The organism is Acidithiobacillus albertensis, assembly GCF_001931655.1.
Taxonomy (GTDB): domain Bacteria; phylum Pseudomonadota; class Gammaproteobacteria; order Acidithiobacillales; family Acidithiobacillaceae; genus Acidithiobacillus; species Acidithiobacillus thiooxidans.
This window is the reverse complement of sequence record NZ_MOAD01000001.1, coordinates 160,005-215,239: the sequence shown is the minus strand read 5'-3', so window position 1 is coordinate 215,239 and position 55,235 is coordinate 160,005. Positions and strand designations below refer to the sequence as shown.

Below are 55,235 nucleotides of genomic sequence, written 5' to 3'. Positions count from 1 at the left end.
GGTATTTTTCCCTATGTGGCGGGCGGCCTTTCCACCAGTAACGATCACGCCCTGTGGACTCTAACCTACTTCATCGTGCACTGGTCCCTGGGCATCACTCTCATGCCCTGGACCACCCAACGCTTTGGCATGCGGCGCGTATTCCAGATGGCGGTTATGGTCGCTGGTATTGGTACCATCATTAGCGCCACCACCAGTAATCTCTGGATCATGCTGCTTTCCCGCGCCCTTGAAGGGATTGCCGCCGGGCTGCTGGTCCCTCTGAGCCAGAGCCTGTTTCTGCGCCATAGTCCCGAACGACAGCATGGCCTCGTCACCATTTTCTGGAGTAATGCCATGCTGGTTCCCTTTTTTTTCGGGCCGGCCCTGGGCGGTTTTTTGGCTACAGACCTCGGTTATCGCAGTATTTTTCTGCTTTCCCTGCCTTTCTGGATACTGGCATTACTGCTCGGTAGCAGTGGTATCCCCAAAGATCAGGGTCGAAAAAACATGCCACCCTTTGACGGCTGGGGATTCGGCCTGCTCTACGCCGGGCTGATGAGTCTGCAAATCGTACTCGATCAGGGCGAAGAATATGGCTGGTGGCACTCTGCGTTTATTCTGAAAATGACCCTGATTGCTCTGGCTTGTTTTTTGCTGTTTGCCTGGCGCGAAAGCGAAACAGCCCATCCCCTGCTGGAAATCCATTTTCTGAAGCGGCGCAATTACTGGTTGGGGCTTTTGTTACTCTGCCTGGGATGGGCCATGTTCATGGGCTGGGCTTCCATTTTACCGCTTTGGGCGGAAGAAGATCTGGGCTTCAACGGCTTCTGGGCCAGCCTCGTTCTTTTCCCCATTGGGCTGGGGGCGATCCCCCTGTCCACCCAGATGGATCGCCTCCGGGGTCTGCTGGGCTTGCGTCGTCTGGCTGCCTTGTGTTTCAGCATTTTTGCCTTTGCCTATGGCAATGCCTATCTCAGCCCCATCAGCAGTCTGTCTGACCTTTTTATACCCATCCTCCTGATCGGCATCGGCGTCGGCATGCTCTTCGTGCCCCTGACCCTCATCATTCTTTCGGGTCTGGATAGCGAAGAAATCCCTTCAGCGGCAACGACCAGCAACTTCATCCGGGTATTCAGTGCAAATATCGGCGTCAGCCTGCTGAGTGTCTATTGGACCCGTTACAGCGCCATGGCTGCCGATCATTTTCGCGGGCAGATCAGCCGCTTCCAGAGCCACCAGGATTTATCAGCGGCCATGTTGCACAGCATGATCATGGTCAAAGCCGACACCCTCAGTATCGACAACCTGTTGCGACTGTCCATGTGGATTTGCCTGGCCGCCGCCCTGATAGCCTATTTTTTCATCATCCCCCCGAGCCGTATGAAAACAGCCAGCGGCCCGCAAAACTATGTGGAAGAGGAAGAAGAGGAAACCGGTTTTGCGGCTTCGGCAAAAGCCGAAGCCGCCGACGGCGCCAGAACCACTTCCTGACGCGGGCGGGGAATTTCTATACCGGCATTTTCAAGGGCATCCGCCAAAGCCCAGTTAAAAGCCGCATGGGTACTGCCAGGGCGCATCAATCCGTCACGCTCTACCCAAACAATCATCTCGCAATCATATCCTGCTTCACCAAAAGCGTTGAGCCAGAGTGAAGGTGGGTACTGCTTGTTTGGCGTACATAAGGGATGCGCCAAGGCGGTATTCACCACCAGCTCACGGAGTTTTTCCCGGTCAGTCCCGTAGGGAACCCGAAAAGGAACGTGAATACGCATGACCGGATCATCTAGACTCCAGTTAATCACTTCCCCATTCACAAACTGGGAATTAGGGACCAAAACATCCACATGGTCGTTCGTCATTATCTGGGTATAACGCACGCTGAGTTTTTTGACTTCGCCGTGCAGGCCATTTTCCTTGATCTGAATATAATCTCCGACCTTGATACTGTGTTCAAAAAGCAGAATCAGACCAGAGGCAAAATTGCTGAAAATATTCTGCAGACCAAAGCCCAAACCGACACCGACTACGCCACCGAGAATACTCAGACTGCTGAGATTGACGCCCACCGTTTGCAGGGCAATCAAAATACCCAGAGCAATGACGATATAGTAGGTCAACCTTGAGATTGCATAAGCCGTCGCCGTACCCAAGCTTCGGGACAGGGTTTTTCGTATCAGCCTTCTCAGCCAGATGGCGCCCCACCAGAGGAAAAACAGGATCAGCACAAATTCGACAATACCCAGGGGTTCAATAAGAATATTGCCCGGCAAATGCCATGGCGTGGTAAACCATCGCCAGAAAGCCCCCAGATAATCATGCATATTCGGTTTCTCCATCGATTTTTTTGCCCAGGTTAGGGTGTTTGTCCTGGATTATTCCCAGTCTATCAGAATGCGCTCCGTGACAAACATACAACAACCCCTGCCGCAAAGCGTCCACATCAGTTACACTAAAGCAAAAATTGACTGGATAAGGTAGCCCCGTGAAAGCATTTGTTCTCCAGCCCCTGCAAGAGGCCCTCAATGCCCTGCTACTGCAGGGCGTCATCCCGGAGGTTCCGGCCCAGCTCGAACTGGATCGTCCCAAGCAGGTGGAGCACGGCCATCTGGCCAGCAATATCGCCCTGCTTCTCGCCAAAAAGGCGGGGCGTAAACCCCGTGAACTGGCCGACGCCATTATTGCGGCATTGCCCGCCAGCCCGTGGATAGTGCGTACGGAAATTGCCGGACCGGGTTTTATCAATTTTTTTCTGAGCCCTGCCGCTTTTCATGCGGTCATCGAAAAAATCCAGACCGAACAAAACCAGTTCGGGTCCAACCAACGGGGCGAGCAGCAAAAGCTGCAACTGGAATTTGTTTCGGCCAATCCCACCGGTCCGCTTCATGTGGGGCACGGTCGTGGTGCTGCGTACGGTGCGAGTCTGGCCAATATTTTGCGCTTCAATGGGTATGATATTTTCTGTGAATATTACGTGAATGATGCCGGTCGGCAGATGGATATTCTGGCCGCCAGTGTTTATATGCGTTACCTCGAAGCGGCCGGACTTCTCCCCTGGCCCTTTCCTGACAACAGTTATCGCGGCGCTTATGTGCGCGAAATTGCGGCACAGCTACGCATGCAATGTGGCGACCGCCTGGAGCATGCCGCAGCCGGCATCCCCAACCTGCCTGCCATGGAAGACGCCGATGCGGCTGTGGACACACTGATCGCCCACCTCAAGCAAAGTCTGGGGGATGATTACCGCGTGCTGCACAGTGCCGGGCTGGATGAAATCCTGAACGACATCCGCAATGATCTGGAACAATTCGGCGTGCATTACGAACGCTGGTATTCAGAACGACAACTGGTCGATTCCGGAGCCGTAGACCGGGCGACAGCCGAACTGGAAGCTGCGGGACATTGCTACATTCAGGATGGCGCGCTCTGGTTCCGGTCAACCGCATTTGGCGATGACAAGGACCGGGTTCTGCGTCGGGAAAACGGTGCGTACACCTACTTTGCCTCGGATGTGGCTTACCATGCCGAGAAATTTGCCCGTGGTTTCACTCATGTTTTGGATATGTGGGGTGCCGATCATCACGGCTACGTTCCTCGCGTCAAGGCAGCGCTCAAAGCACTGGGACTGGACGACGAAAAGCTGGAAGTCGTACTGGTCCAGTTTGCCATTCTGTATCGTGGTGCGGAAAAGGTATCCATGTCCACCCGTGCCGGAGAATTTGTCACCCTGCGCGAACTGCGCGAAGAAGTTGGTAATGATGCCGCCCGCTTTTTTTATGTGCTGCGCCGCGCTGACCAGCACCTCGACTTTGATCTGGATCTGGCCAAAAAGCACTCGGAAGAAAATCCGGTATTTTATATCCAGTATGCCCATGCCCGGGTTTACTCCATGCTCCGCCAGGCTACAGAAAAAGGCTTGAGTCTTCCTGCCGATAATGAGCGTGCACTGGATTGTCTGCAGGATTCCCGCGAGCTGGCTCTGGCCGATGCACTATGGCGTTTTCCGGAAGTCGTGCACAACGCCGCCCGGGATCGGGAACCGCATCAGATTGCTTTTTATCTGCGCGATCTGGCCGCCGCTTTTCATACTTATTACAACTCCACCAAGATTCTGGTGGAGGAAACACCCCTGCGCCATGCCCGCCTGACGCTTTGCAAAGGGGTCGCCCAGACCATTGCCAATGGCTTGAAACTGCTTGGGGTCTCGGCACCGGAGCAGATGTAAACCGTCATGCGTGATTATAAGAACCAGACCAGCCGCCCACCTTCCAGAGAGCAGCGCCCGGCGCCTCCGCCCCGGAGGCCGAGGGAGCCCGAACCCGAACTGGAAATGGAGGAAGAGCAGGAAGCACTGCATTCTGCCGAAGATCGAGGCCCCAGACTCTGGCCCTGGATATTGCTCATTATCATCCTGTTGCTCAGCGCCCTGGTGTGGTGGTGGATCGCGCAATTACCCATCAACACCGGCAAACTGGGGCTCCTGTCGAAAAATTCAGGAAGCACTGCCGCCGCCGCATCAGCCAGCAGTAATGCCAAGCCTGCAACAGGGGGCAAATCATCCAGTGCCAGTTCCGTGGCATTGGCTACGGCCATCGCGCCCTCCGCTGCTCCTGCCTCCAGCACCAGCACCAGCACCAGCACCAGCAAACACGGGACAGCAGCCAGCACCACCAGCACCCAGTCAACAGCCACTGCCGCCTCCACACGCAGTGGCGTGGATTTCAACTTTTATCAGATCCTGCCAAAAATGCATGTTGATATACCGGCGGACATTCTCGGCAGTGGTCCGGGTATTCCTTCCGCAAGCACCAACAGCACTGCTGCCGTGGCCGTACATCAGCCGGTAACCATTCAGGTGGGAGCATTTACGAATCGGGCTGCCGCCGTCGTGCTCCGCGACCGCCTAGCGCTACTGGGCGTCAGCACCAGCATGACCAAAGTGGATGGCAATGGCAGTAACACGCTTTATCGCCTGCAAACCCGAACGTTTGATTCTTTGGCCGATGCCCAACCCACTCTCGCCAAAATTCGTGGCATGGGCATCACCCCTTTGCTGATTGGCAACGGCATCATCGGTGCAGCAACTAATGCACCGCTGTCCCAGTCTCCAGTGCCTTGATGGCTGCAGCGGGAGTTTCCTGACCGGCCAGCACCTTGTCCAACCCGGGCAGATAATGGTTTATGGTTTCCACACCCAACAACAGGTAGGGACGCAACAAGGCCGTAGATAATACGGCTGCCGGTGCCTGCAAAATCGTCTTGAAATTGATTTCACCATCTTCCATATCCAGCTCGAAATTACCCAGAGACAGACCATAGTTGGCACGGGTCACAAATTCGGCCACCGCCAATCGCTTGTTCGCGGTAATATCCAGATTCTGTGGACGCAAATAAAACAGGATGCGCTCACGATCTGCATGAACATGACAGAAAATATCCAGGGTGCCATTGGGTACCTGCAGTGCACAGGTCATGACCGGATAATCCGGAAGCATTTTGGCTTCCCATTCCAGTTCCATAAACAGTTTTTCAACCACTTCCACATGATTCATTGTTGGGATCCTTGTTCAGCAAAAGCCTCGGCGAGGCGAAAAAAGGCAGCCTGATCCAGTGTTTCTGCACGACAGGAAGGATCAATATCCAAGCTCTGTAACTGCTCCGCACTGAAAATGCCGCGTAAATTATTGGCGATGGTCTTGCGGCGCTGCGCAAAACTGCTGGTGACAATCCTGGTAAAAGCCGGGCGCAGATAATCGGTCAGCAAAACCGGCTTACAGGGTAGCAAACGCATGAAGGCTGAATCCACCTTGGGCGCCGGAAAAAAATTCCCGGGGCCCACTGTAAACAGAGACTCCACTTCACACCAGGCCTGAATCATCACCGATAGTCGTCCATAGGTTTTGCTGCCGGGGGCCGCCACCATGCGTTCGACGACCTCCTTTTGCAACATGAAGTGCATATCCTGAATCCGCTCTACCGACTCCAGAATATGAAAAATAATAGGGGTCGCAACGTTGTAGGGAAGATTACCCACCACCCGCAGCGACTTGTCGCTGTCACCCAGACGCGCAAAATCCACCTTCAGGGCATCGGCCTGCAGGATCGTCATTTGCCCGGGGATCGCCAGCGCTTCAAGACCGGGGATCATGTCCCGATCCAGCTCAATCACGGTCAGATGATCCAGTGCCTGGAGCAGCTTTTGGGTCAACGCCCCCGGCCCCGGCCCGATTTCCAACAGAACATCCTGCCGGTCTGGACGAATGGCATCCATGATGCGCTCCACAATGTAGGGTTGCACCAGAAAATTCTGTCCAAAGCGCTTTTTGGCTGCCGGCAAGGCCCCCACTTGCATCATCAACCTCGCTTCATGCTATATTTGGGTGACGCCTTTAGCAGGCGATGCGAAACGGAAAGCCCATGCACCTTGTGCTTCGTCTTGACGTCGGTGGTCGTCCCATGGCCTGGGAAACCTGGGAAGAAGCCGCCGCCCATTATGTCCGGGGTAATGTGGCCTGGACCCTCGGGAATCCTTTTTTCACTGCCCACGGTGGAGTATGCCGACGCAGTGGCATTCATTCCCAGCTTGACATTCATCCGGTCATTGCTGTGCGCGGTCGGCATCTTGGCAAAATCAGGCCTCCTGCCCTGTCCAATCAAACCCTGTTTCACCGCGATCATCATCTCTGCATGTACTGCGGCAAACATTATCCGGTGCGCGAATTGACCCGTGATCATATTATTCCCATTTCTCGCAAGGGCCGGGATATCTGGACCAATGTGGTGACCGCCTGCCGCAGTTGTAACAGTCGCAAGGACAACCGCACTCCGGACGAGGCGCACATGCCCTTGTTGGCGGTACCTTTTACGCCGACATGGGCGGAATATCTGTTGCTCAGCAATCGCCGTATTCTCGCCGATCAGATGGAGTTCCTGCTGGCTCAGGTGCCCGAAGGACGCAGCCGGATAGGCTAAGCGCCTGTTGTTTTCGACCTGAACCAGCTTCTCCATCAGGGCCGGTTCATATGCCGGTTACGGACAATTTCTGTGGCAGCATCAAGTGCATGGAGAAGGCTTTCGCCTTGCGCCCGCCCCGTGCCCGCCACATCCAGGGCCGTACCGTGGTCTACACTGGTGCGCACAATAGGTAAACCCAGGGTAATATTCACGGCCTCACCGAACGCATGATATTTCAGCACCGGCAACCCCTGATCATGATACATAGCCAGAACCGCGTCGGCATCCTCCAGTAAGCGCGGCGTGAACAGGGTATCTGCCGGCCAGGGGCCGGAAACCCGCATACCTTCCTGTTGCAGGGCATGAATAACCGGGATAATGATGTCAGTTTCTTCGTGTCCCAGATGCCCACCCTCACCGGCGTGAGGATTTAAACCCGCGACCATGATACGGGGCGCGGCCAGCGCAAAATCCTGAATCAGGGCAGCCTGCAAAATCCGCAGGGTTCGTTCCAGACCACCCCGGGTAATAGCGCTTGGCACTGCGGCCAGAGGCAGATGGGTGGTGGCCAGAGCAACCCGCAAGCCGCGTCCGGCCAGGAGCATCACCACTTCGTTTTGCCCACAGGATGCAGCGAGGTATTCGGTATGTCCCGTAAAGGGAATACCCGCGTCATTGATGATGCCCTTATGCACGGGCGCAGTGATCAGAGCGTCCGCCATCCCCACGCGCAGTAAATCCAGGGCTTTGTCCAAACTGCGCAACACCGCCGGAGCATTGGCAGGATCCAGATGTCCCGGCTGGCAGCTGTGCAGCAGGGGTATATCCAGCACGCGCAGAACATCGGGCTCAAGCTCAGGCCATGGATCCCCTTCCTGCCAGGGTTCCAGTCGTACCGGCAACCCCAATATCATCGCCCGGCTGCGCAGGCAATGCAGATCCCCCAGCAGAATGACGGCTGCCGGCAGGGGATGAGTAGCCAACTGCAGACAAATATCCGGACCAATTCCGGCAGGTTCGCCAACGGTCACCAACAAACGCGGCAATGTATTCATAACCCGGATTCCTCTGGCATCATTTCCACGATCCCCTCGGGTCCTTCCACCCGCTGAGGCAAGCGCAATATCCGCGCCCGCAGCAAACGGTCACGAATATCCACGGTCAGCACATCTTCTGGTTTTACTTCTGCCCCGGCCTTGGCAATCCGACCATTGATTTGCACACAACCGGCATCACAGATTTCCTTGGCGAGACTGCGGCGTTTGATGAGCCGCGACATTTTCAGGAACAGATCCAGGCGCACTGAAGCAGAGCCTTTCAGCGCATCTGTCCAAGGATGTCAGTAAAGGCATCCTCCAGACGTGGTTCCTGCAAATGCAGATCGAGAATTTGCGCAGGCAACTGCTGCAACTGGGCGAGGACTGCACCCAGAGGATTGCGTTGTGCATCAATGCGAAATACCCGGATATTTTCACTAGCCCCGGTCAGCAAATCCTCCAGCGCTGGACCCAGTTCTCCGGGGTCATGATCAAAAGTCACTTTCAGGATTCGCCAGCTTGCCGCACTCAATAAATTCTCTTTTCTGTCGAGGGCGACAATTTTTCCCTGTTGCAGGATGGCAATCCGTTCGCACAACTCCTCGGCTTCTTCCAGATAATGGGTGGTCAAAATGACCGTTCGGCCTTCGGCATTGTAACGCCGTATAAACTGCCAGAGTCCCTGGCGTAACTCCACATCCACGCCTGCAGTCGGCTCGTCCAGTACCACTACCGGCGGCCGATGTACCAGGGCCTGGGCAATCAGCACCCGCCGTTTCATGCCCCCGGATAAATTCCGCAGATTAGCATTAGCCTTGTCTGCCAGATCCAGCTCTGCCATGAGCTCATCAATCCAGTCATCATTATGGCGCAGGCCAAAATAACCGGATTGCATATGCAAAAACTCACGCACGGTAAAAAAGGGATCATAAGCCAGCTCTTGGGGAACCACCCCCAGCAATTGCCGGGTTCGGCGAAAATCTCTTTCGACATCGAACCCGAAAATTTCCGCTACGCCACTGGAGCGGCGAACCACACCGGCAAGAATATTAATGAGAGATGACTTACCCGCCCCATTGGGGCCCAGCAAACCGAAAAACTCACCGGCGTGAATATCCAGATCCACACCGGTCAGCGCCAGATGTCCGCTCTGATAGGCTTTACGTAAACCCTGAATGTGAATGGCGGGGCAATCAGTCATGGTCAATGTGCAGCATGTCCTGTAAACGATAAAGCGCCACCAGTTCCTGCAAGGGCTGCGATATCCCGCGAATTTGCAACGTCATCCCTCTGGACGCCTGGACCTGTGTCCATTCCATGAGCAGGGCAAGGGTGGCACTGTCTCCGGCCTCAAGCTCATTCAGGGCAATCACCGCACAGCTCTGACTTTCCCTGCTCCAGTCAAAGCGTTTGAGCAGTCCGTCCAGATGCGCAACCCGCCAGTCGCCCAGCAAGAAGAGCTGGGTCTGTCCGCCGACTTCACGGCGCTGCCAGCTGGCTCCCAGACTCAAGCGGGCTGCTTCCCAGAACTTTTTTCAGTCGCATCTTTCTCGGTCATTTGCTGGAGCAAGGCGGGGATTCCGCGACTGGAAGCTATCTGCCCGAAACTCTGTCGATAATTAAGAACCATACTCACACCATCAATGTAGGTGTTATATATCCGCCAGGTATGATCGGTGTAGAGCAGGGCATAAATGACCGGAATATCCGGACCACCATCAGCTTGGCGGATAACCATGTTGACCTGGGCTACAGGCGGGTCTTGGGAAACCTGCTGGCTACCCGTGATTCTTACCGTCTGCCCATGATAATGATTCAGCGCATTACTATAGGTACGCACCAGCAGATCCTTGAAAAGGACTACAAACTCTTTCTGCTGCGCAGGATTCATCTGCCGCCAGTACTGCGCCATGACATATTGGGACATAGTGTTGAAGTCCATATGCGGCAACACAATATCTGCCACCTGCTTTTTGACAGCCGGGGTGATGGGTTTACCTTTGTTGGCGCGCAGCACCTTCAAGACGTTATTTGTGAGTTCATGGACCACGGTGACGGCACCCTGGGCGTTGGGAGCATCCGTAGCACTGGCCGGCACAGTCCAGGCGAAAATCAAACATAACAGCGCAATCCAGGTGATCTGACGCATCAAAATTTCTCCTTATTGACTTCCTGAAGACTTGCTGCTTCCTGCAGCCTTGCTGAACACCATCTGACCAATCATCTGATCAATGTTAACGGCCCCCTGAGTCATGGTGATGGTAGCACCGGGCTTGAGGTTCTGCGGCATGCCACCCGGCTGAATGGCAATATACTGTTCACCCAGCAGTCCCTGGGTATAAATCGAAGCGCCCGTATCAATCGGCAGCTTGATGGACGGCTCGATGCGCATGGTCACATTGGCCATATAGGTTTTCGGATTCATACCAATATGGGTAACTTCACCAATAGTGACGCCACCAATTTTAACCGGGCTGCGAGTCTTGAGACTGCCGACATTGGTAAAATCGGCATGCAGCACATAACCACTATCATAGGCAAAGCCGGAAAGATTCCCTACCCGTAATGCCAGCACCACCAACGCTGCAATGCCCAGCAGTACGAATATGCCGACCCACCAATCTATTGCCCGAGTTTCCATGTGCTTCCTGCCCTCAGCTGAATAGCAAAGCTGTAAGAATAAAATCAAGACCCAATACGGTCAGCGAGGCTGTCACCACACTCAGCGTCGTTGCATTACCTACCCCTTCCGCCGTCGGCCGCGCCGTATATCCTTTCCAGGCGGCAATCCAGGTCACCACCACACCAAAACACAGCGCCTTGAACAAGCCGGTGAGTATATCCCCTGAAAAGGTCACGTTAGACTGCATCTGCGCCCAAAAAGTCCCACCATCCACACCTAATACCGGCACGGAAATCAGATATCCGCCAAAAATCCCGACCAGATCAAAAATCGCGCAGAGTATGGGCACCGAGATGATTCCCGCCCAAATGCGGGGAGCAACTACCCAGGCAAGGGGATTAACCGCCATCATTTCCATGGCGCTCAACTGCTCGGTGGCTTTCATCGAGCTGATTTCTGCAGTCAGCGCAGAGCCCGCACGCCCGGCAAATAGCAAAGCGGTCAGCACCGGCCCCAGCTCGCGCAGCAAAGACAAGGCAATCAGCGTTCCCAAAGCCGAAGTGGCCCCAAAGCGCACCAGCGCGTAATAACCCTGAAATCCCAGAACCATGCCGGTAAAAAACGCCGCGACCACCATAAGAATCAGTGAACGCACACCAAAACCATAAATCTGCCGGAATAACTGCTGAAAGCTGAAATGCCGATTAAACACACTCAGCAGGCTCGATAACAGAAAACGACTGGCGGCACCCAGGCCGGGAACGGTTTGCAAGGCGCGTCGGCCCAATTGCGGAATAAATTCGAGCATAGCCATAGGCTATAGCACCTCGCCAGCGGCATGACTGTCCCGCAACGCTGCGGCATAGTCCTGCCGGGCCGGATAATGGAAAGGCACCGGCCCATCGGGCTGCCCCCCCAAAAATTGTCGAGCCAGGGCAGAATCACTGGCACGCAAGTCTGCCGGGCTGCCCTCAGCAATGATTTTGCCACCCGCCAGAATAAAACCGTAATCGGCAATGGAAAAAGTTTCTTCCACATCATGGCTCACCAACACGCTGGTCGCCCCCAGGGCCGTATTCAGCCGTTTGATGAGTGAGGCAATAATGCCCACGCTGATGGGATCCAGCCCGGTAAAAGGTTCATCATAAAATATCAACATCGGATCCATGACGACCGCCCGGGCCAGGGCGATTCTGCGCCCCATTCCTCCCGAAAGCTCTGCCGGAAACAGACCCGCAGCGCCACGCAACCCCACTGCCTCCAGCTTCATCATGACCAGCTTGCGCAGCAGGTTCTCCGGAAGGCGGAAATGCCGGCGCAGCGGAAAAGCCACGTTTTCAAAGGCAGTCAAATCAGTAAACAAAGCACTGTGCTGAAATAACATACCCATCTGCCGACGCAGAGCATACATGGCATCCTCACTGAGCTTTTGCAGATCCTGCCCGGCAATACGAATCTGGCCCGATTGTGGACGCAAAGTCCCTGCCATGAGATTGAGCATGGTCGTCTTGCCCCCGCCACTGGCCCCCATCAGCGCAACAATGGCACCCCGGGGAATGTGCATGTCTACTCCCGCCAGCACCGGGTGCGAGCCACGGGCAAAGCGCACATTATCCAGCTCTACAAGAGCCTCAGCAGCCATGAGCATCCTTGTTCCATTATCAGTCAGGGGTCAGAGTATAAACCGAACGGTCAACAGGGTACCAGAACAGCAGAATATCGGCCTGCGGGCAGATCTAAAAAAATCTCAAAAATCCCTTGCATCCCATGCGGATAAGTGTATAGTTCGCATCCTGTTTCCACGGCACCGAAAGCAGTTACTAAGGGGGTCAGTCCTTAAGAGACTTGGAGCACGGCATGGCCACGTTCCAGCAAGGTAGGGCATAAAACCAAGTACTGTCTGGGGGTGCACGGGAGCTACTTCTTAACCTTTTCAACTTTGGTAAGGGGGGCACCTATGCGCTCGTTAGGACATCAAATCGTTGCAGACTTTTATCACTGTGACGGCAGTACCTTGTCTGATGTTGATTTTGTCACGGATGCCATGCTTGAGGCCGCCCGGCGCGCCAACTGCACCATTGTGACGCAAACCTTTCACCACTTTTCTCCTTACGGAGTCAGTGGTGCCGTAATCGTTGCGGAATCTCATCTGGCCATTCATACCTGGCCCGAATATGGTTATGCAGCGGTAGATGTATTCACCTGTGGCGATATCATTCAGCCTGAAGATGCCTTGAATTACCTCAAGGAAGCTTTTGGTGCCGGCCAGGTCTCCACCATGGAGATGAAACGCGGGCAAGTAGACATGATGGGCATTCCCGCCCATGAACTGCGCGTCAAGCCGGTTCTCTGCGCCTGAAAGTATCCGTCACCACAGCGGGCGGGCTCTGAATACCGGAGCCCGCCTTTTCTTTTATCTCATTCTTCCGCAAAATCCACGCGGGGACATACCATTCCGGTCACAATGAGAGGCAATCATGAGCACAGAACTTTGGTATACCGAACGCTATGAAGAACATGGCGCGAGCTTGAGCCTGAAAATCCGCGAAGTACTGCATCGCGAACAAAGCCCGTACCAGACCATAGAAATCTTTGAAACGGAACATTTTGGCACCCTCATGACTCTGGATGGTCTGGTGATGGTCACCGATCGTGACAATTATCTGTACCACGAAATGATGAGCCATCCCGCCCTGTTTACCCACCCCGCACCCAAAAGGGTGCTGATTATTGGCGGCGGAGATTGTGGCACCCTCCGGGAAGTGCTGCGTCACCCGGAAGTGGAAGAAGCCACGCAGGTCGAACTAGACGAAAGAGTGACCCGGGTTGCCGAACGCTTTTTTCCCGAGTTGTGCGAAAAAAACCATGATCCCCGCGCCCACTTTCACTTTACAGATGGCATCGCCTGGATCAAGGAAGCCCCTGCCGGACGTTATGACGTCATCATTGTGGATTCCACGGATCCGGTAGGACCGGCTGCCGGTCTGTTTGCCACCGATTTTTATGCCGCCTGTCACCACGCTCTGGCCGAGCAGGGCGTTCTGGTTGCACAATCTGAATCTCCGCTACTGCATGCTGACCTCATTCGCCAGTGCCAAAGTCGCATGGCAGAGGCAGGCTTTGAAGCGGTGAACAGCGTGTATTTTCCCCAGTTTTGCTACCCCTCCGGCTGGTGGAGCGGCACCTTGGGGCGCAAGGGTCTGAGCATGGACGCGTTTCGCGCTGAAGATGCCAAAGCCTTTACCGGCACTCACTACTACCATGCTGGTATGCAGCAGGCAGCACAGGTAGCCCCGGCTTTCCTGCTCGGCTAAACCTGTCCGGAACTGAACCGCTTCATCCTAAAAACGGCAGTTGCCGTGGGTGCTTTTTGCTCCATTGTTCCTTGCCTGTTGTTCTAAGGCGCATCCTGCTGTCAGGAGAGAACTCGCCCTGCGGGCTCAAACAGCTCTCCTGACGGGCGCAGGATTTCGCCAAGAACAACAACGGCTCAAAACAAAAGTCGCTGCAAAGCACCCACGGCAACTGCCGTTTTTAGGTTCATTGGGCAGGCCGCCCCGGTCCGATATGGGTGTACCGGGGACAGTAATTCCAGAGATGCAAGGCTGGCGTATCATGTTCCCAAGCCAGGCGGGAAATGCTCCCGGGGTCCAGATGCAAATGATCTCCAAAGCGGAGATCCAACCCCAGCCAGCGCGTCGCCAGGGCGCGCAAAATGTGCCCGTGGGCAAAGCAAAGAACATGCTTGTGCCCTTTTGTATCCCAGTCGTGAAGCAGCCGATCGCAGCGTTTCGTCACCTCTGCCGGGCTTTCTCCCTCCGGCCCGCCACAGCGGAATATGCTCCACTCTGGATTTTCCTTGTGAATTTCCTGGGTAGTCTTGCCCTCATAACGGCCATAGCGCCATTCCATCAAATCATGATGTAATTGCGGATGCGCAAAACCGGCAAGGATGGCCGTGTGATGGGCACGAATCAGCGGGCTGGAATAAATCCCGTCAAAATGCCCCTGATTTTCAAACGCTGCCCAGAGCGCCTCGGCATCTGCTCGCCCTGCGAAGGTCAGACCAATATCCGTGTCCGAGGTATGCTTACCCTGATCCGCCCATTCGGTCATACCATGCCGCACCAGGGTAATGGATTCAATTTGCATGATGGCTCTCCTGTTTTTTGCCAGATACTCTTCAAACTATAGACGCTCCGACAAGGGGCTTGCGCGAATGGTCGTGGGTCGTTATGGTTTAATCAGTTTTTCTGATTTATCTGATCAAGGGGCGCATAATGAACAAGACAGCAATGGAACTGGTCAAGGAAGCCAAGGCAGAAATTCGGGAAATGGATTTACAGCAGGCCCATGGCAAACACCAGTCGGAAGAAGTGGTTATTATAGATGTTCGCGAAACCCATGAATTTTCTGGTGGCCATATTCCTGGTGCGCACCATATATCCCGGGGCATGCTCGAGTTCAAGGCAGACTCCCATCCGGCCCTCAAGGACAAAGATCGGGAAATCCTGGTTTACTGCAAAACCGGAGGACGTGCCGCACTGGCCGCCCAACAATTAAAGAAAATGGGTTACACCAATGTTCATTCTATTCAAGGTGGCATGGACGCCTGGGATGACGCCGATCATCCGGTTCACAAGCCCTGAAAACATCAGGGCGGGATTCGCCTGAAACCCAATTCAGCCGCAAATGGATTGGGCGAGCCTCAATCACTGCGGTCATGGGTGTGCCTTGGCAACTTTATTGAGCAGCTGCCCGACGCTAATGGCTGCCAGCGCGGCGGGGACAGTCGTTTATTATAATCTCCCCCACCATCATTCTTCGCCATAAAATGATGTCCCAATACGTTATAAAGCAACTCATCTTTCGGCGCGAGAATGCGGTGCAGCTTTGAACTTTACCCACTTGTAAAGTGACCAAAACCAGGAAGCTCTCACCCACTACCAAGGAGAACCACATGGTCAAGCGCTTTACCGAAGACAGCGATATCACCCCGGCTTATGGATCCCGGACCATGGATCACCCTATTCCCAAATACCGATTGCCTGATGGAGAAATGTCTGCGCAAACAGCCTACCAGTTGATTCATGATGAGCTTATGCTGGATGGGAACGCCCGCCTCAATCTGGCCACTTTTGTCACCACGTGGATGGAGCCTGAAGCCGAAAAGCTCATGGCTGAAACTTTCGACAAAAACATGATCGACAAGGACGAATATCCACAAACCGCCGAAATCGAAACCCGCTGTGTGAATATGTTGTCCCGTTTGTTCAATGCCAACCCCGAAGAAAAACCCGTAGGCGTCTCGGCCATTGGTTCCAGTGAAGCCGTCATGCTCGCGGGTATGGCGTTGAAATGGCGCTGGCGGAAACGCCGTCAGGATAAAGGCCTGAGCACAGAAAAGCCCAACCTCGTCATGGGCCGCAACGTGCAAGTCGTCTGGGAAAAATTCTGTCGCTATTGGGAAGTGGAACCTCGTTATATTCCCATGCAGGATGATCGATATACCCTTACTTCCGACGAAGTCCTGGCTATGGTGGATGAAAACAGTATTGGTGTCGTCGCCGTACTGGGTACCACTTTTACCGGGGAGTTTGATCCGGTCAAAGAAATCCACGATGCCCTTGTGGCCCATAATCAGCACAGCGGGTTGCAGGTTCCCATTCATGTCGACGCTGCCAGCGGCGGCTTTGTAGCCCCTTTTCTGCAACCCGATTTACACTGGGATTTTCGCCTGCCCAATGTGGTTTCCATCAACACCTCCGGGCACAAGTATGGACTCGTATATCCTGGAGTGGGCTGGGCGCTGTGGCGGGGTGAAGAGCATCTCCCGGAAGATTTGGTATTCCATGTCAATTATTTGGGCGGTGACATGCCCACTTTTACCCTCAATTTTTCCCGCCCGGGCAACCAGATTGTCGGACAGTATTACAATCTGCTGCGTCTTGGGCGGGAAGGTTACACGCGAATCATGTCGAATTTACGGGATACCGCCCTTTGGCTTTCTGGCGAAATGGCCAAAATAGGGTCGTTCAGCCTCTTGAGTGATGGCAGCGCCATTCCGGTATTTGCCGTAAGACTCAAAAAAGCCAAATCCTACAGTGTATTTGATGTATCCGAACGGCTGCGTATTCGGGGCTGGCAGGTTCCTGCTTACACCCTACCGGAAAATGCCGGTGGAATCGCCGTATTACGGCTAGTCATTCGAGAAGGATTTTCACGAGATATGGCGGGTCTGCTTTTACAGGATATCAAGAACGTGATTGCTGAACTCGAAGCAGCCCCGCCCGCCGCCAAAAAATCAGATGATCAACACTTTCATCACAATTAGCTCATTCTTCGCCTTCTTCTTCATCTACCGTTCCATTTTCCTTGAAGGCTGATGGATCCAGGTGATAGCGTCTTAACAAACGATAAAATTCGGTGCGGTTGCGCTGCGCCAACTGAGCCGCCTGACTCACATTTCCCCGGGTCATGCGCATGATCTGAATAAGATAGTTCATTTCGAAACGCCCTTTGGCATCGGCCAGGGGCATGACTTCGCCCTCTTTGTCGCGCAGGGCGTGGCGAATCAGGGGCGCACCAATACGTGGTGTGGTGGATAAAACCACCGCCTGCTCAATGACATTGGCTAACTGCCGGACGTTTCCTGGCCAGGGCGCCGCCACCAGGAGCTCCATCGCCTCCGGAGCAATACCGCGCACATCCTTGCGGTTTTTAGCGGCGGTATCGCGCAGAAAAAACTCTGCCAGCAAGGGAATATCCTCAGGGCGTTCGGCCAGGGCGGGCAATTCCAGCGTCACCACGCAAAGACGATAATACAAGTCGTCGCGAAAACGCCGTTCAGCCATTTCTTTTTCCAGATCACGATGACTGGCGGAGATGATGCGGACATCGACGGCGATGCTTTCTGTCGACCCTACCGGGCGAATCATGCGTTCTTGCAGAGCCCGTAATAATTTGACCTGCAGGGAAAGCGGCATATCACCAATTTCGTCCAAAAACAGGGTGCCCTTTTCCGCTGCCTGGAATAATCCCTGATGATTATTGGCCGCCCCGGTAAAAGCGCCTTTCTTGTGACCAAAAAGCTCCGACTCCAGCAACTGCTCCGGAAATGCCGCACAATTCAGGGCAATAAATGGCTGCGCACGCCGTGGACTGGCCTGATGAATGGCCTGCGCCAGCAACTCTTTGCCCGTACCGCTGGCACCGTGCACAAAAACGCTGGCATCGGAGGCCGCTACCAGGCGTGCCTGATCCAGCACCGCCTGCATTTTAGGGCTACGGGTCAAAATTCTATCCCAACTGGTATCCTTGCCCTTTTTTCCGGAAGATGGGGCTACGGCTGCGGTCAAACTAAAAGCGCGCTCAACCTGGGCCATCAGATCTTTACCATCAAAGGGCTTGGTCAAAAAGGCAAAAACCCCCTGATTGGCGGCCAGCAAGGCATCGGGTATGGAACCGTGGGCTGTCAAAATGATGACGGGCAAGGTGGGATACTCCCGACGAATGGCATCCAGCAGGGCCATGCCATCCATCTGGTCCATTTTAAGGTCGGTAATCACCAGCCCCGGATGCTCCATGGCCAACAGCGCCAGAGCTTCATTACCATTAGCCGCCGTACTGATGTTATATCCTGCCGTTTTCATGCGCAGCGACAACAGGCGCAGCAAATCTGCGTCGTCGTCTACCAGCAGGATTTTACCTTTATCTGCCATGATTCAGTGTCCCTGCGGGAAGCGGGCGTTTTTCTCTATTTGTACCAATTCGTTCAGTTTACGACGTAATTCGGCTTCATGCTGCTGCGACTGGAGAAGACGATTTTGCAAGTCGTTCACCTTGTTTTCCAGCTTTTGGTATCCGGGATCTCCTGCCCTTGCATCGGCCAACTGTTTACTCAGAACAGCTGCTTCGGCTTTTTCGGAAATGCAGGGTGCAGTCACCGGGGTCACTTTTTCCAGTTCGGCTATTTGTGCCTTGAGGGTTGCCAGCTCACTGGTTTTAATAATCTGTTCCCCCGGTTTGAGCAGTACGGCGTTAGACGGAAGAGCTGGGACCGGGGTGCTGGCGCATCCCGTCAGTATCAGCGGAATGATGAGCATGGGAAGCATCCTGCCCAGCAAGGGGTAAGCGCAACCTAAACCAGGCACCTGGTGTTTTTTTATCCTGCAATTCAAGACTTCCCCCATAACTCAACACATATTCCCTGGCAATGGCCAACCCGAGACCACTACCTTCTATTTTTCCGGAATCCGAAGCTTCGCCGCGATACAAAATATCAAAAATCTTTTCCCGCTCATCGGGATCCACTCCAGGACCCTCATCCTGAACGTCCAACACCGCATCTTCGTCCTGTACTTGCAAATCCACCCGTATGGTAGCGTTTTGAGGAGAAAATTTCACGGCATTTGACAACAAATTATCACAAATAGTGCGGAGTCGATCTGCATGTCCGCGAATACGCACCTCCTCAAGCCGGGTTTCCAGGTGCAATGCATTACTTCTTAGGCTGGGCTTATAACTCAGCAGCAGATCCTCTACCACATGCGTCAAAGATAACTCCTGCACCATCCCTGCCCCCACAGGCCCCTCCGCCAGACTAAAGCGCAACAAATCTTCTATGAGGCGCTGCAAGCGTAAGCTGTTATCCCCTACAATCTGTACAATTTCCTGCTGCTCAGCACTGAGATTCTGGCCGAGATCATCCTGCAACAACTCTGATCCTTCGCGAATGGCTGTGAGAGGCGTTTTCAGCTCGTGGGAAAGCTGACGCAGAAAATGCAGCTTGGCCGCTTCCAGAGCGTTCAGACGGTTCCGCAACCATTCCAGGCGATCTCCCAAACTGGCTATGTCGCGCGGACCTTTGACCGTTATGGGTGTTTCCAGATCACCTGCACCCAGCCCGGACACCGCTTGATCCAGACGCCGCACCGGTCGGGTAATGAGAATAATGAACACAATAGCTACCGCGACTGACAGGGGTAAAACCAGAAGCACCTCAAAAATGGTCAGCCGTTTAATGGCCAACGCACGCGTGCCCAGTTTACCGACCTCTGTACTAATTCCTTCATTTACATCACTTTGCAGACTTTGGGCCTCCCCGCTGGCCCGGCTGAAATCACCTGCCAGAGCACTCCGGTTGCCCTCCAGGGAAACCAGGGGTAATAGCTGACGGGCACGGGATAGATTCTCAGCCAGATGATGCAGCCGCTCCAGGTCGACCGGCGAGGGGCCTGCCGCCGCAAACTGGGTACTGGCTTTTTGGTACTCGCTAAAGCTCTGATCATACAAAACCAGTAATGCCTGATCCTGCAGTACAGTGTATTGCAGACCATAACGCTCCATGGAACGCACTGCGTTATTCATGCGATTGGCCGCATCACTCATGGCCACTGCCCGGAGAATACTGACCTGCCCCTGTTCGGCAAAATGCGCGATGGAAAGCGTCACGCTGACAATGACCAATACCAGTGGCACGATGGCCAGACCGAAGCCAAACACGACCAGCTTGGAAATGGAACTTGGACGAAGAACCATGAAGCTTTGCACTCCCAAAAATACCCAGGCTCCAGCGTAAATTCGCCGGAAACAAATCGCAAGAATATCAGATAACCTTAATATACTTTAATAATATCGCTCTATTAACCAGCAAAACATTAGAATTACAAACTACTGTGGAGATCGAATACGATCTTGCCATAAAAAAGTGAGGAAGCGTTCCCACCCGTAATCCTCAAACGCCGCAAAATTCCAAAAATAACTTTAATTATCAGGAGAATTTCATGCGACGAGCCCCCATCTATCCGCTTATCGGCGCGGTCTTGCTGGCACTGGCCAACAGCTCCGGGGCAACAACCCCGATGACCATTAACATTAACCTACCAGGATATGGATTCATGACGGACTCTGCAGATGGCGCCCTGAATGCCTCGGCCAATGCGCGTGATAATGCCCATCTGGCAAGCAATACCGCGAAGATTTTGCAGAACATCCCCGGAGGTTCTGTTTCCGCCGCAGGCGGAGTATCCGGATTGCCAGTTTTAAACGGCTTGAGTGACAATCAGCTGATCTTGCAGGTTAACGGATTCAGCACTCCCAATGCCTGTGCCAATCATATGAACCCACCACTTTCGTACTTTCCGCCAGCTGCCATTGGTCAGATAACCATCTATCCCACGGTGGTTCCGGTAAGCGTGGGGGGCAACGCTATTGGTGGGGCCGTCATCGTCAAATCTCCGCAACCAATTTTCGCAAAGACCGGCAGCCATTTTGTGAGTGGCGGCAGCGTAGGCGGATTTTATCAAAGTAATGGCCATATTTACGGAACGCATCTGAATGCCGCTGCGGCTGCCCGGCACTTCAGCATTAATTATAGCGGCTCCTATGTACATGGCGGCAACTATACCGCAGCAAAAGCTTTCAAGCCTGTAACCTACGGCATTCCCGGCGATGTGGTGGCTTCATCCCTGTATGAGGCAGTATACCAGAATCTCAATGCTGCCTACCGCTGGAAACAGCAGGTGTTGGAACTGGGCGTGCAATATCAGAGCATCCCCTACCAGGGATTTCCCAGTGCCCGCATGGATATGACCGGAAATCACAGTACCCGCCTTAACCTCCATTATCAGAGCCAATTTCAATGGGGTAAATTGGAATTACAGGCTTACAATCAGGTAGTTAAGCACAGCATGAACTTCCTTGCAGATAAAAACCCGGGCGCCATGATGGGCATGCCAATGAACACCCAGGGCGTGAATAACGGCGTAAAGGGTAAAATTGCTGTGCCTCTGGACACACGCAATCACCTGGAATTCGGTGCCAGTTACAACCATGAACATCTGAACGACTGGTGGCCCCCAGCAACCAGTAAAATGAGCATGATGGGCCCCAATACTTATATAAATATCGACAATGGCAGAAGGGATCGCTATGCCGCTTTCGCCGACCTGAAAACGCAATGGAATCCACATTGGAACAGTGATCTTGGCCTGCGGCTGGAAGATGTGCGCATGAACACCGGTCCGGTTCAAGGTTACAATGCCATGATGTATGGAAACCCGGACAACCCGCAAAGCCTGCCGGGTACATTCAACCGGAGTGATCGCCAGCGCCAGTACACCAACTGGAATTTTTCGGCCATCGTGCACTACCAGCCCGATAAACACAGTAGCTATACCCTGGGACTGGCGCGTAAAGCCCAAGCCCCCAGCCTTTACGAACTCTACCCCTGGTCCAGCAATGCCATGGCCATGAATATGATCGGCTGGTTCAACGATGGTAATGGTTATATTGGTAATCTCAACCTGAAACCAGAAACAGCCAACACGGTCAGTCTGGCTGCCAATTTCCATGGCTCAGACCCACAAATCTGGCACGTGCAAATTCAGCCTTACGTTACCTACATTCATAATTATATTGGTGCGGTCCGCTGTCCGACCAGCCTGGGAGGAGCCTGTACAGTGGCCAACCTGCACGCGGAAAGCGGTTTTGTCTATTTGCAATTCACCAATCAAACCGCCGAACTATGGGGTATCAATATGGATAGCTCTGCCCGTCTGGCACAAATCCGGCGTTATGGAACATTTACAATGTCGGCAAAAGCCGCCTATGTGCACGGGGATAACTTGAGCAACCATACGCCCCTCTACCACATGATGCCCTTAAACTTGCGACTTGCCTTGCATCAAAACTGGGGAGCATGGCGCAACACTATCGAAGAACAGCTGGTTGCCGCAAAAAACCAGGTAGACGCGCTGCGTAATGAACCGCAAACAGCTGGCTATGGCTTATTGAATCTGCGCACCGCATATCGGCAGGGCCACTGGCAGGCCAGCCTAGAACTCGCGAATCTCTTGAACCAGTTTTATGAACAATCACTTGGAGGGCTTTATCTGGGCCAGCGCCCCATGACTTATGGCACAGCACTACCTGGTTCAGGACGTTCTGTGAACATGAGCCTGCAATATCAATTTTGATATTTTATCCTGAAAACGGCAGTTGCCGTGGGTGCTTTTTGCTCCATTGTTCCTTGCCTGTTGTTCTAAGGCTCATCCTGCTGTCAGGAGAGAACTCGCCCTGCGGGCTCAAACAGCTCTCCTGACGGACGCTGGATTTCGCCAAGAACAACAACGGCTCGAAACAAAAGTCGCTGCAAAGCACCCACGGCAACTGCCGTTTTTAGATTTATCGGACGTAAAAAACCCGGAGAAGATTCCCCGGGTTCATCTGCACAACTGAACTCCGCGCCATCAGGCTGCGGATTGAAGCTACTTATGCAGCTGGTTCAGCCTTCTTTTCTTCCATTTTCTTTGCCATTTTAGGCTTCTTCATTTCAGCCTTCTTCACCATTTTCTTGTGCTCAATTTTCTTGTGCTCGACTTTCTTTACCATTTTGTGCTCAGGCGCTTTGTGCTCAACCATCTTTTCAGGAGCCTTGGCAGGCACTTCGGTGGTCGCAAAAGCAGCAGTAGCAGTCAAGAAAGACAATGCAGCAGTCAGGGCAACAATTTTCTTCATAAATAAGCTCTCCTCAAAAGGTGGTTCCAGATTTCCGCTTGTAGCGGCGCTGTTTCAGCAGCTATAACCTCATAGCATAACGCGTGCCAACTTTTTAAGTTAATGATTATAATAATAAAATAAAATATAAAAACATTCATGGCGCTGAAACAGGCAGAATCAACCTTAACGTCCCATCTCCAGCCAATAAAAATCCGGGCACAAAAACTCCCAGTGCAAAATTATTTGCGCTTAACTATCAGTCAGATAAAAATAAGTCCCTGGTTTATCCCATAGCCTGGCAGCGATCGCCGCCACCCCGGAACGCATGGTAATACGTCACTTGTTAGCGACAGGTGGAAAGGATTTTGTAATAAATGGATGATCTGACGCCGCGCGCGCCTGTCGTCATTCAACGACGACGCTGGAGAAACAGCTTATGGAGAGGATGGGAAATATGGGAGGTTGCCGAAACGACTTCCTCCGGGTTCTTTTTGAACTGCTCAGGCAGAAGGCGGAACAAAGCCTTCAGGTTGCTGCGCGCCGTCACCAAAAAAGTAGGCTTCCATCTGTTTTTCCAGAAAAGTTCTGGACTTGGGATCTATCGGCGAAAGACGATATTCATTAATCAACATCGTCTGATGCTTCAGCCAACCCTGCCAGGCTTCCTTGGAAACTTCCTGATAAATACGCGCGCCCAGTGGGCCAGGATAAGGGGGACGATCCAGACCTTCAGCTTCGTGACCCAGTTTTACGCATTGCACCATTCGAGACATAAGAAACTTCCTCACTAGAACATCAGGATATTAAGGAGACGCCGCCCATCTTACCTGAACCTGTCTCTCGGGCAAGTTACGAAGTCTGACTGAGAATCTTGCGAACAGGGGTTGGCAATCCTTCTGCCAGGGCATTTTCCCGAGTAAACCAACGTCCTGTCAAAATCTGATCTGCGACACCCTGCGCAGTTTGAGCTTCTTGCACCGTCGCGAGAATGCAGCGGAAGTGTAATTGAAAATGGGTAAATACATGCTTCTGGACCATTGTCAGCGCCTTTACTTCTACGATAAGACCATGACGGAGGACACAGAACTGTCTTACCCGCTCGCGCAGCAAGATCCCATCGGCAAGGGCCTTTTGCTGATCATTGCAAAGGAAGGGGTTCGACGAACCTTCCGGGTTAAATTGAGGCAGACACCAGAGCCCACCCCATATGCCAGAATCCGGTCTTTTTTCAAGAAATATCCGTCCACTACGATCTTCTAACTGCAGAAAAAAAACGCAGCGATCGGGTTTTTCCGGCTTGCGGGTGGGCAGCGGCAGTTGTTCACTCAACCCACCCGCATAAGCCAGGCAATGCCGTTGTAAGGGGCATGCGTCGCAGTGAGGATGCCGTGGAACGCAAATCATTGCGCCGAAGTCCTGAATAGCCTGATTGTAGGTGTGGGCATCAGCGGGCGTCAGTGCCTCAGCCAGCTTCCACAAATGCTGCAGGGTCTTGCTGGCCTTGGGATCACTACGAATGGCCTGGGTCCGGATCAGGACACGGCGGGCATTGGCATCGAGAATAGGGCGTTGCTGGGCAAAAGCACTGGCCAGTACTGCAGCAGCCGTACTGCGCCCCACTCCCGGGAGACTTTCTGCACTTTCCGGCGTATCGGGAAATTCACCCGCAAAATCCGTCATGATTTTTTGCGCAGCACGTTGGGCGTTGCGGGCCCGGGCGTAATAGCCCAAACCGCTCCACAAGGCCAGCACCTGATCCTGGGGCGCAACAGCCAAAGCCTCCCAATTGGGCAGGGCGTCCAGAAACCGCTGGTAATAGGGCTTGACACTTTCCACCTGGGTTTGCTGCAACATGATTTCCGCAAGCCACAGGCGATAACTGTCCCGGGTCTGTCGCCAGGGCAGACCATGACGGCCATTTTCGCCGTACCAGTCCAGCAATATGTCGGCAATCTGCATCATGGTTTTCGACTACGGATAAGCACGTTCTCCGCCCGGATTTTTCCCCAGATCAGCTGCCCGATCTGCAGCGAGCCGGTGATCGGCCAGGTTGCGGGAAGCTTGGGTAGTACCGCTCCTGGACCCGCTTTGGGCGCGGGGAGATAGGCACCAAGGTTCAGGCGCTGGATCTGTAAAGCCAGATGAATTTTGAGGGGTTGCCAGGTTCCCGTAATGTTTCCAGACCAGGGACTGCTATCTAGCAGTCCCTGGCGGATGCTCCAGTCGAAGCGGGGATTTTTCCAGGCCAGCTTGCCGCTCATTTTGAAATATCGCGGGACCTTGGGGTTCGTCAATTTCGGCCAGAACAATCCCCATTTTTTTGCCAGCTCAGGCAGATGCTCTGCACTGAGGACATAGCCTGCCTGACCGGTCCATTGCGCCCAGGAAAACCGGGCATGATCAATCTGCATGTGAAAATCTGATCCGGCTTGCAGTGTCGCGCTGCGCAGCGCAATTTTCTGCAGCCCTGGCTGGGCCTGTAAATCCTGCAGGGAAAGCTCCATCCGCCGCTCATGATTATCTTGCCAACGGACCTGCAGCGCGGGAATCTGCAGAGTTTTATCCTGAATTTCCAGGCGCGGCATCTGGAGACTCAGGGCATCGGGAACCTGACGAGTGCCAATCAGCAATTGCAAATTGCGCAGAGAAAGTCCTCTGGTGGAGTGAATATCCATTTGCAAACGGCCTTGACCCGCATGTTGATTCCAGAACCAGCGTCCGGTAGCGGCCCCGGCACCAGAACGAGGGAAACTGGCCTGCACATCGGACAGCTGTAAGACATGTCCCGCCAGACCAGACCAGCGCAAACTGCCATCGCGGATCTGGATGTCTCCCGGCAGACTGACATTCATATTGGCGGAAGAAGCTGCCGAGCCCGGGCTGGCTGGCCAGGGACCATACACAGAAGGCTGATCCAGAAAAATCTGCTGGATTTTTACATGCCCGGTAAGCAGGGGTTGCCAAAGCAAGCTCAACATCAGTCGCCGTAACTGCAAGCGGGGCTGAGCTTGTGTTCCGATCCGCAAGCCTTGCAGGGTCACCTGCAATTGCTGCTTGCCCCAATAAAAGCGGGGATTGGCCTGCAGATGTACGGGGGCCTGCAGGCGGGTAGCGAGAACTTCTTCCAGAACAATACGGGGGCCACCGATGAACCAGAAAACAAACATTCCGATGAGCAGCAGCAACAGGAGCAGTATCAACCCGACCCCCATACGGTGCATGGGTGATCTAGCTATGGCCGGTCTCTAGGGCCACAGAAAATTCTCCCGCCAGAGCACCCATTGCCAACTGTTCGGCTTCGGCAATGGATGTCTGGCGAATAATTTCCTTCACCTCGGGAATTGCGCCCGGATACATACTGAATTCCCGCAAACCCAAGCCCAGCAGTAATGGTGTAAAGGCCGGATTGGCTGCCATTTCGCCACACATGGCTACTGGAATACCCTTGGCGCGCCCGGCAGCAATGGTGTGCTGAATCAAAGCCAGGACGCCGACGTGCAACGGATCAAAAAGATCATTGACATCATCATCGCCACGATCAACCGCCAGGGCATATTGAATAAGATCGTTGGTCCCGATGGAGAAAAAATCGGCACAACCGGCAAAATAGTGCGCGGCCATGGCCACGGCGGGCACTTCTACCATAATCCCGAGAGGCATATCCGGATCACAGGGCAGCCCCTCGCCACGCAATTCTGCCTGCAATTCACTTACCAGCGCCCGGCTTTGCAGCAATTGGCTCATACTGCTGAGCATCGGCAGCATCAAACGCACCGGCCCCAGGGCCGAAGCCCGCAATATGGCCCGCAAATGCGGGCGAAACCACTCGGGACGACGCAGACAAAGGCGTAGTCCACGCAAACCCAAAGCCGGATTCAGGGCATTATGTGTGGTCGTTTCGTCGTCACTTAACCCCTTATCGGCACCAATATCCAACGAGCGGATGGTCACGGGAGCCCCTGCCATTTCAGTCACCACCCGGGAAAAGGCCTGATACTGCTCTTCTTCATCAGGAATATCGGGACGATTCATAAACAGAAACTCACTGCGATACAGCCCCACACCATCGGCATTCATGCGCCGCACCAGACTGGAGTCGTCCGGTAATTCGATGTTGGCCCGCAAATGAATTTCTACACCATCTGCAGTAATGGCGGGCAGATCCCGTTGTTCTTCCAGAAGCCGGCGGCGGCGCTGTCGTTGTTCCTGTAAACCTTGATACTGTCGCAGTACCAGCGCGTCGGGTGCCACCAGAATAATGCCCTGATCACCATCGACAATGACCATGTCGCCGCTGCGTAGCAGACGACTGGCAGAATGGGCGCCAACGACCGCTGGCAGACCAAGACTCCGTGCGAGAATGGCGGCGTGCGAGTTTGCTGCGCCAAAGTCGGTCACCCAGGCCAGGACCTTGTCCTTTTTCATGAGCACGGTATCAGCAGGACTCAACTCTTCAGCAATGATGATTTGTCCTTCCGCACTCTGCAGCGTCGGCGGCTCCCAGCCAACGAGCTGCCGTAACACCCGATCGGTCACCTGAATAATGTCTTCACGCTTGGCACGCAGATAGGCATCTTCCATGCGGTCAAAAATTTCCAGCAGGCGTTCCCGTTCCAGCTGAATGGCCCAGGCCGCATTGCGGTGATCTTCGCGAATGGAACGTAACGGTCTTTCCCGCAAGGCGGGATCATCCAGCATCAGGAGATGCGCATCAATAAACAGGCGGGTATCCTGGGGTGCGTCGGCAGGAATCACGTCACGTACCGCAAAAAGTTCATCACGGGCAGTGCTGAGAGCTGCACGTAAGCGCAACACTTCTGCCTCCACGGCTTCTGGCGCCAGGAGATGTTCGGGAATATCCAGCGTCGTCGGCTCCAGCACCAGCGCTGTGCCAATCGCAATGCCACCAGAAGCCCCTATACCTGCCAGTTCAAAACTCATGCCTCTTCCCCGAATCGGTCCTTAGCCAGCGCCAGCAAGGCATCGGCACAGGCCTGCTCTCCCTCTCCTTCGGTTTCCAACGTCAGAATGGTTCCCTGGGCTGCGGCCAGGGTCATCAAGCCCATGATACTTTTACCATTGACCCGCTGAGCATCGCGCTCCAGCCAGACAGCACAGGGGTAACGTGCCGAAAGACTGACAAACTTCGCCGAAGGCCGGGCATGCAAGCCCAACGAATTAATAATAGGATAGTCAACACGGACCGTCACAACACATACTCCCCGACAACAAGGTCAGACTCAAATTGTATTCAGCATAACCTGACAGCGAATGTGCGACCATAGCGCCAGCAACACCGGACATTGTGGCGAATGACCGCCACCCGCTCCAGGCTTATGGTCAGGTACGTGGTACAGCACGCAGAGCAAGAATATCTACAACTCCCTGCACAGCCCCATCCAAGGCCCCCTGACGGGCTGCGGCCAAACCTTCTTCGCGCCGCGATAAGGCCCGCAGCAGCATCGCCAGATTCAAACCGCTAATGGCTGCTACGCGGTCTTCGGGAAGAATCGCCGGAATCAGGTTTGCCGGGGTTGCTCCGTAAAGATCATTGAGAATCAGCATGGCATCACCTTCCGGCAGTTTTTCAATGAATTCCCACAGGCGCTTGCGCCCGGTTTCGGGATTAGCGTCGGGCAGAATCTCCACAACTTCGACGGCTGCTGGCATGGTCCCGAAAATATGTTCCAGGGTATTGGCAAATGCCACGCCCATACCTGCATGGGTCAGCAGAACAAGGTGAATCATGTCAAAGTCTCGGTGACATTCAGTTCACGATGCTGAATCAGAATGCGTTGGCCTTTACCCAATAATTCGCGTGCCAGAACTTCCACCATGTACACACTGCGGTGCTGCCCCCCCGTACAACCCAGGGATACCGTCACATAATTACGATGTTCCCGGGCAAAGGGGGGTAACCACACCTGCAAAAAACTCCGCAAGGATCCCAGCGCTGTCTGTAGCTCTGGACGCCCTGCCAAAAAAGCCTGTACGGCAGCATCACGCCCCGTTAAAGCCCGCAACTCCAGATCATAGTGCGGATTGGGCAAGGCACGCAGATCAAACACAAAATCAGAATCCAGTGGCAGCCCCCGTTTGAAGGCAAAAGATTGCAGCAGCAATACCAAATTGCCATAGTGCTGCGACGCCAGACTCCAGGCCTGCACCCGCAGGCGCAACTGGTGGGTATTGATCCGTGAAGTATCCAGCCTTTTGTCTGCCATATCAGCGAGAGGTTGCACCATTTCCCGCTCTCTTTGCAGAGCTTTCAGCAGGGATTCACCGGGAGTAGCCGCACTGTCATCGGTCAGGGGATGGCGGCGGCGGGTTTCACTGTAGCGCTGCAACAGGGTGTCTTCGCCCGCTTCCAGAAACAAAATACGCGGATGCAGTCCATACGCATCCCGTAAATCTTTGAGGGCCTGCGGCAAGGCCGCAAAAAAATCGCGATTACGCACATCTATGCTGACGGCCGCCAATAATGACTGCCCCTCGCGATGCGCCAGCTGCGCGCCAAAGGCCACCAGCAGGGTAGCGGGCAAATTATCCGCACAATAATACCCCTGATCTTCGAGCGCCTGGAGCACCGTGGATTTTCCCGATCCTGACAGTCCGCTGACAATAATGAAGTCCCGCTCGGCCATCATTCCTCCCCGACACTCAGACGTACCTGTTCTTCAAAGTCAGCGAGCATGTCACCTCCGGACTCTTTCACATACTGGCTGCGGGCCGCGGCTTCCACCAGCACGGCAAGATTGCGCGCTGCCGAAACCGGAATGCGCAAGCGCGTCAGCGGAACCCCCAGAATATCCAGATTGTCGACCTTACCCTGCAGTCGGTCGATGTCGGCCAGCTCCATATCCTGCATATCCTGAATTTCGACCACCAGACGAATGCGTTTGGAACGAACGATAGCCGCCGCGCCAAAAAATTCCCGGATGTTGATAATACCCAAGCCACGCACTTCGAGAAAATTCCGCAAAGGAGCCGGACAATGGCCGGTGATCACCTGAGGCGCCTCACGCACACATAATACACTGTCATCGGCTACCAGACGGTGACCACGGCTAACCAGCTCCAGCGCCAGCTCGCTTTTGCCGATACCGGCCTCGCCCTGCAACAACAACCCAACGCCCAGCACATCCACCAACACTCCATGCACTTGCTGCCGGGGAGCCAGCTCGCGATGCAGGTAAAGTTGCAGACGGGCAAGCACCTTCGGGGCCTCCAACGCAGTCGTCATGACCGCCACTTGCCGGGACCGCAGTGCCTCCAGAAGCTCTGGACTCAGCGTTTCACTTTCGCACAGTACCAACAGGCTCAGCTTTCCCGTCAGAAATTGCTCAAAACTCAGGGGGTTATCCCGTAGAAACTGAAGTTCACAAGTTCCGGCTATTTGTACGACGTGGGGACGAATAAAATTCAGAAAACCGACCAGAGCCGCGCCACCGATATCGTCTTCCGCCCAGGGGTCGCCACACAGCTGGCAATCCTTATCCGGTCGATGCAGACAATCCCAGAACATCTCCTTGTGGAGATCTTCGCAAAGCCGACGCAGACTGATTTGTCTTTCCATGTCTGCGTCTTTCCTAAAAACTAATCAGAATGGGTCATTGCGGTAAAGAATCCTTCGGCATTGTGCACCTTGAGCAAGTCTGCACGCACTGCCTCAGAGGCCAAACGTACCGCCAGGGTCGAAAGAATTTCAAGGTGAGCCGTAGCCGCCGTTTTGGGTACGGCCACCGCAATAAATACCTGCACCTCCAGACCATCCGGTGCGGCAAAGGGGATTCCCTGAGCACTGCGCAGGGCCGCCACAGCCACTTCAGTTACGCCGTCAATGCGGGCATGGGGAAGCGCGACACCATGACCGATTCCAGTAGAACCCTGCTCTTCACGACTTTTCAGGGCCTCAGCAATGACGGAAGCTGTTTGTCCGGTCGACTCTGCGAGAAGCGCCGCCAAGGCGTCCAGCACGGCTCCGGCATCCGTAACCGGAGGATCAATCAGAACTTGTTGGGGAGTTAAGGGCAGAGTCGTCATGGTTGAGGGTCATTCCATCTCGGCAATGGCTGCCAGACCGGAGGGATTATCATTACGCCGGTCCTGGCGTTTTTCCTTGTAACTGTCAATCTGGCTTTCCAGTTTTTCGGTGACCAGATCCAGGGCGCGATACATGTCGGCATGCTGGGATACGGCGTGAAACACATGACCAGCCGCATACATAGTCACATCAGCGGTATTTTCGGGATTTTCATGGGGCGCATGTTTCAGAACAACCCGGGCATCAATCACCTGATCAAAATGTCGATCAAGCTTGCCGATTTTCTCTTCTGCATGGTTTTTCAGGGCTTCTGTCAGGTCCAGGTGCTGACCGGTAATGGTAATTTGCATGGCGCTCTCCTGTCCTCTTGCGAGGATTGTTTATGATAATCGCCCCTGATCGGGGTCCGGCTTCAGTGTAGCGCCAACCGCCGCCACAAAAAACCCTGTATTATGGACGTCGAAAACTAAAGCCGCCGACGCTGGCTTGCCGGCGGGATATTAGCCGCTTCCCGATATTTGGCTACCGTCCGGCGGGCAATCTGAATGCCCTGATCGGCGAGAACCTTGGCAATTTCTGCATCACTTAAAGGATGTTTGGGATTTTCCGCCTGGGTCAATTTGATGAGCAGGGCGCGAATGGCCGTCGCTGATGCCGAGCCGCCACTGTCTGTTCCCACATGACTGGAAAAAAAGTACTTGAACTCGAAAAGACCTCGGGGAGTAACCATGTATTTCTGGTTGGTCACCCGGGAAACCGTGGATTCATGCATTTCCACGGTTTCAGCGATATGGCGCAGCACCATGGGGCGCATGGATTCCGGACCGTTGCTAAAAAAATCCTTCTGCTTATCCACAATTGCCCGAGCCACTTTCAAAATGGTTTCCTGACGACTTTGCAGGCTTTTGATAAACCAGCGCGCCTCATTGAGCTGATCCTGAATATATTTATGAGCGGCATCTTTGCCCCCGGCCATGCCCGCATAGCGGCGGTTGATGCGCAGCTTGGGCATGGCCTCAGGGTTCAGGTCAACCCGCAGACGCTTTCCGGACCAGCGCACAATCACATCGGGAATGACATACTCGGTATTTTCGCTTCCGACTTCTTCACCCGGTTTAGGGTTAAGGGCGGAAATGAGCGCCATGGCTGCTCCCAGCATGCCCTCATCAACCCCCAGACTGGCGCACAGCCGTGGATAATCATGGCGACCCAGGGCTTGCAAATGGTCTTTGACAACATCCATCGCCAACTTTTGCACGCTGGCGTCTACATCCGTCAACTGCCTGAGCTGCAACAAAAGACACTCACTCAGATCACGCGCCGCCACACCGGGAGGGTCAAAGTCCTGAACGCGCAACAATACCGCCTGGAAAACGGCAGCATCAGCACCCATGGCAGCAGCCAGATCGTCTGTATTTTCAACCAGATAACCGCGATCATCAATAGCATCGATGATCATCTCCGCCATGTTGCGCTCATCAGGACTGAAGTGCGTCATATCCGCCTGCCAGCGCAGATAATCCTGAAGACTTTGACTGTGACTGTTCCGTGCTTCAAAGTCGGGAAGCTCATCATCAGAACCTCCACCTGATGCACTGGTGCCCAGATCAAACACGTCATCCCATTGGCTGTCGACCGGCAAATCATCAGGCAAAGTATCTTCCGCAGCCAGATCCAGCTGGCGATCTTCACCGGAGTTTTCACCGGGTTCTGGAGCGCTGCCGGGGACTCCGGTTTCTTCACCGGATACGTCCTCATCCAGAAGGGGATTGCTTTCCAGCATCCCCTGAACTTCCTGTTGCAGATCAACCGTCGATAACTGCAGCAGGCGGATGGCCTGCTGCAGCTGCGGGGTCATGGCCAAATGCTGACCGAGTTTGAGTTCTAAACCTTGTTTCATTGCCTTCCAGATTCAGATTCGAAACTGATCTCCCAGATATACCTGACGAACCATGGGATCATCCACGATTTCCTGTGGGCTCCCGGCCGTCAGCACCTTCCCATCATGCAGTATATAGGCGCGTTCGCAAATGCCTAATGTTTCGCGGACATTATGATCGGTAATCAGGATACCAATGCCGCGTTCCCGCAAGTCCTGAATAAGGCGTTGAATTTCCAAAACAGAAATCGGGTCGATCCCGGCAAAAGGTTCATCCAGCAAAATGAAGCGCGGACTCATGGCCAAGGCGCGCGCAATTTCCACCCGGCGCCTCTCGCCGCCGGAGAGACTGTGCCCCTTGGTGTCGCGCAGCAGGCCCAAATGCAATTCAGCCAGGAGCTGATCCAGGCGATCCTGGCGCTCGGCTTTACTGAGCGGCAGGGTCTCCAGAACCGCGAGAATATTATCTGCCGCGCTCATTTGCCGAAATACCGATGGTTCCTGAGGCAGGTAACCCAATCCCATGCGCGCCCGTTCATGCATGGGGAGTGCCGTGATATCCCGCTGCTGCAAAAAAATATGACCGCGATTCGGACGTACCAGTCCGACCATCATGTAAAAAGTGGTGGTTTTGCCAGCGCCATTGGGGCCGAGCAAGCCCACGACTTCCCCGGCGGCAACCTGAACAGAAACATCCCGGACAACCGTACGACGACGATAGGATTTGACCAGGGACTGGGCCTGGAGCAGATCGCTCATGGCCTCCCACCGCTGGCAGAGCGGTTTGCTGCTGCAGGATAAAACACGGAGTGGACGCGCTGTCCGGGGGCTGCCGTCACTGCCGTTTGCTGGTTATTCAAAAAGTAGGTTACCTGCTGGCCACTGATTTCATTTTTTTCCTGCCAGAGATGGGCGTTTCCCTGCAACACAATTTCCCCCGAACCCGGTTTATAAATCAGGGTATCTCCGTAGCCGTGGCGCTGCGCGCTGGACATGGTAAAGCTGACGGGACTACCAGTTGCCGTGGCCGTTTGTACTTTACCCTGCAGGGCAGCTATGACGAGTTTGTTGGCATGAATGACCACATCGCCCTGGGTCATAACGACATTGCCGAGATAAGTGGCCTGCTGGGAAGGCTTGTTTTCGGCATGCAGCGTATCTGCACTGATATGAATGGGTCCTTTGGCCAACGTCTGTTGGGCAGCAGGGGCCGCCAGGGCCGCCAGGGAAACCATCACCAGCCCGACCGGCCAGTAGCGCCCTACCGAGCCATGCTTAAGGCGCATAAACACCACGTACATTCCGCAAAATATTGACCTCCTCGGTTTTGACCGACGCCCAAAGCCCCATTCCGGTCATCCAGTCCTGACCATGTTCCAGACGAACCGGATCCTGGGTGCTAATAATGCCCGTTTGCGGGTTATAGTGCACCCTTTCGGTCAGAAAACGGGTATCTGGTTTCATTGTCCCGATGACATTCCCCCACAGGGTAATCAGGTGACTGGATCCATCGACCTTGCCCTGATTGGCGCTCAGATTCAGTTCCTGGCCGGGTCGAAAACGTTTGACTGCGACGTCTTTGAGTATGGTCTGATCGCGACGCGGTTCGTGATAGGCCGTGTGCGCCGTGGCCAGTAAGTCCAGCTTTCCGGCGGCATCATACTGGCGCATGACAACATCTTCAGCGGCCTGATCGCCCTTATGAATTTGACCGTGCCAGTCAATTTGCGGGAGCGACAGGGGGCGCTGCGGCCATGACCACCAGACCAGTCCGGCAAGACACATAAGCAGCACGGTAAAACCTAGGCTGGGAAGCCGCAAACGCAGCATCAACAATGCCCCTGTTGCCCAGCCTGGGTCAAAACGGCGGACCAGCAGCCCTTGGCCTGCAAAATCAGCTCACATAATTCCCGGACGGCCCCTCGGCCACCCTCATACTGGCTTTGCCAGTGAACCCGCTGGGCCAGTTCCGGATGGGCATCAGCTGGCGCAGTGGCCAGCCCGACGCGCTGTAAAATGGGCAAATCAATCAGATCGTCACCCATGTACGCGACCATGGCATCTTCGACATTCAGCTCCAGCTTCAGCTCACTGTAAGCCAGATGTTTGTCCTTGCAGCCCTGAAAAAGATGTTTGATACCCAGGTCCCGGGCACGATGCGCCACTGCTGGAGAGAATCGTGCGGTAATAATGGCCAATTCCACGGCATGCGCCTGCAGCAGCTTGATCCCGTAACCATCGCGCACGTGAAAGGCTTTGCTTTCGGTGCCGGCATCATCAAAATACAGCCGTCCGTCGGTCATCACTCCATCCACGTCCAGGATCAGCAGCCGGATTTGCGCAGCACTTTCCATCAGGGTTTCCGCTGCCAGACGCTTCATACAATTCCGGCCCGAAGTAAATCATGCATATTCAAGGCGCCGACCAAGCGCTGATTGTCGTCCACAACCAGCAGCGCCCCCACCCGTTTGGCCTCCATCAGGGCCAAAGCCTCGGCCGCCAGCGCCTCGGCGCGGATGCTGCAGGGTTGGGCATGAGCCAGGGCAGACATGGGTTGCTCCCAGAGATCCTGACGTTCGGCAAAAGCCCGCCGCAAATCGCCATCGGTGAAAATTCCCAACACCCGATCTTCGCCATCCACCACGGCGGTCATCCCCAAGCCTTTGCTGCTCATTTCCAGAACCGCATCACGCAGCATGGTCTCCAGGAATACCTTTGGCAAAGCCTGGCCTTGGTGCATCACATCCTGAACCCGGAGCAACAGTCGCTTGCCAAGGCTTCCACCGGGATGGGAAAGCGCGAAATCATCCGCCGAAAAACCGCGTGCCTGCAACAAGGCCATGGCCAGGGCATCGCCCATGGCCAGAGTTGCCGTGGTAGACGCCGTCGGCGCAAGATTCAGAGGACAGGCTTCGCGCAGCACACTGCAATTGAGATGCACAGCGGCACTGCGCGCCAGGGTCGATTGGGGATTGCCGGTCATGGCGATCAGTGGCACGGCCAGACGCTTGACCACCGGAAGAATGGCGAGCAATTCAGCCGTTTCACCCGAATTGGAGAGCGCCAGAAGACAATCAGAGCGGGTCAGCATGCCCAGATCGCCATGACTGCCCTCCGCAGGGTGCAGAAATAAAGCCGGACTGCCCGTACTGGCCAGGGTCGCGGCGATTTTTTTGCCGATGATGCCGGATTTGCCCATACCACTCACCACCACCCGGCCCGAACATTGGAGAAGTAACCCGCAAGCCTGGACAAAACTGTCGTCAAGACGTGCTTCCAATGCACTTACCGCTTCAGCCTCCAGACGCAAAACATCACGCCCGGTAGCCAACAAATTATCGACATCCATGCTTACTGCCATTCTGACAAACACTTAATCTGCACGATCACCGTCCTGTTCCTGAATGGCTTCATAGACTGCATGACAATGGGGATGAGCCGCCATGACCTTGTCAATATCCGCAAATGAAGTCTGGCGGAGCAAGGTCCAGCAACGCATATTTTCTGCGGCCAGACTTTCGGGATGCTGCGCATACCAGTTGCTGCTGTCCTTGGGCGTATTACCGACAAGCACCTGCCCCCGCGCCCACCACAATAGCAGGGCAAAAAGTGCTAGCGCACCAATAATGACCAACGTATATACAATTTTCATAAATTCTGCTGGAAGACCTGGGTCAAGTTAAACTTCTTCGTGATATTGCTGGTTCAACAATTGTACCAGTTTCCCTTCGCGCTCAGTAATATCCGCCATCAGGCGGTCGCTGAAATCCTGCCAGAATGATTGCAAACGGGCGAGATCTTCTCCTTCTGCAAACTGGCCCATCAATTCGCCCACCTTTCCAATGACTTCACGAAGTTGCAAACTGGTACTCAAGGCATTTTTAATTTGTTCGCGAGGATGGGGTATCCAGCTCCGGTCACTGACGTAAGAGCGCAAACGCTCACCATACTCCAGAACCCGTTTGCGCAACTTGCCGCCAAGCCCAATTTGCTGACTGCGCAAATCCCCCCAGACAGCGAGTTCCATCAAATCAACCCAGTCTTTCCGCCAGCGTTTTCGGAGTTCGGCGGACACAGATATCGCGTCCTGGACGGCTACCAGGTCAAATTCCATCTTGCCGTACCCTGCATATTTTCTGCGCCACTTGCCATCGCTCCGGCGTACCTACATCTGTCCACATTCCCTGATACAGGGTCCCCTCCACCACACCCGCTGCAATCCACTGTCGCAACCAGGGCGCCAAGGGTGCCGACTGTTCCGGATAGCCCCGCAACAGCGCCGGATCTATGCGGGCAATTCCTGCATAAGTATGACGTTCTTCGCCCTGCAACGCCACCATCCCCGCATTCAGGGCAAAGTCTCCTGCAAGATGATGGAGTGGATTAGGAACCAGGACCAAATATACAGAAGCCAAAGACGCCTGCAGCAGAGAATCCCAGGGGAAATCCGTACAAATATCGCCGTTGACCAGCAAAAATGGAGCATCTCCTAGTTGTGGCAAAGCCCGGATCAAAGCGCCACCGGTCTCCAGGCAACCCGACCTTTCGTCACTATAGACAATGCGCAGCCCTTGCCATTGATGACCCAATCTTTCCACAATCAGGTCGCCCAGATGACCGATATTGATGATGACCTCGCAGACTCCCGCAGCGGCCAGGGATTCCAGATGCCGCACGATGAGCGGTTTTCCCCCGACTTCCAGCAAGGGCTTGGGAAGATGGTCCGTGTAGGGACGTAAGCGTTCACCCCGCCCGGCTGCGAGGATCATCGCCCGGGTCATAGCGCCAGCCAGACCGAGAACTGCGGGAAAAATATTTGCAGCTGCGCATCACTGGCCAAGGCATCCAGTACATATTTGCGAAATTGCGGTAGTAAATCCAGATAACCCGACTTGCCATCGCGATGGGCCAAGCGGCAAAAAATTCCCAAAATCTTGATGTTGCGTTGCAATGCCATCCATTCGACACTGCGTACAAAGGACGCCTGCGGCAATACCGCCCTGCCAGTTTTGCTGAGTCGGCCCTGAAAATCCAGAATCCATTGGTGCCGGCGGGCAGAGCCCCAATCCCAGTAACGATCCCAAAGCAAGGAGGCCAGATCATAGGTCCAGGGGCCGGTCACAGCGTCCTGAAAATCAATCATCACCAGCCGCCGGGGATCAGTCTGCAGCATGAGATTGCGGGCGTGGAAATCCCGATGGACCCAGACCTGAGGCTGATTGAGGGCATTGTCCTGCAACAGTGCAAACAGCTTTTGCAAGTTCTGCTGCGCTTCTTCATCCGGCGTCACCCCCAGATGCCTGAGCAAATACCAGTCATAAAACAAAGTCAGCTCTTCGCCCAGACGTTGCCTTGAAAAAAACGGTAGACGAGGTCGCGCATCATCCTTTCTGCCCGCGCTTTGCAGGGCAACAATGAGGTCCAGCGCCTGCTGCATCCAGAACTCCGTTTCCGTGCCTGTATCCAGAATGGCCTTGAGATCCGTAGTTCCCAGATCTTCAATGAGCACAAATCCCGGCTGCAACTGCGCTGCCAGAATTTTTGGCACGGGCAGTCCAGCACTTTGCCAGCGCTGCTGAACCCGTAGAAAGGGCAAAATATCCTCAGGTGGTGGCGCATCCATAAACAGCCGCTGGTCCGGCAAACGCCAGTAATGCCGGCCACTGGCATCACCGGGAATGGCCTGAGACTGTCCAGCATCCACGCCCCTGGCCTGCAGCCAGGCTGCTGCATCTGGCGATATTTGTCCGGCCGAAACAGCGGGCGTCAAAATTTTTCTGGTGCTTAGAGATTGCGACATAAAAGCATTTTGTGCGATTTTAGGCGCCTATGAAAAGCCCTCTTCAGCAGGTTCGCAAATTTCGACACGGAAAATCTCTTCCGTCCGGGCACGTTGCTTCTCCGCGTCGCCGCATTTGCCTGGCCCTGCTGGCAGCATTGTTAAGCCCCGGCCTCGCCTGGGCTACGACCGTGGAAAAGCCGGTGACCCTGTATGCCGATCAAGTCAACGGAATGGGCAGTGGGCACTGGACGGCCAAGGGTAATGTCGAAGTACTTTATGGAGATCGGCGGGTTTACGCCGATACGGTGCATTACGACCAGGCCAAAGATGAAATTCTGGCTGATGGCCACGTGCGGATGGTGAGCCCCGGCATGGTCACAGCAGCCCCCCAGGCAACCATTCATCTCAAGGCCAACGAGGGGATAGTCGTACACCCCCGTTATCTGCTCGAAGCCGAGCAGGGACATGGTCATGCAGAAAGTGGTCGCGAGTTGAGCAAGGGTCACTATCAGCTGAATGAGGCTTGCTACACAACCTGCCACGGCAAGGTACCCGCCTGGCAACTGTGGAGCAGTCAGATCGACCTCAACCAGAACGACAACTATGTGACGACCAAAAATACTACGCTGAATGTATCCGGTCTTCCGGTATTCTGGATGCCCTATTTCAGCTTTCCGCTCAAGCGCCATTCCGGTTTTCTGGCCCCCGGCCTGGGCAGCTCCACCGTCAACGGCTTTTATCTGGGCATACCCTACTATTTCGACATTTCCCGCAACCTGGACGACACCTTTACCCTGAATTACTTCACCCGGCGTGGTGTCATGCTGCAAAACGAATTTCGTTATCTCGAACCGAACTACAGCGGCAAGCTTTTTCTGGATTTGTTGCCTTCGGACCAACTGACCCATAAAAATGTCTGGGCATTGTCCTGGCAGCACATCCAGAATCTCGGCGACGGCTTCAGTTTCAACGTCAATTACAATCGGGTCAGTTACAAAAACTTTCTTTCCGATTTCGGCAGCACCGCAGGTTTCGGCAGCAGTTTTATTGGCGGTATTGGTAACGCCCCTTACATTACTTCCACCGGCGGAATTTACTACAACAATGCCCACATCAGTGCCGGTGCCGAATTACAGGGTTACCAGGAACTCGCGCCAGACAGCAACGCACCTTATGCCCAGTTGCCGCGCATTTATGCAGATGGCTACTGGCGGGTGGGACGCAGCGGCTACTTCAATTGGCATAGCAGCTTCAATTATTTTTCTGCTTCCACCGGACCCATTGGTCAGCGCCTGGATCTGACCCCCACTCTGGGATGGCGCTTCAGCCGGGGTTGGGGCTTCCTCGAACCCCAGGCCCGCCTCTACTACAGCCATTATCAAATTCAACGCAATGCCCCTTATGCGCGCGCCATAAACCGCACCCTCCCCGCCCTGAGCCTGAAGGGTGGACTGAATTTTGTCCGCTATGGCAGCAATGGCAGCACGGCGCTCCTGCAACCGATTTTCAAATATACCTACATTCCCTTGCAGGCCCAGAATGACATTCCCAATTTTGACGCCAGCACGCCTTACCTGGATTTTCCCGGCATTTTTAGCGACAACGTACTGTATACCGGCAGTGACCGGATAAATGCTGCCAATCAAATTGCCTATGGGCTACGTGGTACCTGGCTGACCCCCACGGGCCGTCAGCTCTGGGAAGCAGCCGTCGGGCAAATTCGCTATTTCAATCACGAACAGATCAATCTGGCTGGTGATATTGTTCCGCAGGCCACACAGTCCAATTATTTTTTCGAGGGACAATACGCTCCCGTTGCCGACATGAACCTGCTCGCCAGCACCCAGATCAACCCGCAACATAGCCAGCTCGACCGCCTCAATCTGCGCGCCCAATGGTTGCCGGGACCGCAGCGGGTGATCAACCTCGATTACCGCTTTACCCGGGATTTCGTCGACCAAACCGGTGTTTCCGGCGCCTGGCCGGTATTCCGGAACTGGCAGTTACTGGGGAGCTATCAGTATGATGTTACCGACAGCAAGCCTCTGGAGGAGCTGGTGGGGATCGGCTATGATGGCGGCTGCTGGGCAGCGCACATGATGGTATATCATCAGATCCTGCTTGGCGGGCAGTCCAATAATGCTGTTTATTTCGAGATCGTGTTGCGCGGCCTAACCAGCCTGGGCAATGCCTCAACCGGTTTGCTCAGCCAGTATGTGCCGGGCGCCAGTATGGAGTTTTGATGTCCTGCAAACGTCGTCCACTTGTTATTGCCCTGAGCCTGCTGCTTGGAACCCTGCCCGTTGCGGGCTGGGCCAGCACGCCTTTCCTGAACCGGGATACCCTCCTGGCCCAGGCACCAGCGCCTGCTGTTGATTCTGCACCGGCAACGCATACTTATTCGGAAGACTCTGCACTGGCACCCATGAATGCGCCAATGCCCAGCAACGCGGTGAATCTGGATAAAATCGTAGCCATCGTCAACGACAATATCATCACCTCCATGCAACTGGAGCAACGCGTCAGCGCGGTGCGCGCCCATCTCCAGCAGAGCGATCCCAATGCCATGCCTGCGGATGACATTTTGCGCCGTCAGGTGCTGCAACAGATGATTTTGCAGGATATCGAATTACAAATGGCGCAACGCGCCAACATAAAAGTGGACAAAGGCATGCTGGATCAGGCCGTCAACAACCTGGCCCAGGCCAACCACATGACCGCTGACCAGTTACGTCAAGCATTGAGTAGTCAGGGACAATCCTGGGAAACCTTCACCAACGATCTCAAGGATCGCATTATTGTTGACCGACTCATGCAGCAGGAAGTGGAAAGCCGCGTCCATGTGGGGCCTGACGAAGTCAAAACCTTCGCTCATCAACTCAAGGACATGGGCGGAGTCAGCTTCAACCTGCAGCAGATATTCATCCCCATGCCCAACAACCCGACCCCCAACGCCATCAGCGCAGCCCGCCAACAGGCCACCGAGGTCCGGAATCACCTGATTGCCGGGGAAGACTTTTCACGCCTCGCGGCGCAGGTCAGCAGTGGCCGCGATGCCCTGCAGGGCGGTCGGATAGGCTGGGTGAAAGCCGGAGAGCTCCCCCCCTCGGTGTCTCAGGCCCTCATGTCCCTGAAAACCGGGGATATCAGCCAGGTCATCGCCGGACCCACCGGTTTCCACATTTTCAAGATCCTCGACAAAAAAGACGAACAACCAACCATCACTGAGGTCAAAGCAGCAGCCATCGTGCTCCGCGCTGGCAGTAGCCTGCAACTTCAGGAAGCAGAAGATCGCGCCCAGGATATTCAGACTGCCCTTCAGAATGGCAGCCGTTTCTCGGAACTGGCGCGGAACTACAGTCAGGATCCCAACACCGCTGCAAAAGGCGGAGAAATGGGCTGGATTACCCCGGGACAGCTGCCAGACACCCTTGAACGGACTTTGCTCACCTTGCAGCCCGGAGCCGTCAGCAGTCCCATTCGTGAAGGCGATGCGATTTACATCCTGCAGTCCCAGGGCCGGCGTCAGCAGCCCGTGGAAGAAAAACAGATCATGGCAGCAGCACGCATGCAGCTCTTTAACCGGATTGTCCGTGAACGCATGGACGAATGGCAACATCGGATTCGCGACAGTGCCTATGTAGAAATTCTGGAACCCAATCTACGCGGCAGCGATGCCTGAAATTCTGCATAGTACCCCGGCAACTGTCGCAAGCGGCAACCGCATTCAGGGCAGTCTGACCCCGACTTGGACCCTGTTTTACAAGGAAACCCTGCGTTTCGGTAAAGTCTGGTTGCAAACCATTGCCGCCCCGCTGATTACCACCATTCTCTATCTGGTGGTTTTCGGGCATGCTCTGGGCAGTCATATCACCGTGTATCCAGGTGTCAGTTATACGGCTTTCATTGTGCCCGGCTTGATGATGATGTCTGTGCTCCAAAATGCCTTCGCGAACAGCTCTTCCAGCCTGATTCAATCCAAGGTGACCGGAAATATTGTGTTTGTGCTGCTCAGCCCGCTCACGCCCACGGAAATTTTTACGGCCATGGTCGCCGCTTCGGTGTTCCGGGGTATTTTAGTGGGGCTGGCCATTTTTGCCCTGGCCTTGCTCTACCTGCAAATTCCCGTGTTGCATCCCTTCTGGATTCTGATTTTCGCCATCCTTGGTGCCAGCGGCATGGGTAGTCTGGGTTTGATAGCGGGCCTCTGGGCCGAAAAATTCGATCAGATCGCCGGTTTTCAGAATTTTGTCATTATGCCCCTGACCTTTCTGGCCGGAGTATTTTACTCGGTGCAATCCCTGCCGGGGATCTGGCGGCAGATTTCCCTGATTAACCCTTTTTTCTACATCATTGATGGCTTTCGTTACGGTTTTTTTGCCGATTCGGATGTCAGTGTCTGGGCCAGCCTGGGGGTCAGCCTGGCTTTTGCACTCATCACCGGCTTTTTTGCCTGGCGCCTGCTTGATCGGGGTTACAAGCTGCGCCAGTAATACAGCACGCCATGCGAAAATAGCCGCTTTGAAAAGGGGATCACAAATCTCCTGTTATGGGATACAATGGCCCGCATGAACGCCAACATGATCAAATCACTTATTCAGCAAGAACTCCCGGATGCCCTGGTAGAAGTACAGGGAGATGACGGTGCCCATTTTGAAGCACTGGTCATCTCGGCTACTTTTACCGGTTTGTCCCCTGTCAAACAACATCAGCGGGTTTATGCCGCTCTGGGTGAAAGCATGCGTGAAGAAATTCATGCGCTTTCCCTGCGCACTCTCACCCCTGAACAGGCCGAGCAGATCCGTCATTCTGCCCAGCACTGAAACCATCCACGCCCGACACGTCACGAGGATTACCATGGCTACGATTCAAGAACTCATTCAGGAACAAGTTGAAAAACACCCTGTTGTGCTTTACATGAAGGGCAACCCCCGCGCGCCTCAGTGCGGATTCTCGGCGCGCGCCATACAATTGCTGCAACAGTCGGGAGTGAAGGAATTATTCACTGTGGACGTTCTCGCCGATCCCCAGATTCGCGACGGTATCAAGCAGTTTTCCAGCTGGCCAACCATTCCCCAGTTGTATATTCAAGGTGAATTTGTCGGCGGCTCCGACATCATGTCTGATCTCTACCAGCAGGGCGAACTCCAGAAGCTGGTGGAAAAAGCCCAAAACGCCTGAAAGGTTAGCATCGACCCTTATGGATAAACTGCTGCTGCGTGGTAATGGCCCCCTGCGTGGCGAACTACGGATTTCCGGGGCCAAAAATGCGGCGCTGCCCTGCCTCGCTGCCACCTTGCTGGCAAAAGAACCCGTACAGCTTCGTAATATCCCACATCTCCGGGACATTACCACTACCCTGGAACTCCTCAGTACCCTCGGGGCCAGAGTCCTGGTGGACGGTCAACTCGGTATCGAAGTGGATCCCCGGCCGGTGCACTCGCTGGTGGCTCCCTACGAGCTGGTAAAAACCATGCGAGCCTCCATTCTGGTGCTCGGCCCACTCCTCGCCCGTCATGGTTCTGCTGAAGTCAGCCTGCCGGGAGGCTGCGCCATTGGTAGTCGTCCCGTCAGTGTCCACCTGAGCGGTTTGCAGGCCCTGGGTGCGGAAATTACGGTGGAAAATGGCTTTGTCAAAGCCAGGGCGGCAAAACTCATCGGCGCCCGGATTGTCATGGAAATCGTTTCTGTCACCGGCACCGAAAACCTGCTCATGGCCGCGACACTGGCCGAGGGGCACACCACGCTCGAAAATGCGGCCCGCGAGCCCGAAATTGTGGATCTTGCCCGCTGTCTGAATGCCATGGGCGCGCGCATTTCCGGGGCGGGCACTTCGGTCATTGAGATAGAAGGTGTCAAAGAATTACATGGTGCCGAACACAGCGTGGTGGCTGATCGCATTGAAACCGGCACTTATCTGGTCGCCGCAGCCATGGCCGGGGGCGATGTCTGCCTCAAACGTACTGACGCCAGTCTCCTGGAAAGCGTCATCCTCAAATTGCGTGAAGCCGGGGCAGAGGTAACAACCGGCGCCGACCTGATTCGCCTGCGCATGAAGCAGCGACCCAAGGCCGTAGACATTCGTACCGCCCCTTTTCCTGCTTTCCCAACGGACATGCAGGCGCAGTTCATGGCCCTCAATTGCATTGCCGAAGGCAGCGGCGTAATTACGGAAACGATCTTTGAAAATCGCTTCATGCACGTTTCCGAATTGCAGCGCCTCGGGGCGGAAATTACCGCCGACGGTAAAACGGCGGTAGTCCGGGGTGTTCCGAAGTTGCGCGGCGCACCGGTCATGGCCACCGATCTGCGTGCCTCTGCCTGCCTGGTTCTGGCTGGTCTGGTCGCTGAAGGGGAAACCCTGATCGACCGGATTTATCATCTTGATCGTGGCTACGAAGTCATTGAAGAAAAACTGGGCGCTCTTGGCGCGGATATTCGACGTATCAGCAATAGTGGTCTCAGGAGCACATCATGAATACCGGCATCACCATCGCCCTGTCCAAGGGCCGTATTCTTCAGGAAGCCATTCCGTTATTTGCCGGTGCGGGCATCGAACTGGCCGAAGATCCCGATGAATCGCGCAAACTCATCATTCCCAGCACCGATCCGCAAGTGCGTTTTCTGGTGATTCGTGCCAGCGATGTCCCTACCTATGTGACCTGGGGTGCTGCCGATGTCGGTATCGCCGGAAAAGATGTGCTGCTCGAACAGGAAGGACTGGATTTGTATGAACCGCTGGACTTGCGCATTGGCCTATGTCGCATGTCCGTGGCAGAGCCTGCCGCGCTGGCTGCCACCGATGCCCCGCAACGCTGGGAGCGGGTGCGGATTGCCACCAAATACCCGCACATTACCCGGGACTATTTTCATAGTCGTGGGGTGCAGACCGAAATCATCAAATTGTACGGCAGCATGGAGCTGGCGCCTCTGGTCGGACTGGCGGATCGTATTGTCGATCTGGTTTCCAGCGGTCGGACGCTTCTGGAAAACGGCCTCGTCGAAGTCGAGGAAATCATGCCGATTTCCAGCCGCCTGGTAGTCAATCGGGCCGCCATGAAACTCAAGCGCCGCGCCATTGAACAGCTGATCACCCAACTGGAGGCACAGGTCCGCTCATGAATCGTCTCGACACCAGCGACTCTGATTTCACCCGGCAGTTTCATGCCCTGCATGATTGGGATGCCAATCTCGATGATCAGGTAGAAGGCCGGGTCAGGGAAATTGTCAATGCTGTGCGCGATCGGGGGGATGCCGCCTTACGGGAATTTACCGAACGCTTCGATGGTTTGAGCACCGCTTCTGCAGCTGACCTGGAAATACCTCGGACGGCTCTGGAACAGGCTTTAAACAGCCTGGAACCCTTGCAGCGTGCGGCCCTGGAAGAAGCCGCCCAACGTATTCGCGCCTATCATGAACATCAGCGTAGCGAGAGCTGGAGTTTCAGCGAAGATGATGGTACCCGGCTCGGCCAGCGCATTTTGCCCTTGTCCCGGGTAGGCATTTATGTGCCCGGCGGCAAGGCCGCCTACCCCAGCTCGGTACTGATGAACGCCATTCCTGCCCACGTGGCTGGAGTTCAGGAGATCATCATGGTTGTCCCTACCCCCAAAGGTCAGGTGAACTCCTGGGTATTGGCCGCTGCCGCCATTGCCGGGGTGCATCGGGTGTTTTGCGTGGGTGGGGCCCAAGCCGTTGCTGCACTGGCTTATGGAACCGAAACCGTTCCTGCCGTCGACAAAATCGTCGGTCCCGGCAATATTTATGTCGCCACGGCCAAGCGTATGGTTTTTGGTCGGGTAGGCATCGACATGATTGCCGGCCCCAGCGAAATCCTGGTAATTAGTGATGGGTCTGCGCCTGCAGAATGGCTGGCCTGGGATCTTCTGTCTCAGGCAGAACACGATGAAATTGCCCAGAGTATTTTCATCAGTTGGGATGACGCTCACATTGACGCTGTGGTCAGCGCAGTGGATCAGGCTCTGAGCGTGCTCGACCGCGCCCCCATCGCCGGTAAAAGCTGGGCGGATCGTGGGGCGGTCATCCGCGTGCGTGACCGTGCCGAAGCCTGCGAGGTCGCCAACAGGATTGCCGCAGAGCATCTGGAGCTGGCAGTAGCTGATCCGGAAAGCTGGCTGCCCGACATTCATAATGCGGGCGCCATATTCATGGGTATTCATAGTTGTGAGGCACTGGGTGATTATGTAGCGGGACCCAATCATGTTCTGCCCACCGGTGGCAGTGCCCGGTTTTCCTCGCCGCTGGGTGTTTATGATTTCGTCAAACGCAGTAGCCTCATTCAGGCCAGTGCGGCTGGCGCTAACACGCTCGGCCAGCTGGCCGAGCGTCTGGCGCTGGGTGAAGGGCTGACCGCTCATGCCCGTTCTGCAGCCTGTCGCGTCACGGACCGGCAAAAATGAATAGCCGGACGCTGATGGAAGTTCTGCTGCGCCCGGAACTGCTGGCCAGCAAAGCTTATGCAGTCGCACCCAGCACCGGCCTGATCAAGCTGGATGCCATGGAAAATCCCTATGGGCTCCCCGATCTGCTGCGCGAGGCCTGGCTGGAAAGTCTGAGCGATGCCCCCATTAACCGTTATCCTGATCCCCACCCCGACCGCCTGATTACTGCCCTCAAAAAGCATATCGGCCTGCCTGCGGGGGTTGAACTCATGCTCGGCAACGGCTCCGATGAACTGATTCAGATTCTGGTGACCGCTGTGGCCGGAACAGGTCGGCCGATCATGGCGGTTGATCCCAGTTTCGTCATGTATCGCCTGCTCGCCGAGCAACTGGGACTGCCCTTCATCGGCGTGCCCCTGGATGCGGAATTTCAGCTGGATTTGCCCGCCATGCTCCGGGCCATCGCCGAACACCAGCCCGCCATCGTGTTTCTCGACTGGCCCAATAATCCCAGCGGCAGCCTGTTCCCGGAAGCCGACCTCGAGGCCATTATCCAGGCGGCTCCCGGTCTGGTGGTTGTGGATGAAGCCTATCATGCCTTCAGTCAAACCACTTTTGCCGGTCGACTCGGACAATATCCCAACCTGCTGCTGTTGCGTACGCTTTCCAAAGAAGGTCTGGCAGGACTCCGCCTCGGCATGCTGGCAGGGCCATCCGCCTGGATTCAGGAACTGGACAAATTACGTCTGCCCTACAATATCAACATCCTGACTCAACGCAGTGCCGCCTTTTATCTCCAGCACAGCACCGTACTCGATGAACAGGCGGATATTCTGCGCGCCGAACGAGACAGGATGTTCAAGACCATCTCCGCCATGGGCCTGGCAGTCTGGCCCAGTGCCGCCAATTTCCTGCTTTTCCATACGCCCGGAAAAGCGGCAGAAATTTACGCAGGTCTGAAAAACGGGGGGATATTGATCAAAGCCTTTACAGGCCACCCCCGTCTCGGCGACTATCTGCGGGTGAGTGTCGGCAAACCTGCCGAAAACAGCCGTTTTCTCTCCGTACTGGAGTCATTACTGTGAAGCCGCGCCAAGCTGAAGTCGAAAGAAACACCCTTGAAACCCAGATTCGCGTCCAGATCAATCTGGATGGCTCGGGACAGGCGGATCTGCATACCGGTCTGCCTTTTCTCGACCACATGATTCATCAGATTGTGCGTCACGGGCTTTTTGATCTGAGCATTCAGGCTCAGGGCGATCTCGACATTGATGCCCATCATACGGTCGAAGACATCGGCATCACGCTGGGTCAGGCTTTTGCTCAGGCCGTGGGGGACAAATCCGGCATCCAGCGCTATGGACACGCTTATGTGCCTCTGGACGAAGCCCTGTCACGGGTGGTTGTGGATCTGTCCGGCCGTCCAGGCTTGGTGTTTGCCGTAGAATTCCCGCGTGCCCAGGTTGGCGGCTTTGATGTGGATCTTTTCCATGAGTTTTTTCAGGGATTCGTCAACCACGCCATGCTCACCCTGCATCTGGATGCCTTGCGCGGCCGTAATACCCACCACATTGCCGAAACCCTGTTCAAGGCCTGTGGTCGCGCCCTGCGCATGGCGGTCAGCCGCGACCCCCGAATGGCCGGTAATATCCCCAGTACCAAAGGAACCCTGAGCCTATGAACGGCACCAGGGTGGGCATTATTGATTACGGGATGGGGAACCTCTATTCCGTAGCCAAGGCCGTGGAATACCTGGGCGGTAAAGCCGTTGTCAGTGATCAGGTGAGTGAACTGGCCACTACGGATCGCATTATTTTCCCCGGTGTTGGTGCCTTCGGGGATTGTATGGCGGCATTGGAAGCGCGCGAACTCAGCGATTTTGTCCGCGTAGCTGCCCAGACCCGCCCCTTTCTGGGCATCTGTCTGGGCATGCAGATGCTGATGGACAGCAGTGAAGAACATGGCGAACATGCGGGTCTTGGCCTCCTGCCGGGCCGCGTCATCCCCTTTCCCGAAGAAGCCCTGCACAGCGCCGATGGTCGTCGCCTGAAAATCCCGCATATGGGCTGGAATGAGTTGCATCAACTGGTGGACCATCCGCTGTTCGCTGGCGTTCCGCAAAATGCCCAGTTTTATTTTGTGCATTCGTATTACGTGGAGCCTTCTGCCCCGGAAATCCTGGCGGCTTTCAGCGATTACGCTTTTCCTTTCTGCGCAGCAGTCGCGGCGGACAATCTTTTTGCCATGCAATGTCACCCGGAAAAAAGTGGCAGCGCCGGCCTGCGCCTGCTCGGCAATTTTCTTGCCTGGGATGGAGACTGCGGCTCCCAATGTGCCATCTGAGCTGATTTTGCGGAAAAATTTTTTACGGAGGATGTTGTCATGCTGTTGATTCCGGCCATCGACCTTAAAGGCGGCAGTTGTGTGCGCTTGCGCCAGGGACGCATGGAAGACCATACCATTTTTTCTGATGATCCGGTTGCCACGGCCCAGCGCTGGGTAGAAGGTGGTGCGAAACGTCTGCATATTGTTGATCTGGATGGAGCCGTACAGGGTGAGCCGGTCAATGCCAAAGCCATCGCGGCCATTTGCGAACGTTTTCCAGACCTGGAAATTCAGGTTGGTGGTGGCATCCGCAGCGAAGAACAAATTGAAACCTACATCCAGGCGGGGGTGCGCTATGTCATTATCGGCACCCAGGCCGTCAAGGCACCGGGCTTCGTCCGCGATGCAGCCGTCAGCTTTCCCGGCCACATCATGGTCGGCATTGACGCCCGGGATGGCAAGGTAGCCACCGAAGGCTGGTCCAAGCTGTCCCGCCACGATCCCGTGGATCTTGCCCAGCATTTTGCTGCCGATGGCATCGAAGCCATTATCTACACTGATATCAGCCGCGACGGCATGTTGAGTGGACCCAATATACCCGCCACGGTAGCACTGGCGCAGGCCGTCCCGGTTCCGGTCATCGCCTCGGGAGGCATTGCCGACCTCGACCAGGTGCTGGCTCTCAAAATCCACGAAGACGATGGGGTAATGGGTGCTATCACCGGCCGGGCGATTTATGAAGGGACACTGGACTTTGCCAGTGCCCGCGCCCGGGCCGAGGCTTAGGGCCATGCTTTCCAGGCGCATCATTCCCTGTCTGGATATTGACCATGGCCGCGTCGTCAAAGGTGTCCAGTTCGTCGCCCTGCGCGATGCCGGTGACCCGGTAGAGGTGGCTAAACGCTACAACGACGAAGGTGCTGACGAACTGACCTTTCTCGATATTTCAGCTAGTTATGAACAAAGGGGCACCCTGGCAGAGGTGGTTTCGGCAGTTGCTGCCCAGGTATTCATCCCACTGACCGTCGGTGGCGGGGTGCGCAGCGTCGACGACATCCGCACCCTGCTGCTGGCAGGTGCGGACAAAGTCAGCATCAATAGTGCGGCCGTCAAGGAACCCGAACTGGTGCGTGCGGCGGCCCGGCGTTTTGGCAACTCCTGCATCGTGGTCGCTATTGATGCCAAACGCGTCGATGACCACTGGGAGGTATTTACCCATGGAGGCCGCCATTCCACGGGTCTCAACGCCATCACCTGGGCGCAGCAGATGGCGGACTATGGCGCCGGAGAAATCCTGCTGACCAGTATGGATCGGGATGGAACCGGTGTGGGATTTGATCTGGAGCTGACCCGCGCTGTCAGTGATGCGGTTCCGGTTCCGGTCATCGCTTCGGGTGGTGTCGGTGCCATTGAACATTTTGCCGAAGGCGTTGTGCAAGGTCATGCCGACGCCGTGCTGGCCGCCAGTGTTTTTCATTTCGGGCAGTTTCGCATTGCCGAAGTCAAAGCCGAAATGGTCAAAGCCGGTATTCCCGTGCGGGAAAGTATCTGAAAACGCCGGGTGTGCATCCAGCATCAGACATATTGCGTAGTTTATAGAGACACACATACTTCGGGGGTTTATAGCGGCATGGGTGATAACCAGTACAACGCTCTCCTGGCAGCCGTACGCTGGAATGCCGATGGCCTGGTTCCGGCCATTGCCCAGGATGCCCGCAGCGGTAGGGTCCTGATGCTCGCCTGGATGAATGCCGAAGCCTTAACAGCGACTTTGCGGGACGAGATGGGCACCTACTGGTCACGTTCCCGGCAAGCCCTCTGGCGCAAGGGAGAAAGCTCCGGCCATTTTCAGCATCTGGTCGATCTGCGCCTGGATTGTGACGGCGATACGCTGCTGATGCGGGTTATCCAGGAAGGGCCGGCCTGCCATACCGGCGAGGCCACCTGCTTTTTTCAGGGAGCGCCCGGTGCCGAAGGTTGGCAGCACCAGGCTCCGCCCTCGGGCAGCATTCTCGACAGCCTGCAGAGCACCTTACATCAACGTAGGCAGGCTGATCCCGGCCAGTCCTACGTCGCGCAACTGCTCCATGGCGGCCAGGACCGGATCCTGAAAAAAGTGGGCGAAGAAGCCACAGAATTTGTGTTGGCCTGCAAAAATCATGAGAAAAAACCGATTATTGCCGAGGCTGCTGACCTGCTGTTTCACCTGATGGTGGCTCTGGAGGAACAGGATTTGCATGTAGATGATGTCCTCGCTGAACTGGCGAAACGCGAAGGAATTTCCGGCCTGGATGAAAAAGCTGCAAGGCGTCCGCTGGCTTGACGCAACAGAATTTTTTTTCTATGGTCAAAGAGTTAGGTTGTAGCGCATAGCCCTTTCGGGGCAAGGAGAGCAGTGATGGGCGCTTTTAGTATCTGGCATTTGATTATTATTTTACTGATTGTTGTAGCCCTGTTCGGCACAGCAAAATTGCGGAATGTTGGCTCGGATCTAGGCTCTGCAATCAAAAGCTTCCGTTCTGCCGTCAAGGAAGAGGAAGAAGAGAAAAAGGATGCGAGCATTGGTCATACCATCGATGCCAGCGTTCAGCCCAGTAAAGAGCACGAAACCGTTAATCGTTGATCGGTCATGTTTGATTTCAGCTTTGGCGAACTGGCACTTCTGGGCATTATTGTTCTGCTGGTGGTCGGCCCGGAAAAAATGCCTGAAATGGCTCGAACTGCAGGCAAGTGGTACGGTGTCATGCGCCGTACCATGAATGGTCTGCGTTCTGAAGTAGAGCAGCAGCTTTTGCTGGACGATTTGCGCAAGGAAGCAGACAAGTTAAGGGATTATGCCAGTGAGGAAATTTTACCGGGTGACATAACCGCTTCTGCGTCGCTTCGGGAAACCCGTGCCAATGAGCTTGCTTCCGAAGCATCCCCTCCACAAGAAAGCGGGCCAAGACAAACGGAACTCGACATTGATGTCGTACCACCAGCCATACATTCTGATAACCTGCCTGGACCAGAAGATCGCCTGCATTGATGATGGTTCTCTACTGCTGATGGAGTAGTTATTTTCACTTTTCCCTGTATGCCTTCTATCCCTTCATACGGCCTGGATGCTTGCACACACACTTTTTTTTGTATTCCGCCTGAGGAAATTGCTTAAACATGGAGAAATTGGCGGAGAACACTTTTATTGGTCATTTGCTGGAACTGCGTCGCCGGGTACTGGTATCCGTCATCGCCATTTTTGTTGGTTTTCTAGTTTCCTATCCCTTTTCCAAAACCATTTATAATATTCTTGCTGCCCCCCTGATTGCGGTTCTGCCCAAAGGCAGTCACCTGATCTACACCAGCCTTCCCGAAGTATTTCTCACCTATATTCAGTTGTCCCTGATTTCAGGATTTGTGCTGGCACTGCCCGTAGTGCTTTATCAATTCTGGGCTTTTCTGGCTCCGGGCTTATATGAACACGAGCGCAAAGCATTTTTCCCCCTCATTTTCGCCTCGATATTTCTGTTTATTGGCGGAATGCTCTTTGCCTATTTTGTGGTGTTTCCCAATGCGTTTCGTTTTTTTACCAGTTTTTCCGGTTCAGATATCACCGCCATGCCGAAAGTGGACAGCTATTTGTCCCTGATCGTCAAGTTTTCCCTGGCCTTTGGTCTGGCTTTTCAAATTCCTATTTTGATTGTTGTTCTGGTACGCGTAGGTATTCTCCAGGTTGCGACCTTGCGGCGGAGTCGGCGCTATGCGTTTTTAGTCTGCGCCATCGCCTCAGCCGTCCTCAGCCCCCCCGATGTCATGTCCATGGTGCTGCTCCTCATCCCCATGTACATGCTCTTCGAATTGGGCTTGTTCTTCGCAGGACGCATCCGGACACCTCAGCCCATTGCAGGAAACGCGGAAGAAGATGAAACCCCTGAGCGCAGTGCTGCCGACGAAATGGATGCGGCAGAGGAGAGTTTCCGGAAGAAGGATGACGAGGAACAGTAAACAGGAACTACTGCGAGGCACCGCATTGTCTTTTCTCTTTGTAGATTCCATAATTAATGTGAAAGAGATAGGATTACGGGCACAGAAGTCCCTGGCCTGTGAGGACCATTTGACGGGATCTGAAAGCGGTTATGCCGGATCGGGCAGGAATCCGAACTTGATCAGCTTTTTATCCAGCGTGCGGCATTACGTTGTACGCTCAAGGCTTCATAATCGGTGGCGGCGTCCCGGTAATATGTGCCGCGAGAGAGCATGAAGTAGATGATGCGCAGCATTTTGTGGGCCAAGGCGATAATGGATCGTTTATGACCTCGGCGCACGACCAGGTTCTGGAATTTGGTGGGCAGAGCGCATTGGGTGCGACTGGCGGCATGGGCGCATTCGCACAAGACGCGGCGCACGTAAGGATTCCCTTTCCGGGTGCGACCACTTTTGCGCTTACCGGCCGATTCGTTGTTGCCCGGGCACAGACCGGCCCACGACGCCAGGCGATCGGCACTCCCGAAGACCTTCATATCGTCCCCGATTTCCACCAGCAATAAGGCAGCACCTATAGTATCCACCCCCGGCAAGGTCTGCAGCAAGGCCAGTGCATGCTGTTGCGGGGCCAAACCGTCCAGCAAGCGGGTATCGAAGCGCGCGATCTGCGCTTCCAGGGCTTCGATATGGTGCATCACTTCGTCCAGAACAAAACGATGGCAGGCACTCAAATCGCCCTGCAACGCATCCAGAATCTCCTCCCGGCTGGCCTTGAGGCGATGGCTCGCCAGGGACAGTACCTCCTGGGGCGTGGCGCCCTGAATCAGCGCTTTGATCATGGCGCGTGCCGATTGACCATGAATATCGCTGACCACCACGCCCAGGCGAGCTATGCTCGAAAGTGGTGTACGGGCGCGTCACAACTGGCTTGAATGAGGTGGCGTACTGTTGCTACAAAGGGTTTCCGACTCAAAGAGCAACATAAGGAGTACGCCGTGGAAAAGAATACCGTAATAGCAGGTGGGATGGGAGAGTTGGGTCTGGGCATTGAAGGGATACTTCGACGCGCGGCACGCTCTCTGATTGAGCAGGCCATAGAGGCAGAGGTGGCGGTATTGCTGGAAGAATTTGCGACGGTGCGGATGGTTGATGGGCGCCAGGCGGTCGTGCGTAATGGACACTTGCCGGAGCGCGAGATGATGACCGCCCTGGGTCCGGTACCCGTCAAAGTACCTAAAGTGCGGGACCGCTCAGGATCGGGGGTCAAATTCAATTCGGTACTGGCGCCTCCGTATGTACACAAATCACGAACGGTAGCCGCTACAGTACCTTGGCTCTATCTGCATGGGGTATCTTCCGGCCACATGCAGGAAGCCCTTTCCATTTTGCTGGGTGATGAGGCCAAGGGACTTTCACCTGCGGTGTTGGGACGTCTCAAGGCGGAGTGGGCGCAAGAGTATGCCCATTGGCAACGCCGCTCCCTACAGGGGAAGCGCTATGCTTACTGGTGGGTAGACGGTATTTATTACGAACCTCCGTGCGGAGGAGGATCCGCGTATCTGCCTGCTGGTGATTATCGGCGTGACGGCAGAGGGTAAGAAAGAGCTGGTCAGTGTCAGTGACGGCCTGCGCGAATCCAAAGCTTCCTGGCTGGAGATCCTGCGTGACCTGCAGGCGCGCGGTCTGGAGACGGCCCCTTTGCTCGCCATTGGGGATGGTGCCATGGGGTTTTGGGCCGCACTGGAT

The 55,235-nt window shown here is 54.9% G+C and carries 62 protein-coding genes and 2 pseudogenes (1 of these 64 only partly in view); 27 read left to right on the top strand and 37 right to left on the bottom strand.

The features are described 5' to 3' along the window. Positions 1-1,473: the 3' portion of an MFS transporter gene (locus BLW97_RS01065; RefSeq protein WP_075322059.1), read on the top strand. The gene continues 96 nt to the left of window position 1, outside the view; the window shows 1,473 of its 1,569 coding nt (coding positions 97-1,569); the start codon falls outside the window, past its left edge; it ends in the stop codon at positions 1,471-1,473. Here BLW97_RS01065 and BLW97_RS01060 read toward each other — a convergent pair. Next, positions 1,389-2,303, bottom strand: a complete 915-nt coding sequence (locus BLW97_RS01060) for a mechanosensitive ion channel family protein (protein WP_010640572.1) — start codon at positions 2,301-2,303, stop codon at positions 1,389-1,391. The two genes, BLW97_RS01065 and BLW97_RS01060, sit on opposite strands and share 85 nt — an antisense overlap. Positions 2,304-2,464: 161 nt before the next feature. Here BLW97_RS01060 and argS point away from each other — a divergent pair, with 161 nt between their 5' ends. Then, the gene (gene argS / locus BLW97_RS01055; RefSeq protein ID WP_075322058.1) at positions 2,465-4,204 is read left to right on the top strand and encodes an arginine--tRNA ligase; all 1,740 of its coding nucleotides are present in this window, start codon (positions 2,465-2,467) and stop codon (positions 4,202-4,204) included. Between the two features lie 6 nt (positions 4,205-4,210). Next, positions 4,211-5,098 carry an SPOR domain-containing protein gene (locus BLW97_RS01050; protein WP_075322057.1) on the top strand — a complete coding sequence of 296 codons (888 nt, stop codon included), beginning with the start codon at positions 4,211-4,213 and terminating at the stop codon, positions 5,096-5,098. Here the strand turns inward: BLW97_RS01050 and BLW97_RS01045 are convergent. Both BLW97_RS01045 and rsmA read right to left on the bottom strand, forming a co-directional pair. Further along, positions 5,064-5,531, bottom strand: coding sequence for a YbjN domain-containing protein (locus tag BLW97_RS01045; RefSeq protein WP_010640577.1), 468 nt, complete (start codon positions 5,529-5,531; stop codon positions 5,064-5,066). The genes BLW97_RS01050 and BLW97_RS01045 overlap by 35 nt on opposite strands. Then, on the bottom strand, positions 5,528-6,334 hold the full coding sequence (rsmA, locus tag BLW97_RS01040; RefSeq protein ID WP_207650534.1) for a 16S rRNA (adenine(1518)-N(6)/adenine(1519)-N(6))-dimethyltransferase RsmA: 807 nt from the start codon (positions 6,332-6,334) through the stop codon (positions 5,528-5,530). The genes BLW97_RS01045 and rsmA overlap by 4 nt, the downstream gene beginning before the upstream one ends. 62 nt (positions 6,335-6,396) lie before the next feature. On the opposite strand from rsmA, the gene BLW97_RS01035 reads away from it, so the two are divergent. Beyond that, a complete protein-coding gene (locus BLW97_RS01035; RefSeq protein ID WP_010640580.1) occupies positions 6,397-6,951 on the top strand; it encodes an HNH endonuclease in 555 nt (184 codons plus the stop codon). 35 nt (positions 6,952-6,986) lie between these two features. On the opposite strand, the gene pdxA is transcribed toward BLW97_RS01035, so the two are convergent. From pdxA to BLW97_RS00995, 8 genes are read right to left on the bottom strand one after another with little or no spacing between them, the layout of a single operon-like run. Then, complete coding sequence (pdxA, locus tag BLW97_RS01030; protein WP_010640582.1) at positions 6,987-7,988, bottom strand: 4-hydroxythreonine-4-phosphate dehydrogenase PdxA; 1,002 nt, start codon at positions 7,986-7,988, stop codon at positions 6,987-6,989. Further along, positions 7,985-8,236, bottom strand: a complete 252-nt coding sequence (locus BLW97_RS01025) for a S4 domain-containing protein (protein ID WP_010640584.1) — start codon at positions 8,234-8,236, stop codon at positions 7,985-7,987. Before BLW97_RS01025 ends, pdxA begins: the two co-directional genes overlap by 4 nt. A 14-nt stretch (positions 8,237-8,250) precedes the next feature. Further along, the gene (locus tag BLW97_RS01020) at positions 8,251-9,171 is read right to left on the bottom strand and encodes an ABC transporter ATP-binding protein (protein ID WP_075322056.1); all 921 of its coding nucleotides are present in this window, start codon (positions 9,169-9,171) and stop codon (positions 8,251-8,253) included. Further along, a complete protein-coding gene (locus BLW97_RS01015) occupies positions 9,164-9,481 on the bottom strand; it encodes an STAS domain-containing protein (protein WP_010640588.1) in 318 nt (105 codons plus the stop codon). Before BLW97_RS01015 ends, BLW97_RS01020 begins: the two co-directional genes overlap by 8 nt. Next, positions 9,478-10,119, bottom strand: a complete 642-nt coding sequence (locus BLW97_RS01010; RefSeq protein ID WP_075322055.1) for an MlaC/ttg2D family ABC transporter substrate-binding protein — start codon at positions 10,117-10,119, stop codon at positions 9,478-9,480. Before BLW97_RS01010 ends, BLW97_RS01015 begins: the two co-directional genes overlap by 4 nt. A 12-nt stretch (positions 10,120-10,131) precedes the next feature. Then, positions 10,132-10,611, bottom strand: coding sequence for an outer membrane lipid asymmetry maintenance protein MlaD (gene mlaD / locus BLW97_RS01005; protein ID WP_075322054.1), 480 nt, complete (start codon positions 10,609-10,611; stop codon positions 10,132-10,134). Between the two features lie 13 nt (positions 10,612-10,624). Continuing rightward, positions 10,625-11,407 (bottom strand): lipid asymmetry maintenance ABC transporter permease subunit MlaE, encoded by a 783-nt coding sequence (mlaE, locus tag BLW97_RS01000; RefSeq protein WP_010640594.1) that lies wholly within the window; start codon positions 11,405-11,407, stop codon positions 10,625-10,627. 3 nt (positions 11,408-11,410) lie between these two features. Next, positions 11,411-12,235, bottom strand: coding sequence for an ABC transporter ATP-binding protein (locus BLW97_RS00995; protein WP_010640596.1), 825 nt, complete (start codon positions 12,233-12,235; stop codon positions 11,411-11,413). A 315-nt stretch (positions 12,236-12,550) separates the two neighbouring features. Here BLW97_RS00995 and speD point away from each other — a divergent pair, with 315 nt between their 5' ends. Continuing rightward, a complete protein-coding gene (gene speD, locus BLW97_RS00990) occupies positions 12,551-12,952 on the top strand; it encodes an adenosylmethionine decarboxylase (protein ID WP_010640598.1) in 402 nt (133 codons plus the stop codon). Between the two features lie 118 nt (positions 12,953-13,070). Then, a complete protein-coding gene (gene speE / locus BLW97_RS00985) occupies positions 13,071-13,907 on the top strand; it encodes a polyamine aminopropyltransferase (protein ID WP_010640600.1) in 837 nt (278 codons plus the stop codon). A 226-nt stretch (positions 13,908-14,133) separates the two neighbouring features. On the opposite strand, the gene BLW97_RS00980 is transcribed toward speE, so the two are convergent. Beyond that, complete coding sequence (locus BLW97_RS00980; protein WP_024893424.1) at positions 14,134-14,745, bottom strand: histidine phosphatase family protein; 612 nt, start codon at positions 14,743-14,745, stop codon at positions 14,134-14,136. Between the two features lie 128 nt (positions 14,746-14,873). Here BLW97_RS00980 and BLW97_RS00975 point away from each other — a divergent pair, with 128 nt between their 5' ends. Continuing rightward, the gene (locus BLW97_RS00975) at positions 14,874-15,242 is read left to right on the top strand and encodes a rhodanese-like domain-containing protein (protein WP_010641189.1); all 369 of its coding nucleotides are present in this window, start codon (positions 14,874-14,876) and stop codon (positions 15,240-15,242) included. 311 nt (positions 15,243-15,553) lie between these two features. Next, on the top strand, positions 15,554-16,927 hold the full coding sequence (gad, locus tag BLW97_RS00970) for a glutamate decarboxylase (protein WP_010641187.1): 1,374 nt from the start codon (positions 15,554-15,556) through the stop codon (positions 16,925-16,927). 1 nt (position 16,928) lies between these two features. On the opposite strand, the gene BLW97_RS00965 is transcribed toward gad, so the two are convergent. From BLW97_RS00965 to BLW97_RS00955, 3 genes are read right to left on the bottom strand one after another with little or no spacing between them, the layout of a single operon-like run. After that, positions 16,929-18,314: a sigma 54-interacting transcriptional regulator gene (locus BLW97_RS00965; RefSeq protein WP_010641185.1), complete on the bottom strand. Its 1,386-nt coding sequence runs from the start codon at positions 18,312-18,314 to the stop codon at positions 16,929-16,931. 3 nt (positions 18,315-18,317) lie between these two features. Continuing rightward, positions 18,318-18,698 (bottom strand): hypothetical protein, encoded by a 381-nt coding sequence (locus tag BLW97_RS00960; RefSeq protein WP_010641183.1) that lies wholly within the window; start codon positions 18,696-18,698, stop codon positions 18,318-18,320. After that, positions 18,634-20,133, bottom strand: coding sequence for a HAMP domain-containing sensor histidine kinase (locus BLW97_RS00955; RefSeq protein WP_031571028.1), 1,500 nt, complete (start codon positions 20,131-20,133; stop codon positions 18,634-18,636). The genes BLW97_RS00960 and BLW97_RS00955 overlap by 65 nt, the downstream gene beginning before the upstream one ends. Before the next feature lie 245 nt (positions 20,134-20,378). Here BLW97_RS00955 and BLW97_RS00950 point away from each other — a divergent pair, with 245 nt between their 5' ends. Then, a complete protein-coding gene (locus tag BLW97_RS00950) occupies positions 20,379-22,571 on the top strand; it encodes a TonB-dependent receptor plug domain-containing protein (protein ID WP_075322053.1) in 2,193 nt (730 codons plus the stop codon). A gap of 295 nt (positions 22,572-22,866) precedes the next feature. Here BLW97_RS00950 and BLW97_RS00945 read toward each other — a convergent pair whose 3' ends face one another. The 21 genes from BLW97_RS00945 to BLW97_RS00845 all read right to left on the bottom strand — a co-directional run bounded on the left by BLW97_RS00945 (position 22,867) and on the right by BLW97_RS00845 (position 38,817). Next, entirely contained in the window at positions 22,867-23,112 is a 246-nt protein-coding gene (locus BLW97_RS00945; protein WP_075322052.1) for a hypothetical protein, read from the bottom strand. Positions 23,113-23,594: 482 nt separating this feature from the next. After that, on the bottom strand, positions 23,595-23,867 hold the full coding sequence (locus BLW97_RS00940) for an oxidative damage protection protein (protein ID WP_010640613.1): 273 nt from the start codon (positions 23,865-23,867) through the stop codon (positions 23,595-23,597). Between the two features lie 76 nt (positions 23,868-23,943). After that, positions 23,944-25,056, bottom strand: coding sequence for an A/G-specific adenine glycosylase (gene mutY, locus BLW97_RS00935; RefSeq protein WP_075322051.1), 1,113 nt, complete (start codon positions 25,054-25,056; stop codon positions 23,944-23,946). Continuing rightward, a complete protein-coding gene (locus BLW97_RS00930; protein ID WP_143214826.1) occupies positions 25,053-26,315 on the bottom strand; it encodes an AsmA family protein in 1,263 nt (420 codons plus the stop codon). The genes mutY and BLW97_RS00930 overlap by 4 nt, the downstream gene beginning before the upstream one ends. Before the next feature lie 7 nt (positions 26,316-26,322). Next, positions 26,323-28,035, bottom strand: coding sequence for a phosphoenolpyruvate--protein phosphotransferase (ptsP, locus tag BLW97_RS00925; RefSeq protein ID WP_010640618.1), 1,713 nt, complete (start codon positions 28,033-28,035; stop codon positions 26,323-26,325). Next, positions 28,032-28,304 carry an HPr family phosphocarrier protein gene (locus BLW97_RS00920; protein ID WP_075322050.1) on the bottom strand — a complete coding sequence of 91 codons (273 nt, stop codon included), beginning with the start codon at positions 28,302-28,304 and terminating at the stop codon, positions 28,032-28,034. The genes ptsP and BLW97_RS00920 overlap by 4 nt, the downstream gene beginning before the upstream one ends. Positions 28,305-28,434: 130 nt before the next feature. Then, positions 28,435-28,842: a PTS sugar transporter subunit IIA gene (locus BLW97_RS00915; protein WP_010640622.1), complete on the bottom strand. Its 408-nt coding sequence runs from the start codon at positions 28,840-28,842 to the stop codon at positions 28,435-28,437. Beyond that, entirely contained in the window at positions 28,839-29,738 is a 900-nt protein-coding gene (rapZ, locus tag BLW97_RS00910) for an RNase adapter RapZ (protein ID WP_010640623.1), read from the bottom strand. Before rapZ ends, BLW97_RS00915 begins: the two co-directional genes overlap by 4 nt. Continuing rightward, a complete protein-coding gene (hprK, locus tag BLW97_RS00905; RefSeq protein ID WP_075322049.1) occupies positions 29,738-30,670 on the bottom strand; it encodes an HPr(Ser) kinase/phosphatase in 933 nt (310 codons plus the stop codon). Before hprK ends, rapZ begins: the two co-directional genes overlap by 1 nt. 20 nt (positions 30,671-30,690) lie before the next feature. Beyond that, positions 30,691-31,137: a PTS sugar transporter subunit IIA gene (locus tag BLW97_RS00900; RefSeq protein ID WP_010640627.1), complete on the bottom strand. Its 447-nt coding sequence runs from the start codon at positions 31,135-31,137 to the stop codon at positions 30,691-30,693. A gap of 9 nt (positions 31,138-31,146) precedes the next feature. Beyond that, complete coding sequence (gene hpf / locus BLW97_RS00895) at positions 31,147-31,488, bottom strand: ribosome hibernation-promoting factor, HPF/YfiA family (RefSeq protein WP_010640629.1); 342 nt, start codon at positions 31,486-31,488, stop codon at positions 31,147-31,149. Positions 31,489-31,604: 116 nt separating this feature from the next. After that, positions 31,605-33,038 (bottom strand): RNA polymerase factor sigma-54, encoded by a 1,434-nt coding sequence (locus BLW97_RS00890; RefSeq protein ID WP_075322048.1) that lies wholly within the window; start codon positions 33,036-33,038, stop codon positions 31,605-31,607. A gap of 12 nt (positions 33,039-33,050) precedes the next feature. Beyond that, on the bottom strand, positions 33,051-33,776 hold the full coding sequence (lptB, locus tag BLW97_RS00885) for an LPS export ABC transporter ATP-binding protein (protein WP_010640632.1): 726 nt from the start codon (positions 33,774-33,776) through the stop codon (positions 33,051-33,053). Then, positions 33,773-34,303, bottom strand: coding sequence for a lipopolysaccharide transport periplasmic protein LptA (gene lptA / locus BLW97_RS00880; protein ID WP_242947632.1), 531 nt, complete (start codon positions 34,301-34,303; stop codon positions 33,773-33,775). The genes lptB and lptA overlap by 4 nt, the downstream gene beginning before the upstream one ends. Beyond that, positions 34,293-34,847: an LPS export ABC transporter periplasmic protein LptC gene (gene lptC, locus BLW97_RS00875; protein ID WP_024893436.1), complete on the bottom strand. Its 555-nt coding sequence runs from the start codon at positions 34,845-34,847 to the stop codon at positions 34,293-34,295. The genes lptA and lptC overlap by 11 nt, the downstream gene beginning before the upstream one ends. Beyond that, positions 34,847-35,398, bottom strand: a complete 552-nt coding sequence (locus BLW97_RS00870) for a KdsC family phosphatase (protein ID WP_010640638.1) — start codon at positions 35,396-35,398, stop codon at positions 34,847-34,849. Before BLW97_RS00870 ends, lptC begins: the two co-directional genes overlap by 1 nt. Further along, positions 35,395-36,366: a KpsF/GutQ family sugar-phosphate isomerase gene (locus BLW97_RS00865; protein WP_024893438.1), complete on the bottom strand. Its 972-nt coding sequence runs from the start codon at positions 36,364-36,366 to the stop codon at positions 35,395-35,397. The genes BLW97_RS00870 and BLW97_RS00865 overlap by 4 nt, the downstream gene beginning before the upstream one ends. A gap of 24 nt (positions 36,367-36,390) precedes the next feature. Next, the gene (locus BLW97_RS00860) at positions 36,391-36,669 is read right to left on the bottom strand and encodes a hypothetical protein (RefSeq protein WP_010640641.1); all 279 of its coding nucleotides are present in this window, start codon (positions 36,667-36,669) and stop codon (positions 36,391-36,393) included. Positions 36,670-36,696: 27 nt separating this feature from the next. After that, positions 36,697-37,131, bottom strand: coding sequence for a hypothetical protein (locus tag BLW97_RS00855; protein ID WP_075322046.1), 435 nt, complete (start codon positions 37,129-37,131; stop codon positions 36,697-36,699). After that, positions 37,121-37,798, bottom strand: a complete 678-nt coding sequence (locus tag BLW97_RS00850; protein ID WP_242947630.1) for a nucleotidyltransferase family protein — start codon at positions 37,796-37,798, stop codon at positions 37,121-37,123. Before BLW97_RS00850 ends, BLW97_RS00855 begins: the two co-directional genes overlap by 11 nt. Next, entirely contained in the window at positions 37,795-38,817 is a 1,023-nt protein-coding gene (locus BLW97_RS00845; protein WP_075322045.1) for an aminoglycoside phosphotransferase family protein, read from the bottom strand. Before BLW97_RS00845 ends, BLW97_RS00850 begins: the two co-directional genes overlap by 4 nt. Before the next feature lie 29 nt (positions 38,818-38,846). On the opposite strand from BLW97_RS00845, the gene BLW97_RS00840 reads away from it, so the two are divergent. The 17 genes from BLW97_RS00840 (at position 38,847) to tatC (ending at position 53,510) form a co-directional block, all read left to right on the top strand. After that, positions 38,847-41,042: an LPS-assembly protein LptD gene (locus tag BLW97_RS00840; protein ID WP_075322044.1), complete on the top strand. Its 2,196-nt coding sequence runs from the start codon at positions 38,847-38,849 to the stop codon at positions 41,040-41,042. After that, on the top strand, positions 41,042-42,481 hold the full coding sequence (locus tag BLW97_RS00835; RefSeq protein WP_075322043.1) for a peptidylprolyl isomerase: 1,440 nt from the start codon (positions 41,042-41,044) through the stop codon (positions 42,479-42,481). The genes BLW97_RS00840 and BLW97_RS00835 overlap by 1 nt, the downstream gene beginning before the upstream one ends. Next, complete coding sequence (locus BLW97_RS00830) at positions 42,474-43,292, top strand: ABC transporter permease (protein ID WP_226860305.1); 819 nt, start codon at positions 42,474-42,476, stop codon at positions 43,290-43,292. Before BLW97_RS00835 ends, BLW97_RS00830 begins: the two co-directional genes overlap by 8 nt. Before the next feature lie 87 nt (positions 43,293-43,379). Next, positions 43,380-43,622, top strand: a complete 243-nt coding sequence (locus BLW97_RS00825) for a BolA family protein (protein ID WP_226825878.1) — start codon at positions 43,380-43,382, stop codon at positions 43,620-43,622. A 34-nt stretch (positions 43,623-43,656) separates the two neighbouring features. After that, complete coding sequence (gene grxD, locus BLW97_RS00820) at positions 43,657-43,980, top strand: Grx4 family monothiol glutaredoxin (RefSeq protein ID WP_010640654.1); 324 nt, start codon at positions 43,657-43,659, stop codon at positions 43,978-43,980. A gap of 19 nt (positions 43,981-43,999) precedes the next feature. Further along, entirely contained in the window at positions 44,000-45,277 is a 1,278-nt protein-coding gene (gene murA, locus BLW97_RS00815) for a UDP-N-acetylglucosamine 1-carboxyvinyltransferase (RefSeq protein WP_075322042.1), read from the top strand. Further along, entirely contained in the window at positions 45,274-45,921 is a 648-nt protein-coding gene (hisG, locus tag BLW97_RS00810) for an ATP phosphoribosyltransferase (RefSeq protein ID WP_024893445.1), read from the top strand. Before murA ends, hisG begins: the two co-directional genes overlap by 4 nt. Further along, entirely contained in the window at positions 45,918-47,219 is a 1,302-nt protein-coding gene (hisD, locus tag BLW97_RS00805; protein ID WP_075322041.1) for a histidinol dehydrogenase, read from the top strand. The genes hisG and hisD overlap by 4 nt, the downstream gene beginning before the upstream one ends. Further along, positions 47,216-48,286, top strand: a complete 1,071-nt coding sequence (gene hisC, locus BLW97_RS00800; RefSeq protein WP_075322040.1) for a histidinol-phosphate transaminase — start codon at positions 47,216-47,218, stop codon at positions 48,284-48,286. Before hisD ends, hisC begins: the two co-directional genes overlap by 4 nt. Beyond that, positions 48,283-48,882, top strand: coding sequence for an imidazoleglycerol-phosphate dehydratase HisB (hisB, locus tag BLW97_RS00795; RefSeq protein WP_075322039.1), 600 nt, complete (start codon positions 48,283-48,285; stop codon positions 48,880-48,882). The genes hisC and hisB overlap by 4 nt, the downstream gene beginning before the upstream one ends. After that, positions 48,879-49,544 carry an imidazole glycerol phosphate synthase subunit HisH gene (gene hisH, locus BLW97_RS00790; protein ID WP_075322038.1) on the top strand — a complete coding sequence of 222 codons (666 nt, stop codon included), beginning with the start codon at positions 48,879-48,881 and terminating at the stop codon, positions 49,542-49,544. The genes hisB and hisH overlap by 4 nt, the downstream gene beginning before the upstream one ends. A 39-nt stretch (positions 49,545-49,583) precedes the next feature. After that, positions 49,584-50,312, top strand: a complete 729-nt coding sequence (gene hisA, locus BLW97_RS00785) for a 1-(5-phosphoribosyl)-5-[(5-phosphoribosylamino)methylideneamino]imidazole-4-carboxamide isomerase (protein WP_075322037.1) — start codon at positions 49,584-49,586, stop codon at positions 50,310-50,312. A 4-nt stretch (positions 50,313-50,316) separates the two neighbouring features. After that, positions 50,317-51,078 carry an imidazole glycerol phosphate synthase subunit HisF gene (gene hisF / locus BLW97_RS00780; protein WP_024893450.1) on the top strand — a complete coding sequence of 254 codons (762 nt, stop codon included), beginning with the start codon at positions 50,317-50,319 and terminating at the stop codon, positions 51,076-51,078. A 78-nt stretch (positions 51,079-51,156) separates the two neighbouring features. Beyond that, positions 51,157-51,849, top strand: coding sequence for a bifunctional phosphoribosyl-AMP cyclohydrolase/phosphoribosyl-ATP diphosphatase HisIE (gene hisIE, locus BLW97_RS00775; protein WP_075322036.1), 693 nt, complete (start codon positions 51,157-51,159; stop codon positions 51,847-51,849). Positions 51,850-51,924: 75 nt separating this feature from the next. Further along, complete coding sequence (gene tatA / locus BLW97_RS00770) at positions 51,925-52,149, top strand: Sec-independent protein translocase subunit TatA (RefSeq protein ID WP_010640672.1); 225 nt, start codon at positions 51,925-51,927, stop codon at positions 52,147-52,149. Between the two features lie 6 nt (positions 52,150-52,155). After that, positions 52,156-52,554 (top strand): Sec-independent protein translocase protein TatB, encoded by a 399-nt coding sequence (gene tatB / locus BLW97_RS00765; RefSeq protein ID WP_075322035.1) that lies wholly within the window; start codon positions 52,156-52,158, stop codon positions 52,552-52,554. A gap of 128 nt (positions 52,555-52,682) precedes the next feature. Continuing rightward, entirely contained in the window at positions 52,683-53,510 is an 828-nt protein-coding gene (gene tatC, locus BLW97_RS00760) for a twin-arginine translocase subunit TatC (RefSeq protein ID WP_075322034.1), read from the top strand. A 129-nt stretch (positions 53,511-53,639) separates the two neighbouring features. Here the strand turns inward: tatC and BLW97_RS00755 are convergent. Then, positions 53,640-54,376: pseudogene (locus tag BLW97_RS00755) on the bottom strand (IS110 family RNA-guided transposase); the annotation flags it as partial. Between the two features lie 138 nt (positions 54,377-54,514). Between BLW97_RS00755 and BLW97_RS00750 the strand changes: the two are divergent. Continuing rightward, positions 54,515-55,235, top strand: a pseudogene (locus tag BLW97_RS00750) (IS256 family transposase); the annotation flags it as partial.

Bases quoted from the DNA above. Each gene is read 5' to 3' on its own strand.
- BLW97_RS01060 (WP_010640572.1), bottom strand. From the start codon at position 2,303: ATGCATGATTATCTGGGGGCTTTCTGGCGATGGTTTACCACGCCATGG.
- BLW97_RS01050 (WP_075322057.1), top strand. From the start codon at position 4,211: ATGCGTGATTATAAGAACCAGACCAGCCGCCCACCTTCCAGAGAGCAG.
- BLW97_RS01045 (WP_010640577.1), bottom strand. From the start codon at position 5,531: ATGAATCATGTGGAAGTGGTTGAAAAACTGTTTATGGAACTGGAATGG.
- rsmA (WP_207650534.1), bottom strand. From the start codon at position 6,334: ATGATGCAAGTGGGGGCCTTGCCGGCAGCCAAAAAGCGCTTTGGACAG.
- BLW97_RS01035 (WP_010640580.1), top strand. From the start codon at position 6,397: ATGCACCTTGTGCTTCGTCTTGACGTCGGTGGTCGTCCCATGGCCTGG.
- pdxA (WP_010640582.1), bottom strand. From the start codon at position 7,988: ATGAATACATTGCCGCGTTTGTTGGTGACCGTTGGCGAACCTGCCGGA.
- BLW97_RS01020 (WP_075322056.1), bottom strand. From the start codon at position 9,171: ATGACTGATTGCCCCGCCATTCACATTCAGGGTTTACGTAAAGCCTAT.
- BLW97_RS01010 (WP_075322055.1), bottom strand. From the start codon at position 10,119: ATGCGTCAGATCACCTGGATTGCGCTGTTATGTTTGATTTTCGCCTGG.
- mlaD (WP_075322054.1), bottom strand. From the start codon at position 10,611: ATGGAAACTCGGGCAATAGATTGGTGGGTCGGCATATTCGTACTGCTG.
- mlaE (WP_010640594.1), bottom strand. From the start codon at position 11,407: ATGGCTATGCTCGAATTTATTCCGCAATTGGGCCGACGCGCCTTGCAA.
- BLW97_RS00995 (WP_010640596.1), bottom strand. From the start codon at position 12,235: ATGGCTGCTGAGGCTCTTGTAGAGCTGGATAATGTGCGCTTTGCCCGT.
- speD (WP_010640598.1), top strand. From the start codon at position 12,551: ATGCGCTCGTTAGGACATCAAATCGTTGCAGACTTTTATCACTGTGAC.
- speE (WP_010640600.1), top strand. From the start codon at position 13,071: ATGAGCACAGAACTTTGGTATACCGAACGCTATGAAGAACATGGCGCG.
- BLW97_RS00980 (WP_024893424.1), bottom strand. From the start codon at position 14,745: ATGCAAATTGAATCCATTACCCTGGTGCGGCATGGTATGACCGAATGG.
- BLW97_RS00975 (WP_010641189.1), top strand. From the start codon at position 14,874: ATGAACAAGACAGCAATGGAACTGGTCAAGGAAGCCAAGGCAGAAATT.
- gad (WP_010641187.1), top strand. From the start codon at position 15,554: ATGGTCAAGCGCTTTACCGAAGACAGCGATATCACCCCGGCTTATGGA.
- BLW97_RS00965 (WP_010641185.1), bottom strand. From the start codon at position 18,314: ATGGCAGATAAAGGTAAAATCCTGCTGGTAGACGACGACGCAGATTTG.
- BLW97_RS00960 (WP_010641183.1), bottom strand. From the start codon at position 18,698: ATGCTCATCATTCCGCTGATACTGACGGGATGCGCCAGCACCCCGGTC.
- BLW97_RS00955 (WP_031571028.1), bottom strand. From the start codon at position 20,133: ATGGTTCTTCGTCCAAGTTCCATTTCCAAGCTGGTCGTGTTTGGCTTC.
- BLW97_RS00950 (WP_075322053.1), top strand. From the start codon at position 20,379: ATGCGACGAGCCCCCATCTATCCGCTTATCGGCGCGGTCTTGCTGGCA.
- BLW97_RS00945 (WP_075322052.1), bottom strand. From the start codon at position 23,112: ATGAAGAAAATTGTTGCCCTGACTGCTGCATTGTCTTTCTTGACTGCT.
- BLW97_RS00940 (WP_010640613.1), bottom strand. From the start codon at position 23,867: ATGTCTCGAATGGTGCAATGCGTAAAACTGGGTCACGAAGCTGAAGGT.
- mutY (WP_075322051.1), bottom strand. From the start codon at position 25,056: ATGATGCAGATTGCCGACATATTGCTGGACTGGTACGGCGAAAATGGC.
- BLW97_RS00930 (WP_143214826.1), bottom strand. From the start codon at position 26,315: ATGCACCGTATGGGGGTCGGGTTGATACTGCTCCTGTTGCTGCTGCTC.
- ptsP (WP_010640618.1), bottom strand. From the start codon at position 28,035: ATGAGTTTTGAACTGGCAGGTATAGGGGCTTCTGGTGGCATTGCGATT.
- BLW97_RS00915 (WP_010640622.1), bottom strand. From the start codon at position 28,842: ATGATTCACCTTGTTCTGCTGACCCATGCAGGTATGGGCGTGGCATTT.
- rapZ (WP_010640623.1), bottom strand. From the start codon at position 29,738: ATGGCCGAGCGGGACTTCATTATTGTCAGCGGACTGTCAGGATCGGGA.
- hprK (WP_075322049.1), bottom strand. From the start codon at position 30,670: ATGGAAAGACAAATCAGTCTGCGTCGGCTTTGCGAAGATCTCCACAAG.
- BLW97_RS00900 (WP_010640627.1), bottom strand. From the start codon at position 31,137: ATGACGACTCTGCCCTTAACTCCCCAACAAGTTCTGATTGATCCTCCG.
- hpf (WP_010640629.1), bottom strand. From the start codon at position 31,488: ATGCAAATTACCATTACCGGTCAGCACCTGGACCTGACAGAAGCCCTG.
- BLW97_RS00890 (WP_075322048.1), bottom strand. From the start codon at position 33,038: ATGAAACAAGGTTTAGAACTCAAACTCGGTCAGCATTTGGCCATGACC.
- lptB (WP_010640632.1), bottom strand. From the start codon at position 33,776: ATGAGCGATCTGCTCCAGGCCCAGTCCCTGGTCAAATCCTATCGTCGT.
- lptA (WP_242947632.1), bottom strand. From the start codon at position 34,303: ATGCGCCTTAAGCATGGCTCGGTAGGGCGCTACTGGCCGGTCGGGCTG.
- lptC (WP_024893436.1), bottom strand. From the start codon at position 34,847: ATGCTGCGTTTGCGGCTTCCCAGCCTAGGTTTTACCGTGCTGCTTATG.
- BLW97_RS00870 (WP_010640638.1), bottom strand. From the start codon at position 35,398: ATGAAGCGTCTGGCAGCGGAAACCCTGATGGAAAGTGCTGCGCAAATC.
- BLW97_RS00865 (WP_024893438.1), bottom strand. From the start codon at position 36,366: ATGGATGTCGATAATTTGTTGGCTACCGGGCGTGATGTTTTGCGTCTG.
- BLW97_RS00860 (WP_010640641.1), bottom strand. From the start codon at position 36,669: ATGAAAATTGTATATACGTTGGTCATTATTGGTGCGCTAGCACTTTTT.
- BLW97_RS00855 (WP_075322046.1), bottom strand. From the start codon at position 37,131: ATGGAATTTGACCTGGTAGCCGTCCAGGACGCGATATCTGTGTCCGCC.
- BLW97_RS00850 (WP_242947630.1), bottom strand. From the start codon at position 37,798: ATGACCCGGGCGATGATCCTCGCAGCCGGGCGGGGTGAACGCTTACGT.
- BLW97_RS00845 (WP_075322045.1), bottom strand. From the start codon at position 38,817: ATGTCGCAATCTCTAAGCACCAGAAAAATTTTGACGCCCGCTGTTTCG.
- BLW97_RS00840 (WP_075322044.1), top strand. From the start codon at position 38,847: ATGAAAAGCCCTCTTCAGCAGGTTCGCAAATTTCGACACGGAAAATCT.
- BLW97_RS00835 (WP_075322043.1), top strand. From the start codon at position 41,042: ATGTCCTGCAAACGTCGTCCACTTGTTATTGCCCTGAGCCTGCTGCTT.
- BLW97_RS00830 (WP_226860305.1), top strand. From the start codon at position 42,474: ATGCCTGAAATTCTGCATAGTACCCCGGCAACTGTCGCAAGCGGCAAC.
- BLW97_RS00825 (WP_226825878.1), top strand. From the start codon at position 43,380: ATGATCAAATCACTTATTCAGCAAGAACTCCCGGATGCCCTGGTAGAA.
- grxD (WP_010640654.1), top strand. From the start codon at position 43,657: ATGGCTACGATTCAAGAACTCATTCAGGAACAAGTTGAAAAACACCCT.
- murA (WP_075322042.1), top strand. From the start codon at position 44,000: ATGGATAAACTGCTGCTGCGTGGTAATGGCCCCCTGCGTGGCGAACTA.
- hisG (WP_024893445.1), top strand. From the start codon at position 45,274: ATGAATACCGGCATCACCATCGCCCTGTCCAAGGGCCGTATTCTTCAG.
- hisD (WP_075322041.1), top strand. From the start codon at position 45,918: ATGAATCGTCTCGACACCAGCGACTCTGATTTCACCCGGCAGTTTCAT.
- hisC (WP_075322040.1), top strand. From the start codon at position 47,216: ATGAATAGCCGGACGCTGATGGAAGTTCTGCTGCGCCCGGAACTGCTG.
- hisH (WP_075322038.1), top strand. From the start codon at position 48,879: ATGAACGGCACCAGGGTGGGCATTATTGATTACGGGATGGGGAACCTC.
- hisA (WP_075322037.1), top strand. From the start codon at position 49,584: ATGCTGTTGATTCCGGCCATCGACCTTAAAGGCGGCAGTTGTGTGCGC.
- hisF (WP_024893450.1), top strand. From the start codon at position 50,317: ATGCTTTCCAGGCGCATCATTCCCTGTCTGGATATTGACCATGGCCGC.
- hisIE (WP_075322036.1), top strand. From the start codon at position 51,157: ATGGGTGATAACCAGTACAACGCTCTCCTGGCAGCCGTACGCTGGAAT.
- tatA (WP_010640672.1), top strand. From the start codon at position 51,925: ATGGGCGCTTTTAGTATCTGGCATTTGATTATTATTTTACTGATTGTT.
- tatB (WP_075322035.1), top strand. From the start codon at position 52,156: ATGTTTGATTTCAGCTTTGGCGAACTGGCACTTCTGGGCATTATTGTT.
- tatC (WP_075322034.1), top strand. From the start codon at position 52,683: ATGGAGAAATTGGCGGAGAACACTTTTATTGGTCATTTGCTGGAACTG.